This is a genomic window from Streptomyces sp. NPDC046876 (genome assembly GCF_040645035.1).
GTDB lineage: Bacteria > Actinomycetota > Actinomycetes > Streptomycetales > Streptomycetaceae > Streptomyces.
Genome location: NZ_JBEYXK010000016.1, coordinates 55,087 through 111,612 on the forward strand (window position 1 = coordinate 55,087; position 56,526 = coordinate 111,612).

Annotated in this window: 51 protein-coding genes, 4 tRNA genes, 1 pseudogene and 1 riboswitch (2 of these 57 cut by a window edge); of the genes and pseudogenes, 18 read left to right on the forward strand and 38 right to left on the reverse strand. The window is 73.5% G+C overall.

Annotated features, from left to right (window positions below; translation table 11 throughout):
* From ABZ924_RS12425 to ABZ924_RS12450, 6 genes and pseudogenes are all read left to right on the forward strand, one after another.
* A protein-coding gene (locus ABZ924_RS12425; RefSeq protein ID WP_361907384.1) for a hypothetical protein crosses the window boundary here: on the forward strand, positions 1-67 show its 3' end. The gene continues 1,067 nt to the left of window position 1, outside the view; 67 of the gene's 1,134 nt are visible here — the last part of the coding sequence; the start codon falls outside the window, past its left edge; the stop codon is at positions 65-67.
* Positions 55-1,623 (forward strand): hypothetical protein, encoded by a 1,569-nt coding sequence (locus tag ABZ924_RS12430; RefSeq protein ID WP_361907386.1) that lies wholly within the window; start codon positions 55-57, stop codon positions 1,621-1,623. Before ABZ924_RS12425 ends, ABZ924_RS12430 begins: the two co-directional genes overlap by 13 nt.
* A 116-nt stretch (positions 1,624-1,739) precedes the next feature.
* The gene (locus ABZ924_RS12435; RefSeq protein WP_361907494.1) at positions 1,740-3,023 is read left to right on the forward strand and encodes an AAA domain-containing protein; all 1,284 of its coding nucleotides are present in this window, start codon (positions 1,740-1,742) and stop codon (positions 3,021-3,023) included.
* A gap of 306 nt (positions 3,024-3,329) precedes the next feature.
* On the forward strand, positions 3,330-3,677 hold the full coding sequence (locus ABZ924_RS12440; RefSeq protein WP_361907388.1) for a hypothetical protein: 348 nt from the start codon (positions 3,330-3,332) through the stop codon (positions 3,675-3,677).
* A 112-nt stretch (positions 3,678-3,789) separates the two neighbouring features.
* A pseudogene (locus tag ABZ924_RS12445) lies at positions 3,790-4,468 on the forward strand (bifunctional DNA primase/polymerase).
* Positions 4,459-4,532: transfer RNA gene (locus tag ABZ924_RS12450), tRNA-Lys, on the forward strand. The pseudogene ABZ924_RS12445 and the gene ABZ924_RS12450 overlap by 10 nt, the downstream one beginning before the upstream one ends.
* 104 nt (positions 4,533-4,636) lie before the next feature.
* Here ABZ924_RS12450 and ABZ924_RS12455 read toward each other — a convergent pair.
* Complete coding sequence (locus ABZ924_RS12455) at positions 4,637-5,872, reverse strand: M6 family metalloprotease domain-containing protein (protein ID WP_361907390.1); 1,236 nt, start codon at positions 5,870-5,872, stop codon at positions 4,637-4,639.
* A gap of 422 nt (positions 5,873-6,294) precedes the next feature.
* On the opposite strand from ABZ924_RS12455, the gene ABZ924_RS12460 reads away from it, so the two are divergent.
* Positions 6,295-8,061 (forward strand): EAL domain-containing protein, encoded by a 1,767-nt coding sequence (locus tag ABZ924_RS12460; RefSeq protein ID WP_361907392.1) that lies wholly within the window; start codon positions 6,295-6,297, stop codon positions 8,059-8,061.
* Positions 8,062-8,149: 88 nt separating this feature from the next.
* On the opposite strand, the gene ABZ924_RS12465 is transcribed toward ABZ924_RS12460, so the two are convergent.
* The gene (locus tag ABZ924_RS12465) at positions 8,150-9,847 is read right to left on the reverse strand and encodes a glycosyl hydrolase family 18 protein (protein WP_361907394.1); all 1,698 of its coding nucleotides are present in this window, start codon (positions 9,845-9,847) and stop codon (positions 8,150-8,152) included.
* Between the two features lie 254 nt (positions 9,848-10,101).
* The gene (locus ABZ924_RS12470) at positions 10,102-11,295 is read right to left on the reverse strand and encodes an LLM class flavin-dependent oxidoreductase (protein WP_361907396.1); all 1,194 of its coding nucleotides are present in this window, start codon (positions 11,293-11,295) and stop codon (positions 10,102-10,104) included.
* 229 nt (positions 11,296-11,524) lie between these two features.
* Here ABZ924_RS12470 and ABZ924_RS12475 point away from each other — a divergent pair, with 229 nt between their 5' ends.
* The gene (locus tag ABZ924_RS12475) at positions 11,525-12,283 is read left to right on the forward strand and encodes an IclR family transcriptional regulator C-terminal domain-containing protein (RefSeq protein WP_361907398.1); all 759 of its coding nucleotides are present in this window, start codon (positions 11,525-11,527) and stop codon (positions 12,281-12,283) included.
* A 189-nt stretch (positions 12,284-12,472) separates the two neighbouring features.
* Here the strand turns inward: ABZ924_RS12475 and ABZ924_RS12480 are convergent.
* From ABZ924_RS12480 to ABZ924_RS12500, 5 genes are all read right to left on the reverse strand, one after another.
* Positions 12,473-12,546 (reverse strand) — tRNA-Lys (locus ABZ924_RS12480).
* Positions 12,547-12,604: 58 nt separating this feature from the next.
* Positions 12,605-14,383: an AMP-binding protein gene (locus ABZ924_RS12485; RefSeq protein ID WP_361907400.1), complete on the reverse strand. Its 1,779-nt coding sequence runs from the start codon at positions 14,381-14,383 to the stop codon at positions 12,605-12,607.
* Between the two features lie 70 nt (positions 14,384-14,453).
* Complete coding sequence (locus ABZ924_RS12490; RefSeq protein ID WP_361907496.1) at positions 14,454-15,047, reverse strand: lytic polysaccharide monooxygenase; 594 nt, start codon at positions 15,045-15,047, stop codon at positions 14,454-14,456.
* Between the two features lie 360 nt (positions 15,048-15,407).
* Entirely contained in the window at positions 15,408-16,721 is a 1,314-nt protein-coding gene (locus tag ABZ924_RS12495; RefSeq protein WP_361907402.1) for an SPFH domain-containing protein, read from the reverse strand.
* A 2,282-nt stretch (positions 16,722-19,003) separates the two neighbouring features.
* A complete protein-coding gene (locus ABZ924_RS12500; protein WP_361907404.1) occupies positions 19,004-21,016 on the reverse strand; it encodes a peptidoglycan-binding protein in 2,013 nt (670 codons plus the stop codon).
* Between the two features lie 195 nt (positions 21,017-21,211).
* On the opposite strand from ABZ924_RS12500, the gene ABZ924_RS12505 reads away from it, so the two are divergent.
* A tRNA-Lys gene (locus tag ABZ924_RS12505) sits at positions 21,212-21,285 on the forward strand.
* 103 nt (positions 21,286-21,388) lie between these two features.
* Here ABZ924_RS12505 and ABZ924_RS12510 read toward each other — a convergent pair.
* From ABZ924_RS12510 to ABZ924_RS12570, 13 genes are all read right to left on the reverse strand, one after another.
* Positions 21,389-22,090 (reverse strand): class F sortase, encoded by a 702-nt coding sequence (locus ABZ924_RS12510; protein WP_361907406.1) that lies wholly within the window; start codon positions 22,088-22,090, stop codon positions 21,389-21,391.
* Positions 22,091-22,100: 10 nt separating this feature from the next.
* Positions 22,101-22,928: a hypothetical protein gene (locus tag ABZ924_RS12515; protein ID WP_361907408.1), complete on the reverse strand. Its 828-nt coding sequence runs from the start codon at positions 22,926-22,928 to the stop codon at positions 22,101-22,103.
* Between the two features lie 79 nt (positions 22,929-23,007).
* The gene (locus tag ABZ924_RS12520) at positions 23,008-23,787 is read right to left on the reverse strand and encodes an HAD-IIA family hydrolase (RefSeq protein ID WP_361907410.1); all 780 of its coding nucleotides are present in this window, start codon (positions 23,785-23,787) and stop codon (positions 23,008-23,010) included.
* A gap of 159 nt (positions 23,788-23,946) precedes the next feature.
* On the reverse strand, positions 23,947-25,506 hold the full coding sequence (locus ABZ924_RS12525) for an alkaline phosphatase family protein (protein ID WP_361907412.1): 1,560 nt from the start codon (positions 25,504-25,506) through the stop codon (positions 23,947-23,949).
* A gap of 185 nt (positions 25,507-25,691) precedes the next feature.
* Positions 25,692-26,798 (reverse strand): 2-aminoethylphosphonate ABC transporter substrate-binding protein, encoded by a 1,107-nt coding sequence (locus ABZ924_RS12530; RefSeq protein WP_361907414.1) that lies wholly within the window; start codon positions 26,796-26,798, stop codon positions 25,692-25,694.
* A 98-nt stretch (positions 26,799-26,896) separates the two neighbouring features.
* On the reverse strand, positions 26,897-27,694 hold the full coding sequence (locus tag ABZ924_RS12535) for an ABC transporter permease subunit (protein ID WP_361907416.1): 798 nt from the start codon (positions 27,692-27,694) through the stop codon (positions 26,897-26,899).
* Positions 27,681-28,637, reverse strand: a complete 957-nt coding sequence (locus ABZ924_RS12540) for a 2-aminoethylphosphonate ABC transporter permease subunit (RefSeq protein WP_361907418.1) — start codon at positions 28,635-28,637, stop codon at positions 27,681-27,683. The genes ABZ924_RS12535 and ABZ924_RS12540 overlap by 14 nt, the downstream gene beginning before the upstream one ends.
* The gene (locus tag ABZ924_RS12545; protein WP_361907420.1) at positions 28,630-29,679 is read right to left on the reverse strand and encodes an ABC transporter ATP-binding protein; all 1,050 of its coding nucleotides are present in this window, start codon (positions 29,677-29,679) and stop codon (positions 28,630-28,632) included. Before ABZ924_RS12545 ends, ABZ924_RS12540 begins: the two co-directional genes overlap by 8 nt.
* A complete protein-coding gene (locus ABZ924_RS12550) occupies positions 29,676-30,413 on the reverse strand; it encodes a phosphonatase-like hydrolase (protein ID WP_361907422.1) in 738 nt (245 codons plus the stop codon). The genes ABZ924_RS12545 and ABZ924_RS12550 overlap by 4 nt, the downstream gene beginning before the upstream one ends.
* A 4-nt stretch (positions 30,414-30,417) precedes the next feature.
* Positions 30,418-31,545 carry a TIGR03364 family FAD-dependent oxidoreductase gene (locus tag ABZ924_RS12555; protein WP_361907424.1) on the reverse strand — a complete coding sequence of 376 codons (1,128 nt, stop codon included), beginning with the start codon at positions 31,543-31,545 and terminating at the stop codon, positions 30,418-30,420.
* A gap of 161 nt (positions 31,546-31,706) precedes the next feature.
* Positions 31,707-32,471 (reverse strand): GntR family transcriptional regulator, encoded by a 765-nt coding sequence (locus ABZ924_RS12560; protein ID WP_361907426.1) that lies wholly within the window; start codon positions 32,469-32,471, stop codon positions 31,707-31,709.
* Between the two features lie 149 nt (positions 32,472-32,620).
* A complete protein-coding gene (locus ABZ924_RS12565) occupies positions 32,621-33,388 on the reverse strand; it encodes a hypothetical protein (RefSeq protein WP_361907428.1) in 768 nt (255 codons plus the stop codon).
* A gap of 227 nt (positions 33,389-33,615) precedes the next feature.
* Entirely contained in the window at positions 33,616-34,710 is a 1,095-nt protein-coding gene (locus tag ABZ924_RS12570) for an ROK family transcriptional regulator (protein ID WP_361907430.1), read from the reverse strand.
* A gap of 56 nt (positions 34,711-34,766) precedes the next feature.
* On the opposite strand from ABZ924_RS12570, the gene ABZ924_RS12575 reads away from it, so the two are divergent.
* Positions 34,767-35,891 (forward strand): Gfo/Idh/MocA family oxidoreductase, encoded by a 1,125-nt coding sequence (locus ABZ924_RS12575; RefSeq protein WP_361907432.1) that lies wholly within the window; start codon positions 34,767-34,769, stop codon positions 35,889-35,891.
* Between the two features lie 112 nt (positions 35,892-36,003).
* On the forward strand, positions 36,004-37,191 hold the full coding sequence (locus ABZ924_RS12580) for an ALF repeat-containing protein (protein WP_361907434.1): 1,188 nt from the start codon (positions 36,004-36,006) through the stop codon (positions 37,189-37,191).
* 95 nt (positions 37,192-37,286) lie between these two features.
* Here the strand turns inward: ABZ924_RS12580 and ABZ924_RS12585 are convergent, their stop codons facing one another.
* The 4 genes from ABZ924_RS12585 to ABZ924_RS12600 all read right to left on the reverse strand — a co-directional run bounded on the left by ABZ924_RS12585 (position 37,287) and on the right by ABZ924_RS12600 (position 40,320).
* Positions 37,287-38,144, reverse strand: a complete 858-nt coding sequence (locus ABZ924_RS12585) for a fumarylacetoacetate hydrolase family protein (RefSeq protein WP_361907436.1) — start codon at positions 38,142-38,144, stop codon at positions 37,287-37,289.
* A 122-nt stretch (positions 38,145-38,266) separates the two neighbouring features.
* The gene (locus ABZ924_RS12590; RefSeq protein WP_361907438.1) at positions 38,267-38,983 is read right to left on the reverse strand and encodes a YidC/Oxa1 family membrane protein insertase; all 717 of its coding nucleotides are present in this window, start codon (positions 38,981-38,983) and stop codon (positions 38,267-38,269) included.
* Positions 38,984-39,097: 114 nt separating this feature from the next.
* Positions 39,098-39,418, reverse strand: a complete 321-nt coding sequence (locus ABZ924_RS12595) for a DUF6412 domain-containing protein (protein WP_361907440.1) — start codon at positions 39,416-39,418, stop codon at positions 39,098-39,100.
* Between the two features lie 47 nt (positions 39,419-39,465).
* On the reverse strand, positions 39,466-40,320 hold the full coding sequence (locus tag ABZ924_RS12600) for a class E sortase (RefSeq protein WP_361907442.1): 855 nt from the start codon (positions 40,318-40,320) through the stop codon (positions 39,466-39,468).
* 56 nt (positions 40,321-40,376) lie between these two features.
* Here ABZ924_RS12600 and ABZ924_RS12605 point away from each other — a divergent pair, with 56 nt between their 5' ends.
* On the forward strand, positions 40,377-41,384 hold the full coding sequence (locus ABZ924_RS12605) for an SEC-C domain-containing protein (protein ID WP_361907444.1): 1,008 nt from the start codon (positions 40,377-40,379) through the stop codon (positions 41,382-41,384).
* A gap of 22 nt (positions 41,385-41,406) precedes the next feature.
* Here ABZ924_RS12605 and ABZ924_RS12610 read toward each other — a convergent pair whose 3' ends face one another.
* From ABZ924_RS12610 to ABZ924_RS12620, 3 genes are all read right to left on the reverse strand, one after another.
* Complete coding sequence (locus tag ABZ924_RS12610) at positions 41,407-42,396, reverse strand: YDG/SRA domain-containing protein (RefSeq protein ID WP_361907446.1); 990 nt, start codon at positions 42,394-42,396, stop codon at positions 41,407-41,409.
* 57 nt (positions 42,397-42,453) lie between these two features.
* Positions 42,454-43,506, reverse strand: coding sequence for a hypothetical protein (locus tag ABZ924_RS12615; RefSeq protein ID WP_361907448.1), 1,053 nt, complete (start codon positions 43,504-43,506; stop codon positions 42,454-42,456).
* A gap of 64 nt (positions 43,507-43,570) precedes the next feature.
* A complete protein-coding gene (locus tag ABZ924_RS12620) occupies positions 43,571-44,110 on the reverse strand; it encodes a GNAT family N-acetyltransferase (protein WP_361907450.1) in 540 nt (179 codons plus the stop codon).
* A 156-nt stretch (positions 44,111-44,266) separates the two neighbouring features.
* On the opposite strand from ABZ924_RS12620, the gene ABZ924_RS12625 reads away from it, so the two are divergent.
* Both ABZ924_RS12625 and ABZ924_RS12630 read left to right on the forward strand, forming a co-directional pair.
* On the forward strand, positions 44,267-44,443 hold the full coding sequence (locus ABZ924_RS12625) for a hypothetical protein (protein WP_361907452.1): 177 nt from the start codon (positions 44,267-44,269) through the stop codon (positions 44,441-44,443).
* Positions 44,444-44,486: 43 nt separating this feature from the next.
* Positions 44,487-44,786: a hypothetical protein gene (locus tag ABZ924_RS12630; protein ID WP_361907454.1), complete on the forward strand. Its 300-nt coding sequence runs from the start codon at positions 44,487-44,489 to the stop codon at positions 44,784-44,786.
* Between the two features lie 126 nt (positions 44,787-44,912).
* Here the strand turns inward: ABZ924_RS12630 and ABZ924_RS12635 are convergent, their stop codons facing one another.
* The 5 genes from ABZ924_RS12635 to ABZ924_RS12655 all read right to left on the reverse strand — a co-directional run bounded on the left by ABZ924_RS12635 (position 44,913) and on the right by ABZ924_RS12655 (position 50,117).
* Entirely contained in the window at positions 44,913-46,262 is a 1,350-nt protein-coding gene (locus tag ABZ924_RS12635; RefSeq protein ID WP_361907456.1) for a DUF445 domain-containing protein, read from the reverse strand.
* Positions 46,263-46,371: 109 nt separating this feature from the next.
* Complete coding sequence (locus tag ABZ924_RS12640; protein ID WP_361907458.1) at positions 46,372-47,208, reverse strand: DUF1707 domain-containing protein; 837 nt, start codon at positions 47,206-47,208, stop codon at positions 46,372-46,374.
* Between the two features lie 151 nt (positions 47,209-47,359).
* On the reverse strand, positions 47,360-48,331 hold the full coding sequence (locus ABZ924_RS12645) for an ATP-binding cassette domain-containing protein (RefSeq protein WP_361907460.1): 972 nt from the start codon (positions 48,329-48,331) through the stop codon (positions 47,360-47,362).
* A 6-nt stretch (positions 48,332-48,337) separates the two neighbouring features.
* The gene (locus ABZ924_RS12650; RefSeq protein ID WP_361907498.1) at positions 48,338-49,186 is read right to left on the reverse strand and encodes an ABC transporter permease; all 849 of its coding nucleotides are present in this window, start codon (positions 49,184-49,186) and stop codon (positions 48,338-48,340) included.
* A 103-nt stretch (positions 49,187-49,289) separates the two neighbouring features.
* Positions 49,290-50,117: an ABC-2 family transporter protein gene (locus ABZ924_RS12655; protein WP_361907462.1), complete on the reverse strand. Its 828-nt coding sequence runs from the start codon at positions 50,115-50,117 to the stop codon at positions 49,290-49,292.
* Between the two features lie 335 nt (positions 50,118-50,452).
* Between ABZ924_RS12655 and ABZ924_RS12660 the strand changes: the two genes are divergently transcribed.
* The gene (locus ABZ924_RS12660; RefSeq protein WP_361907500.1) at positions 50,453-52,687 is read left to right on the forward strand and encodes a transglycosylase domain-containing protein; all 2,235 of its coding nucleotides are present in this window, start codon (positions 50,453-50,455) and stop codon (positions 52,685-52,687) included.
* Positions 52,688-52,698: 11 nt separating this feature from the next.
* Here ABZ924_RS12660 and ABZ924_RS12665 read toward each other — a convergent pair whose 3' ends face one another.
* From ABZ924_RS12665 to ABZ924_RS12675, 3 genes are all read right to left on the reverse strand, one after another.
* Positions 52,699-53,019, reverse strand: coding sequence for a multidrug efflux SMR transporter (locus ABZ924_RS12665; protein ID WP_361907464.1), 321 nt, complete (start codon positions 53,017-53,019; stop codon positions 52,699-52,701).
* A gap of 33 nt (positions 53,020-53,052) precedes the next feature.
* A riboswitch (guanidine-III (ykkC-III) riboswitch) is annotated at positions 53,053-53,121 on the reverse strand.
* 55 nt (positions 53,122-53,176) lie between these two features.
* Positions 53,177-53,479, reverse strand: coding sequence for a co-chaperone GroES (locus ABZ924_RS12670; protein WP_361907502.1), 303 nt, complete (start codon positions 53,477-53,479; stop codon positions 53,177-53,179).
* Between the two features lie 96 nt (positions 53,480-53,575).
* A complete protein-coding gene (locus tag ABZ924_RS12675; RefSeq protein WP_361907466.1) occupies positions 53,576-53,929 on the reverse strand; it encodes a DUF3618 domain-containing protein in 354 nt (117 codons plus the stop codon).
* A gap of 78 nt (positions 53,930-54,007) precedes the next feature.
* Here ABZ924_RS12675 and bcp point away from each other — a divergent pair, with 78 nt between their 5' ends.
* The 3 genes from bcp (at position 54,008) to ABZ924_RS12690 (ending at position 55,766) form a co-directional block, all read left to right on the forward strand.
* The gene (gene bcp / locus ABZ924_RS12680; protein ID WP_361907468.1) at positions 54,008-54,475 is read left to right on the forward strand and encodes a thioredoxin-dependent thiol peroxidase; all 468 of its coding nucleotides are present in this window, start codon (positions 54,008-54,010) and stop codon (positions 54,473-54,475) included.
* Between the two features lie 145 nt (positions 54,476-54,620).
* Positions 54,621-55,634 (forward strand): HNH endonuclease signature motif containing protein, encoded by a 1,014-nt coding sequence (locus ABZ924_RS12685; protein ID WP_361907470.1) that lies wholly within the window; start codon positions 54,621-54,623, stop codon positions 55,632-55,634.
* Positions 55,635-55,682: 48 nt separating this feature from the next.
* A tRNA-Leu gene (locus ABZ924_RS12690) sits at positions 55,683-55,766 on the forward strand.
* Between the two features lie 57 nt (positions 55,767-55,823).
* Here ABZ924_RS12690 and rdgB read toward each other — a convergent pair.
* On the reverse strand, positions 55,824-56,426 hold the full coding sequence (gene rdgB, locus ABZ924_RS12695; protein WP_361907472.1) for an RdgB/HAM1 family non-canonical purine NTP pyrophosphatase: 603 nt from the start codon (positions 56,424-56,426) through the stop codon (positions 55,824-55,826).
* Positions 56,427-56,474: 48 nt separating this feature from the next.
* Positions 56,475-56,526 carry the end of a hypothetical protein gene (locus tag ABZ924_RS12700; RefSeq protein WP_361907474.1) on the reverse strand. It continues 329 nt past the right edge of the window, so the window shows 52 of its 381 coding nt (coding positions 330-381); its start codon lies off the right edge, out of view; its stop codon occupies positions 56,475-56,477.

Genomic DNA, 56,526 nt, shown 5'->3' on the forward strand with positions numbered 1-56,526 from the left:
GGCCGCGCTGCACCGGGCGGCCCGGCTGCGCGCCGAGGCCCTCCAGGAGGCCGCATGCCGCTGCTGAACACCCTCGCCCGGCTGGAGGCCGTCCGCACCGGCCGGGCCCAGGCGCTGGCGACCGTACGCCACCGGCACCTGTCCGACCGCCCCCTGGTCCTCGTCCCACTGACCACCGCGGGCGAGGCGGGCGCCCCGCTCGGCGCGCTGATCGGCACCGACCCGGACGAGCCGCGGCTGCTGGTCGTGCCGCAGCCCCGCGACCGGGACCTGCGCTGGGCCTTCCTCGCCGAGCTCGCGGACGTCGTGCTGCCGTACGTGGAGGCGTACGCGGACGAGGTCGAACAGGTCGAGCGCACCGAGACCGACCCGGAGACGGGCGCCCGCAGCAAGGTCGCCGCCGAGCTGTGCCTGGACGCCCCGCAGCTCGTCGTGCCCAGCCGGGCCGGCATCGAGTACGTACGGCTCCTGGGCCGGTCGATGCGGTTCCGCCGCACGGCCGAGGAGGACCCCGACAACCCCTACCCGGCGCCCGCACGGGTGCCGCTGCTGGGCCGCTGGCTCACGCACCTCGGCGAGCGCGCCCGCGTCCCGGGCTCCTCGATGCTGCTCGCGGCGAGCGAGCTGCTGGCCCGGCACTGGGCGACCGGCCAGAGCAACCTGGAGGACCAGCACCTGGGCGCCCTGCTGGCCTGGCTGGCCCCGCCGCAGGGCATGACGGGCGCCGAGGCCGCCCTGCGGGCCGAGCTGGGCCGCGACGGCGCCGGGCAGCTGCTGGTCCCGCCCGCGGGCCCCGCCACCGACCCGGCCTTCGACAACAAGCTGCTGGCCCCCGCGATGGCCCGCTACGACGCGGCGCGCACCGCCGGCCGCCCCGGCGACCTGGAGCGCGCCGAGGAGGCCGTACGGGAGCTGGTCGCGCAGCAGATGCGCCCGACCTGGCGGGCGGTGTGGCAGTCCCTGGAGCTCCTGCGCGCCCTGCCCCCCGGCGAGCGGGCCGAGGAGCGCTGGACCCGCGACCGCTGGTCCTACACCGGCCACCGCGACCGGGTCCGGGCCGGCGAGCCGCCGCAGCCGCGCCGCGACGACGCGGTGACCGCGGCCCAGAAGCTGGCGACGCGGGAGACCGAGCAGGTCCGCCTCGACGCCCAGGAAGCCCTAGACGACCCGCTGGTGATGGCGGGCCGGCGGCTCGCGGGCGAGGCCTTCGCGGGCGAGGTCACCGCGGTGGTGATGGAGTGGACGGAGTCCAAGCGGCCCAGTCCGCGGCCTCTGGTGACCGTGGCCACCGAGGACCGGCCGCAGCTCGCCGAGGGCGGCGGCGGCAAGGTGTACCGCTCCCTGGAGGGGCGCCCGCAGAGCGCGCAGTTCGTGCGGTACGAGCCGGACGGGCAGATCGTGCTGCGGCTGCTGGACAAGATGGGCCGCGGCCGGGACCCGGAGCCGGGCTCGGTGCCGGAGAAGGGCGAGCGGGTGTGCTGGACGCTGTTCGAGCACGACGCCCGCGGCGGCCCGAAGCTGCCCGACCCCGAGCGGACGCCGTGGACGCACGGCGGCCCGCCCGGATCCACGACCGCCGCCGCCTGGCTGCCCGACGCCGTGACCGACGAGGACATCCTGTGACCCGGAGCGCCCCCGACGCCCCCCACTCCCCCGAGTCCCCCGGCTCCCCCGCCGTCCGCAACACCTCCGGCGAGCCCTTCGACCCGGGGGCGGCCGCAGCCGAGGCGACCGCCGCCATCCTGCGCGACACGCTGCACGGGCCCGAGCGGGGCGTGGTCGTCGACTCCCCGCCCGGGGCCGGCAAGTCCACCCTCGTGGTGCGCGCCGCCCGGGAGCTGGCCGCGGCCGGACGCCGGCTGATGGTGGTGGCGCAGACGAACGCGCAGGTCGACGACCTGGTGCTGCGGCTCGCCGACAAGGACCCGGAGCTGAAGGTCGGCCGGCTGCACAGCAGCGACGCCGACGCGTACGACCCGGCGCTGCGCGAGCTGCCGTCGGTGACCCTCTCGGCCAAGCCGAAGGACCTGGCCGAGCTGCCGATCACCATCTCCACCGCGGCGAAGTGGGCGTACGTGAAGGACGCCGAGCCGTGGGAGCACGCCATCGTCGACGAGGCGTACCAGATGCGCTCGGACGCGCTGCTGGCCGTGGCCGGGCTGTTCGAGCGGGCCCTGTTCGTCGGCGACCCCGGGCAGCTGGACCCCTTCAGCGTGGTCGGCGCCGAACAGTGGGCGGGGTTGTCGTACGACCCGTCGGCCTCGGCGGTCTCCACGCTGCTGGCGCACAACCCGCAGCTGCCGCAGCACCGGCTGCCGGTGTCCTGGCGGCTCCCGGCGACGGCAGCGCCGCTGGTCTCCCGCGCCTTCTACCCGTACAGCCAGTTCCGCAGCGGGACCGGCCCCGGCGAGCGCCGGCTCGCGTACGGGGTCCCCTCGGACGGGTCGGGCCCCGACCGGGTGCTGGACGAGGCCGCCGAGTCGGGCTGGGGCCTGCTGGAGCTGCCCGCCCGGCACACCCCGCGCACCGACCCGGAGGCGGTGCGGGCGGTGGCCCTGGTGGTCCGCCGGGCCCTGGACCGCGGGGCGGTGACCTCCGACGAGCAGGAGGCCGGCCCGGTGCCGCTGACCGCCGAGCGGATCGCGGTCGGCACCGCCCACCGCGACCAGGCGGCGGCGGTCCGCGCGGCGCTGGCTGACCTCGGGGTCACGGGTGTGACGGTGGACACTGCGAACCGGCTCCAGGGCCGGGAGTACGACCTGACGGTGGTGCTGCACCCGCTGTCGGGCCGGCCGGACGCGACGGCCTTCCACCTGGAGACGGGCCGGCTGTGCGTGCTGGCCTCCCGCCACCGGCACGCCTGCGTGGTCGTGGCCCGGGCGGGGATCGCGGAGCTCCTGGACGACCACCCGTCCACGGAGCCGGTCCAGTTGGGGGTAACGGTCAAATTCCCGGATGGTTGGGAGGCGAACCACTCCGTCCTGGCCCACCTCGCGGAACACCGGATCACCTGGCGGCCCTGAGCCGGGCCACGGGCGGCGGCCCGCCCGACCCCGGCCCCGGTGCGACACCCCCGACCGCCGGACGGAGTCCGGCACGCCGCCGGAGGCGGCCGATGGATGCAGCCCGGACGGCTGGGAGGCCAACCACTCCGTCCTGGCCCACCTCGCGGAACACCGGATCACCTGGCGGCCCTGAGCCGGGCCACGGGCGGCGGGCCCTCTTGCGCCCCGTTGGACAATGGAGGGTGGCCCGGTTGGCCCGGGAAGACCGGTACGCGCGCCGGGCGTCCGGTACGCGCGGCAGGAGCAGCAGAGGAGAGGACACGCATGGCAGAGCCCGAGCGGACCGAGCGGAAGCTGCGGCCGGCGCCGCTGCTCTTCGAGCCGTCGGAGGCCGTCGCGGACCCGGAGCACTTCTTCGACCTGGAGTCGATCGAGGATCCGCGCGAGCTGCTGGCCCGCGCCACCGAGCTGACGCTCGCCTTCCGGGCGGCCGCGGAGCGGGCCACGGAGTTCCAGGCGGTGGCGGCCGCGCAGCTGGCCGATCCGCGCCGGTTCGACCGCCTGGACCCAGCGGTGATCGCCGCCGAGGCGGAGTGGACCGAGGACTACGCCCTCAAGATGATCGAGTTCGGGGAGACCCTCCAGCGGGCCGGGGGTCCGGGTTCGGCGTAGCCGACAGCCGGCGCCCGCGCCCCGGCGCACGCCGGGGCGCACATCCACCCGCCGGCGCGCGCGCCAGGCGCACAACCCCGCGCACTGGCCGAAACCATCGCCCCCCTGGCATATGCGGGCGCAACATACCGCACGGGCCACCGCCACGTCCGAGTTTTCCGTAACTCCTGGAAACCGGACCACTACGCGGGGTAGACCGTTCCGCATGACGACGCTGACGGCTTCCTCCTACCCCGCCCCCGCCCAGGCCGCCGCCCGCACGGCCGGCCATGTCACCGCACAGGGCGCCGCCTGGCTCGCCTCCGCGTCCGCACAGCCGCAGCACACCCTCGAGGCCTGGGAGGCCCGCCCCGACGCCCCGGCGGTGCTGCCGTGCGGGACCGCGTTCGACGTCGTCAACGTCCCCGCCGTCCTCGGCCGCCGGATGCTGGACCTGCTCTGGGCCGAGGGGCCCGGCTGCGGGCCCGTCGCCGCGCACCGGGGCCGGATGCTGCTGTTCGCCACCACCGGCACCGCGCACCGGCTGCCCGCGCTGCTGGCCTGGGAGGAGTGGGGCAGTCCGGTGCCCGCGCCGATCTGCCACGGCCGCGGCGACGCCGTCACCGTGCCGCCGCTGGACGCGGTGCCCGGCCCGGCGCGCTGGCTGGTGGCGCCCGACACCCGCTCCCCGTGGCTGCCCGGACCCGAGGCGCTGCTGTGGGCGTACGTCCGCGCCGCCCGAGCTGCGGATATCGATTTTTCCTTCCGGGCCACCTCCTGCTAATGTCTTCCTCGTCAGCAAGCGCCGCTAGCTCAGTTGGTTAGAGCAGCTGACTCTTAATCAGCGGGTCCGGGGTTCGAGTCCCTGGCGGCGCACCGACGGAGGAAGGCCTCCCACGCGAGTGGGGGGCCTTCTTCGTTTCCCGAAACCAGTTCCCCGCCAGGCCCCGGAGCCCCGGAGCTCCCCGGAGCCGGCCCGCTCAGGTCGTGATCTTGACCGTGTACGCGCCCGACGGGGTCCGGTCCGCCACCTCGATCCTGATCCGCTCGCCCGGCACCGTGAACGACTCCCCCACCTCCAGCGGCGCGTCCGCCAGCGGCGGGTACACCGACCGGTCCCAGCAGGCCTCGGAGTCCGGGTGCCCGTCGAGCACCTCGATCGGCCCGCCGCCCGACGCCGGCTCGTTGCGCACCCGGTAGACCAGGACGCCCTCGGTGCAGGTGTCCCCGTCGTTGCCGGCGGAGCCGCGCGCCTCGACGGCGATGGCGCTGCCGGGTCCCGTGCGGATCACCGCGAGCCGGGTTCCGCCCGTGGCGCCCGGCTCCGGGGAGCGGCCGAGCGGCTGGAGGGTGTGGAGGGAGGAGCCGGACTGGACGCAGTCCACCTGGCTCGAGTCCAGCCAGCCCAGCTTCCACTTGTTCCAGCCGAACGGGTCCGGGGCCATCCCGAACTGGCTGCCCATGACGTCCCAGTCGCCGACGTACGTGTCCCAGTCGCCCTTGCCGTCCGTGGGCCGGTGGTAGAGGTCGGGCAGGTCGAAGACGTGGCCGGTCTCGTGCGCCAGGACGTTGCGGTCCGGAGGGTGGCGCTCGAAGACGGTGACGATCCGCCGCAGCTCCGCCCCGTCGGCCTGGATCGGCCGGTCGAAGTTGACGACCTTGGTGGCGTCCGAGTCCACCCCGGGCGCGTCGGGGTCGGCGACGAAGTACACGACGTCGTACTGCGCGAAGTCCACCTCCCGGTCGGCCGCGGTGACCGCGTCGCGCAGGTAGGCGGCCCGGTCCCCGGCGGGCCAGTCCCGCTGTATCCCGTACGCGGTGGACGGCTTGGGCATCGTGATCCAGTGCGGCTGCGGGTGCGGGGCCAGGTGGAACCTGCCGTAGGAGGCCCGCTCGAAGAAGTCGCTGGTGGCGGGGAAGTAGTCGCCCGCCAGCTCCCCGGTCGCGAGGCCCGGGCGGTGGTCGGGGAAGGAGAGGAAGACCATGACCGCGTTCAGGGTCCGGCGGGGTCTGGGGTAGGCGCGGTTCCAGGTGTCCAGGCCCAGGGAGTGGTGCGCCGAGGTGCGGGTCAGGGCGCAGGGCCCGGCCCCCGGATCGGCGGACGCGGGTCCCGCGACGAGCGACGTGGCGGCGAGCGCCGTCAGGGAGGTGAGCGCGGCCGCCGTGCTGCGCAGGTGGAAGCGGTCCACTCCCCCGGGTGTCTGCTGTCGCGGCACATCGACCTCCGGCGGTGGGTTAGTACCATCTCGTCCCACCCTGACCGGATTGTCGTACTGATGCCCTGTTCCGGTGCCCCACCCGAGTGAGGGGTACGGCAAGCCGGTGACCCCGGCGGTTCACCCCCTTGCCTACGGAACGTCACGACCGATCACGGGAGATCAGCAGGCGTGCACAGACGCTCACAGCCGTGCGGAATCGGTCGCCCGACCGGCCGCCGAGCAGCCGTCAGCACACCGAAGTGCCGCCCCCCACACGGCGACGCCGCTGGATAGGGCCGTCCGGCTGCCTCTATGATCGGCACACTTTCCTGCACGGACACACACGAGCACTGCGGGAGCCAACGGTGAGCGGAACCACGGACGAAACCGGTTCGGCGGCCGACAGCATCCGATCGGCCATTACGGAGCGTCACCAAGCAGTGCCTGTCATCCCGCCCTCACCCGCCCGCACCGAGTCCGAACTGCGCGACTACCGGGCCGCCTTCAACGCCGCCCACCTCGCCATGGCCGTCGTCGACCGCGGCGGCTACGTCGTCGCCGCCAACGCGGCCCTCGCCACCCTCCTCGGCACCGAGCCGCACACCCTCGTCGAGCAGAGCGCCGCCGACCTCGTCGACCTCGGCGCGGAGGCCCGTACCTGGCAGGCCTACCAGGAGGTGCTGCGCGGCCGGCAGGCCCGGCTGCGCTGCACCCGCCGCCTCAAACACCCCGACGGGCACTCGCTGTGGACCGAGGTCACCCTCGGGCCGGTGCCCGGGACCCGGGACGTGCTGCTGTCCGTCGCCGACATCAGCGACCGCCGCGACCTCCAGGCCCGGCTGCGGCACCTCCAGATGCACGACCCGGTCACCCGGCTGCCCAACCGCGCCCTGTTCTTCGAACGGCTCTCCGCCGCCCTGGAGGCCTCCTCGTACGAGCACGGCGGCACCGGCCGGATCGGCCTGTGCTACCTGGACCTGGACGGCTTCAAGGCCGTCAACGACACCCTCGGCCACCGCGTCGGCGACCGGCTGCTGACCGCGGTCGCGGCCCGGCTGACGCAGTGCGCCGACCAGTCCGGGTACGGGCGCACCGGCGGCCACTTGGTGGCGCGGCTCGGCGGCGACGAGTTCGCCCTCCTCGTGGAGGACTCCACCGGCACCGAGCAGCTCGCGGACCTCGCCCGCAGCGTCCTGGCCGCCGTACAGGAGCCGTTCGACCTGGCCGGGCAGCGGCTGTCGGTGTCCGCGTCGATCGGCGTGGTGGAGCGGGCCACGGACGGCACGTCGGCCACCGGGCTGATGCAGGCCGCCGACACGACGCTGTACTGGGCGAAGGCCGACGGAAAGGCCCGCTGGACCCTGTTCGACCCGGAGCGCAACGCCCACCGGATGACCCGGCAGGCCCTCAGCTCCACGCTCCGCCCGGCCGTGGAGCGCGGGGAGTTCGAGCTGGAGTACCAGCCGCTGGTGGACCTGGAGAGCGGGGCGGTGCGCGGGGTGGAGGCGCTGGTGCGCTGGAGCCACCCCCAGTTCGGCAGTCTGACGCCGAATCGGTTCATCGGGATCGCCGAAGAGGACGGCTCCATCGTCCAGTTGGGCCGCTGGGTGCTGCGGACGGCCTGCCGGCAGGCCCGGCGCTGGCAGATCGAGCACCCCAGCGACTCGCCGGTCTTCGTGTCGGTGAACGTCGCGGTCCGCCAGGTGTGGGACTCGGACCTGGTCGGCGACGTCGCGGAGATCCTCGCCGAGACCGGGCTGGCGCCGCAGCTGCTGCAACTGGAGCTCACCGAGTCCGCGGTGATGGGCTCCGCGGGGCGGCCGCTGCAGGCCCTGCAGGCTCTGAGCGACATGGGCGTGCGCATCGCCATCGACGACTTCGGCACCGGATACTCGAACCTGGCCTATCTGAGCCGGCTCCCGGTGAGCGTGCTGAAGCTGGACGGCTCCTTCGTCCGCGGCTTCCGCTACGACGAGGGCACCCACCCCAACCCGGCCGACGAGACCATCGTCGAGGCCCTCGTACAGCTCGCGCACCGGCTGGGCCTGACGGTCACCGCGGAGTGCGTGGAGACCGCCGGGCAGGCGGCCCGGCTGCGGCGCGTCGGCTGCGACACCGGGCAGGGCTGGCTGTACTCCCGGGCCGTCGCCCCGGACCGGATCGCCGAGATGATCGGCACCCGCCCCGGCGCCCGCGACTCCGGCTGACCCCCGCGCCCGCCCGGCGGCGCACCGCCGCCCCGCACCCGGGATGCGGGGTGCGGGGCGGGGTGCCGCTCGGCGCGGGGTGGGGGGATCAGCAGGCGCCGAGGTCCTTCCAGACGCCCCATTCGCCCGTGGTGCCCGGTTCCTCGTTCTGCGTCCACCACTGGGCCTTCCACTTGCGGCCCTTGTGGGAGACCTCGCTGCCGCCGGTGTAGACGGTTCCCGCGACGTAGGCCGGGGCCGTGCAGGCCGAGGGGGGCGGAGTGGTCGGCGGGGTCGTCGGCGGAGTGGTGGGCGGAGTGGTCGGCGGAGTGGTGGGCGGAGTGGTCGGGGGCTGCGTGGTGCCGCCGAGGGCGTCCGAGATCTGGTTCAGCAGTGTGGTGTGGTCGTCCAGGCCGAGCAGGGAGTACATCATCGCCCCCGCGAGGCCGCGGCTCTTGCCGTAGTCGACGCGGGCCTGGACGGACTTCTGGTTCAGGCCGGTGAAGAACTCGCCGTCCTTGTAGAAGTACGAGGCCTTGGCCTGGTCGTCCCAGAAGGTCGTCGCCGGGTTGTCGACGATCCCGCCGAGCTCCTTGTAGTTGGCGATGCCGGCCTGCTGGGAGGTCGGGCGGGCGCCGGAGGGGCCGGTCGCGCTCTGCGCGAGGCCGTGGGTCGTCCCGGCGGGGACGCCCTTCCAGCCGCGGTAGTAGAACTCGTAGCCCAGGGTCAGCTTGCCCGCGGGGAAGCCGCCGGCGATGCCGTAGGCCGGGTTGCCGTCGAGCCAGGAGTCGACGGCGTTCTTGATGCCGTACTTCTGGGTGCCCGGAGCGATCGGGTCCGTCGGGTCGGCGGGCGAGTCCAGCAGCGGCGACTGGTGGTAGGTCGGCCCGTCGCCGTCCCAGGCGCCGTGCATGTCGTACGTCATGATGTTCGCGTAGTCGAGGTACGCGCCGATCTTGTCCGTCTCAATGTACTTGATCTTGTCCTGGCCGGCCGGGAGGGCCGCGGTCAGCAGGTACTTCTTCCCGCCGTTGGCGGCGCCGTACGCGTCGAGCTGCTTGCGGAACTCGGCCAGCAGCAGGGTGAAGTTCTGCTTGTCCTCGGGGGCGTAGTGGTTGCCGAGGTGGCCGCCGGGCGAGCCCGGGTACTCCCAGTCGATGTCGATGCCGTCGAAGACGCCGGCCGCGCTGCCGGGGCCGCCGAAGCCGTCGGCCTTGGGCAGGTTGCCCTTGATGTACTGGTCGATGCAGGAGGAGACCAGCTTCTTGCGGCTCGCATCGGTCTTGGCCGCGTCGCTGAAGTACTTGGAGTACGTCCACCCGCCGATCGAGATGTTGATCTTCAGGTGGGGGTACTTGGCCTTGAGCTGCTTGAACTGGTTGAAGACGCCGACGATCGGCTGGTCCCACTTGTCGGCGACGCCGCTGACGCTGTCCGCAGCGCCGAAGGACTTCTGGTAGTCGGCGTAGGAATCGCCCGCGCCGTCACCGGCGTTGGGGTTGTTGTCGTCGCCCGCCGCCTTGTTCGCCTCGAAACAGGTCAGGTCGGTGGGGTGGATGTTGCCGAACGAGTAGTTGATGACGTCGAGCTTGCCCGCTATGCCGCGGGTGTCGAGGTGCTTGGGGTAGAAGGCGTTCCCGTACACGCTCCACTGGTCGTAGTACGCGATGCGGACGTTGCCGCTGCCGCCGGCCGCGGCATCGGCGCCGGCTGCCTGGGCGGTGCCGAGACCCGCGAAGCCGGCCAGCGCTCCGGCTGCCAGCGCGGCCGTGGCGGCGGCCGCGATGAGGGGGTTGCGGATGTGCATGAACTGCCTCCGGGAAGTGGGAGGGGAAGGCAAGAGGTTCGGGTGGGAGAAGTGATAGCGATCACCGACGGACCCCGTCAATGGTTTGGACCAAAGAAGGACTAGACCATTCGACCGCCAAATCCCCTCGTCAGAGGCGTGCGATGGCGCGAAAAACCGCCCGCCACCCCGGGTGACGAGCGGTTTAAGGGTGCCTTAGGACACGCTGCCGCAAGGTTTCGGCAACGAACCAGCCGTATCCCGTTCGTACGCCATCAGTCAGCTCGCGTCCCTTCGGCCACCATCCCGTACGCATCTGCGACGAGCTCGTACGAACGCAGCCGGGCCGCGCCGCTGTGCGCGCTGGAGGTCAGCATCAGCTCGTCGGCCCCCGTGCGCTTGGCGAGGGCGTCGAGCCCGGCGGTGACCTCGTCGGGCGTACCGTGCACGACGTTGGCGAGCCAGCTGTCGACGAACTCCCGCTCCAACGGCGAGTAGTCGTACGCGGCGGCCTCCTCGGGGCTCGGGATCAGCCCGGGCCGGCCGCTGCGCAGCCGCAGCATCGACAGCGCCCCCGTCAGCACCTGGGCGCGGGCGGCCCCGTCGGTGTCGGCGGCCAGCGTCGAGACCCCGATCAGGGTGTACGGGGCGTCCAGCACGGCCGAGGGGCGGAAGCTCTGGCGGTAGAGGTCGAGCGCGGGCAGGGTGCCGGCCGCCGAGAAGTGGTGGGCGTACGCGAAGGGCAGGCCGAGCTCGCCGGCGAGGCGGGCGCTGAACCCGGAGGAGCCGAGCAGCCACAGCGGCGGGCGCCCCGTCGGCCCCTGCACCGGGCCGGGCACGGCGTGCACGCGGGCGTAGGGGTGGGCGTCGGGGAAGTCGTCGTCGAGGAAGCGGATCAGCTCCGCGAGGCGGCGGGGGAATTCGTCGGCCGCCTCGTCGAGCCGGCCCGGCCCGCGCAGCGCGGCGGCGGTGCGGCCGTCGGTGCCCGGGGCGCGGCCGAGGCCGAGGTCGATGCGGCCCGGGGCGAGCGCCTCGAGGGTGCCGAACTGCTCGGCCACGGCGAGCGGTGCGTGGTTGGGCAGCATGACCCCGCCCGAGCCGAGCCGGATGCGGGAGGTGTGGGCGGCGAGGTGGGCGAGGATCACGGCCGGGGAGGAGCTGGCCACACCGGGCATGGAGTGGTGCTCGGCGGCCCAGTGGCGGTGGTAGCCGCGGGCCTCGGCGAGCCGCGAGATCGCCACGGAGGTGCGCAGGGCCTCGGTCGCGGTGCTGCCGGCTCCGACCGTGACGAGGTCCAGCACCGAGAGCGGCACCGGCGCCCGGCCGCGGGCGGCGCCCCGGATCGCGTCGGCGCTCCCGGCGGCCCGGTCGGGCGTTCCGGCCGCGCGGTCGGCGCCTCCGGCCGCCCGGTCCGCCGCCCCGGCCGCGCCTCCGACGCCGGCTCCGCCGACTGCTCCGGTGTCACTCATCGTCGCTCCCGTCTCGCATCCACATTCGTACGAAGAACTCGAACCATGGGCTTCCGGCGGGCATTCCCACCCATTCGAGAGCGCGCTCATGACCTTGGCATATGCCAATGGATTAGGCCCTGGCAGGGGGACATGATTGAGCCATCAATCTCATCAACAGGCGCTCCACGTGGGCCTCTTGATGGCTATCGTGGTAGGGCAAGCGGTAACAACCTGCTAGGGGGAAACCGTGGCGCTGAAGCCCGAGCCGACCGCGCCGTTCCACTCGGTGCAGTACGCCCTGCGCGTACTCGAAACGATCGCCCGCCACACCGGCGGTGTGACCGACGTACAGATCGCGCGTGAGACCGGCCTGCCCGCGGTCCACCTCGCCCCCATGCTGCTCATGCTGCGCCGCGAGGGGTACGTGCTCCAGGTCTCCGACGGCGCCTACGCCATAGGGGACTCACTCGTCCTGCTCGGCTCGGGCATAGACAAACAGCAGGCCCTGCAGCACAAGCTCCAGGACACCCTGGACAGGCTGCGGGACTCGGTGGGCGCGGCGGTCTACATCAGCCGGTACGTGGACGGCGAGGTGAAGATCACGCAGTTCGCGGACAGCCCGCGCACCCCGAAGGTGCACGAGTGGGTCGACTTCCGATCCGCCGCGCACGCCAGCGCCGTAGGCAAGTGCCTGCTCACCCAGCTCGACCAGAACGGGCGCCGGGACCACCTGTCCCGGCACAAGATCGCCCGGCTGACGTCGAAGACGATCGTGAACGAGCGGATCCTGTTCTCCAAGCTCGACAGCCAGCCGGCCACCGTCCCGGTCCTGGACCTCCAGGAGTACGCGGTCGGCACGGTCTGCGCCGCGGTGCCGATCACCGCCGGAGCCGCGGTGGGCTGCCTCGCGCTGTCGATGCCGGTCGAGCACGCGCACCGGCTGCGGGCCGCCGCGGACACCCTGAACCGGAAGGCGGCGCCACTGCTGCTCTCGCTCGCTCTGTGACGCGGCTCACGGGGGAAGCCGCGCCAAGGAGGATTCGGGCCGGAAGGCCTGGGCTCCGGCTCCGCAGACACTGCCCGGACCCGGGCGCGAGGAAACACCGGGGAGAAACGAAAAACGCGGGACGAAAAAAACGCGGGAGAAAACACTTCGGGCGGTTTCCGGTGAACCGGAAACCGCCCGAAGGACAGGTGCGCCGCCAGGGACTCGAACCCCGGACCCGCTGATTAAGAGTCAGCTGCTCTAACCAACTGAGCTAGCGGCGCCTGCTGACAGAGAAAATACTACCTGGTCCCGAGGGGTGCTCCAAACCAGATCCCCGGCTCAGCCCTCCAGCAGCCCCGCGCGCCCGTGCGCGGCGTACGAGGCGAGCAGTGCGGTCAGGGAATCCGGGTCCAGCAGGCGGTAGCCGCCGGTGGCCGGTGTGCCCCGGGCGTCGCCCGCCGCGCCCGGCCGGCCCGGGGCGCCCGGGGGCCGCCACCAGACGGGGTCCGGGCCGGGGGCGTCCGCCGACCGGGGCCGGGGCAGGAAGGCCGCGCGGCGCAGGGCGACGCGGTGGATCTTGTTCGTCGCCGTGGTCGGCATGGCCCGGACGATCCGGACGTAGCGGGGGGCCATCTTCGTCCCCAGGTCCGGCTGGGCCGCCAGGAACGCGGCGAACGCCTCCGGGCGGAACTCCTCCCCCTCGCGCAGGGCGATCGCCGCCATGACCTGGTCGCCGGCGGCCTCGTCCGGCACCGCGTACACGGCGACCGCGGCCGCCGGGGACCAGCGGGCCAGGATGTTCTCGATCACCGCTGCGGCCAGGTTCTCGCTGTCGACCCGCAGCCGGTCGTCCGTACGGCCCGCGAAGTACAAGAACCCCTCGGCATCGCGGTAGAAGAGGTCGCCGGTCCAGTACCAGCCGCCGCGGGTGCGGTCCGCCTCGGCCCCGGGGTTTCGCCAGTAGCCCTCGAACAGGCTGCGGCCGCGGTTGACGAGCTCGCCGATCGCGGCGGAGCCGTTGCACAGGCGGCCGCGGTCGTCGAACGCGGCGGGCGGGCATTCGGCGCCGGTCTCCGGGTCGACCACGGCCAGGTCGTCGCCGGGCGCCGCCCGGCCGAGGGCGCCGGGCGGGGTGTCCGGGCTCCTCTGGACGGAGGCGCCGCCCTCGGTGGCCCCGTACCCCTCCACCAGCCGGACCCCGAAGCGCTCGGCGAAGCGCGCCGCGTCCACCGCCCCGGCCTCGGTGCCGAAGCCGAGGCGCAGGGTGTGGTCGCGGTCGTCGGGGCGGGGGTCGGTGGCCAGCAGGTACTGCACGGCCCGGCCGACGTACGTGAAGTAGGTCGCCCCGTAGGCGCGGACGTCGCCCAGGAAGGCGGAGGCGGAGAAGCGGCGGCGCAGGGCCACCGGGGCGCCGCCGACGAGGGCGGGCAGCCAGTCGGCGATCACGGCGTTGCCGTGGAAGAGCGGCATGCAGACGTAGTGGACGTCGTCCGGGGTGACACCGAAGCCGCGGGCCAGCGAGGCGCCCGCGGCGGCCAGCCGGCCCTGCGTGCAGACGGCGGCCTTGGGGGCTCCGGTGGAGCCGGAGGTGAAGTAGAGGAGGAAGCGGGAGCCGGGGCCGGGGCCCGGGCGCGCGACCACGGCCTCCCCGGGCGCGGCGGCGGCGTACGGGGCGAGGAGGTCGGCGTACTCCTCGGTGCCGGTCACCAGGATCCGGACGCCGGGCAGGTCGAGGCCGCGCAGGAGCGGCAGGTGGGCGGGCTCCGTGACCAGGATCCGGCAGTCGGTGTGCAGGATGTCCCGGGCCAGCTCGGGGCCGCGGCGGGTGGGGTTGATCCCGGCGACGGCGGCCCCGGCGAGGGCCGCCGCGCCGAGCCAGAACGGGAACTCCGGGGTGTTGTCGAGCAGCACCCCGATGTGCGGTTCGGCCCCCGGCGGCAGGAGGTCCACGAGCAGCGCGGCGCGCGCGGCGCTCTCCTGGGCGGTGCGGTGACGGCTGAGGACTACGGCTCCGCCAGCGGAGCCGGCGCCGTATTTCAGTCCGGGACGGTGGTCGCCCCACTGGCGGGCGATGAGCTCCGCCACGGCCCCGGGTACGGGTGTCGTCGTCGTCCGCATGCCGCCGGAGGGTAACTGACGTACCGTCAGAACTGAATGGGCGGGAACCGGCGGGAACTGGCGGGAACCGTCAGAACTCCACGTCGGAGCAGGCGTAGAAGGCGTTCTGGGTGTCGTTGATCGTCCAGACGGCCAGGATCATGTGCCGGCCGGTCTTGCCGCTCGGCATCGTGCCCTGGTGGACGGTGGTCATGGCGGGCCGGGCGCCGTTGTAGGCGACCGTCAGGAAGGGCTGCGATTCGAGGGCGGCGCGGGTGAGGGGCTTGGTGGGGTCCCAGCCGTTCTTGGTGACGTAGTACTTGAAGTCGGTGGTGGAGTGGTTGGCGGTGAACTGCCAGCGGAAGCCGTAGCTCTGCCCGCTGGTCACCCTGGTCGCGGGCCAGGCCCCGCCGCGCGGGTCGTCGAGCTGGGCGAACTCGCTGTGGCCGCCGGCGCATATCCGGCCGTCGGCCGGGCCGGCGGCCGGGAAGCCCTTGAGGCCCTCGACGCTCTGCGGCTCCCACTGGATCGGGCCGCAGTCGGCGACCGTCCTGTTGGCGCAGAGCTTCTGGCGGCTGATGGGGGTGTCGGTGTAGCCGTGGCTGCTGGCGGTGGGGGCGGTGGCGAACGCGAGTCCGGCGAGACAGCCGAGCCCGACCAGGGCCGCACCGGCTCGTCCGGGCATGCGGCTGGGCATGCGGAAGGGCATGCAGAAGGGACGCATGATGCTGATGCTCCTTGGGCGTGGGGGGAGTACGGCGAGAGCGTGCGCACGCGTGGGGATGACCGCGGGCGATGGGGGCGCCCTGCAGTCGTATCGAGGCGACTTTCAGGTCTAGACCAAGTCCCAGACTATTGACGGGAGTTGGACATGTCCAGACCAATGCGGGAACGTTGGTCCGGTCCGCGTCGGCGCCCGCCCGTGCCCCTTGCATGCCGGGGCCCCGCCGCCGGGCCGCGGGAGCGCGGTCGCCGGTGCGGCGGGGCCTGGAGCCGGCTGCTGCTGTCTGCTGTCTGCTGTCTGCTGTCCCTCCCCGTCCGGGCCTTACTCCGGGCGGCCGGTGTAGAAGGCGACCGTGAGGTCCTTGACCAGAGCCTTGCGCTCGTAGTCGTCGAGCTCGACCAGGCCGCGCGAGGTCAGGCGGTGGACGGTGTCGTCGACGGCGTCCACGATCGAGGTCAGCACCGTGTCGCGGTGCTTGGCGTCGATCGCCGCGACGCGCCGGCGCCGCATGGCCTCGGCGACCTCGGGTGCGTACTCGATGCGGGTCGGCTGGGCGGAGTACACCTCGATGCCCACCGCCTCCGTCTCGCAGGCCAGCATCCGGGTCAGCGCGTCGCCCACCGCCTCGGCGTCGCGCAGCGTCGGGGCGTCCTCGTGGAAGGCGTCCGCGGGCAGCTGCGACAGCACCCGGGCCATCGCCGACTCGACCTGCTCGGCGAGGTACTCGGTGTGGTCCGCGACGGCCAGCGTGGCCCGGGCGGTGTCCTTGACCTGCCAGACGACCTGGACGACGACCTGGAGGGCGAGACCGCCGGCGTCCACGGCCGGCATGGGGTCGCTGCGCCAGTGCCGCAGGCGTACGTCGACACGGCGGCGCAGGAGGAGGGGGCTGACCCAGGTGAGGCCGGTACGGCGGACCGTGCCGCGGTAGCGGCCGAAGAGGGTGAGCACCCAGGCGTGGCCGGCCTTGCCGCGGCCCAGCCCGCCGAGGGCGAGGAGCGCCACGATCCCGAGGAAGGCGAGCGGGGGCCAGTGGGTGGCGCGCAGCCCGTGGTAGGCGCGGGGCGTCGCACCGAACGCGGCCACGAACGCGGCGGGGACGACCCCGGCCCGCCACAGCACGGCCAGGCAGCCGGCCAGGGCGAGCGCGCCGACCCCGACGCCGACCCAGCCGGGCAGGACCGGGCCGTGGTGCTCGTGCAGCCGGTCGTCCCCGCGCGGGACCCGGCGACCGGGCGCGGGGCGCGGCGTCGGGCGGGGGGCCGGGGCCGGCTCCGTGCGCCTCGGGCCCGCGGCCGGCCCGGTGGTGTCCGGGGCGGGGCGGGGCTCGCCGAGGAACGGCAGGTGCACCGGGACGTCGGTGACCGAGATCCCGCGGGCGGGTCCGGTGCGCGGCGGGTCCGGCGTGTCGTCCGCGGGGTCCTCGGGCATGCCGCGGGCCACGGCCTGGGCGACGATGCCGCGGCGGCGCGCGGCCTCGTCGTCCGCGGGGTGCGGGATGTCCAGGCCCGGGGACGCCGCGTCGGGATCCTGACCGGCCGCGCCGCGGAGCCGGGCCGGGGACAGGGGGGCGGTATCCCCGGCGGGGCGCCCGGGCGGCAGGGCGGCCCCGCCCGCCACCACGGCCACCCGCACGGGAACCCCGACCACCCAGCCGCGCGGCCCCCGCGAAGCCGAGCCGGGGGCGTCTCCCGCTGCCTCCGCGGCCTGGTCAGGGGTGTCCCCCGCCGACGCGTCGGCGCCGGAGGCAGAGCGGCAGGCATCGCCCGCGGCCGGGGCAACCGGGGCAGCAGGCGTACCCGACCCCTGCGGCGCGGCACCCGCCGGGAGAGCGGCGCCGGACGGAAGGCCGGGCTCGACCGCGGCTACCGGCACACTCGGAGCCGGAGCAACGGAACCCGAGCCCGGGGCACCGGCCGACGCAGCCTCCGAAGCCACAGCGGAACCCACCGCCGCACCGGACGCCGGGCCGGGCCCGACCGCGGAAACCGCGGCCCCCGGGACGACCCGAGCCGGAGCCGGAGCCGGAGCCGGAGCAATGGAACCGGAAGCCGGGCGACGACCGCCGGCCGGCGCGGCACTCGAAGCCCCGGCCGAACCCGCCGCGGGCTCGTCCGCGGAAGCCGCGGGGCCTGGGTCGGCGATCGGGCTCATGGCCTCCGACCGACCCTGGTCGGCGGAGCCCGAGGACTGCTGCTCCGCACCCGGGAACTGTCCGGCGCCCGGACAGCCTCCGGCCGCCGAAGCGAACACTGGGCCGTGGCGCTGCGGCCGGTCCAGGTCGGCAAGCGGCTCGGCCGCCGGCGGTGCCGGTGCGGCGCATCCGCCCGGATCCGCCACCCGCACCGGCGAGGGGCCCGCCGAGCCGTACGCCGGGGCCGCGGCCTGCGGCCGGACCGGCTCGGCCGACGTGGCAGGCCGGGCCGCGTCCCGTACGAGCCCCGGCTCGGCCACCGGCGTCGCCGGGGCGGCCGCATACCGCTCACCGGCTCCCGCGCCGGCGGCGTGCCCGGGGACGGGCTCTGCCGTCCGTGCCGCCGCCGGACCGTTGGCCTCCCGGCCGACCGGGCTCGCAGGCGCAACGCCCGTTCCGGCGGAGCCGTACGCCGGGGCCGCGGCCTGCGGCCGGACCGGCTCGGCCGCCGGCGTCGCCCGGGCGGCCGCATACCGCTCACCGGCTCCCGCGCCGGCGGCGTGCCGGGGGACGGGCTCTGCCGTCCGTGCCGCCGCCGGACCGTTGGCCTCGCGGCCGGCCGGGGCCGCAGGCGCCGCACCTGTTACGGCGGAGCCGTACCTCGGGGCCGCGGCCTGGGGCCGGACCGGCTCGGCCGGTCCGGCGGGAGCAGCCGCGGTGTCCCGGACGACACGCAGCCCCGCCATCTCTGCCGCTGGGGCTGCGACATGCCGCTCATCGGCGCCGGGCCCGGCGGCAACCGCTGCCGGCGGCGGGGTGCCGGCTTCCCAACCGGCCGGGCGTGCCCCCGTTCCGGCGGAGCCGGGGGCCGGGGCCACCGTTGTGCCGGCGGCCTGTGCTGCGTGCTCGTGTCCGGCCGTCCACGCCCTCGGGGCTGCCGCCGGGCTCGGGACCTCGCGCGGAGCCTGGGCGGTGTGCCCGTCCCTGTCGGCGGCGGCGACCGGGGCGACCGGGGCGGCCGCCTGCGCCGCCGAAGGCGTCGGCCGGGTCGGCTCGGCCGAAGCGGCAGGCCGCGCCGCGTCCCGTACGAGACCCGGCTCGGCCCCCGGCGTCGCCGGGGCGGCCACATGCCCCTCACCGGTTCCCGCACCAGGGGCGAACGTGAGCCCGGCGTTGTCGACCGCGGCGAGTCGGGCGGCCGGGGCGGCACCCCGCGCGGGCGACGGGGCCGCCTGCGGAGCACTCGTTCCCGCGGGGCCGTACGCCGGGGCCGCGGCCTGCGGCCGGACCGGCTCGGCCGTCGGCGCGGCAGCCGGTGCGGCGGAGCCGCAGGCCGGGGGCGCCGCCGCACGCCCGGCCTGCGGCCGACTCTGGGTGGCACCCGGCGCGGCCGTCCCGGCCGTCGGGGCCACCGATGTGTGCCCGGCGGCAGAAGCCGAAGCCGCGGTGGGCCGGCCGTCCGGCTCCCGCCCGGGCTGGGCCTGCCGGGCGACGGGCGCTTCGGCGGAGCCGGACGGTTCGGTCGTTCGCGCCGCCCAGGCTGCCGCCGGGACGGCGGGTTCCCGACCGGCTGCGGTGTGCCCGGCACCCGCGACGGGGGCGGAAGACGGGCAGGGCGTCGGGGGCTCCGGGCTGCGCCCGGCCGGGGCGGGTCGCTCCGGAGCCGGGTACAGGTGGCCCGTGGTCCGCGCCGTCGGAGGGGCCGGCGGCGTCGGCGGCGTCGGCGGGAAGTGCAGGGTGCCCGTCGTCGAGGTGGTGTGCGTGGGGTACATCGTTGCCTCCGTCATGCGAACAGCCGCCGCCAGGTCTCCGGGCCCGGGTAGCCGTTCGCCGCGGCACCGCGCCAGCCCTGGGCGCGCTGGAACGCCTCGACGTTGCGGCGGTCGGCCTCGCCCCAGCTGGGTCCCGGACCGGTGGTGTAGTGCTTGCCGAAGCCCTTCTCCACCAGGCGGCGGCCGAGGGCGGTGATGGACGGGTGGGTGGAGCCCGGGCGGAACGCCCACGCCCCCGGATAGGCCGGGGCTGCCACCGGTCGGCCCGCCTGGCCCATCGGGCCCAGGTGGGCGGGAGCTGCCGCCGGGTTGTCGGGTTGCCCCGCCGGGCCCGAGTGGGCCGGAGGTACCGCCGGTTGGGCCGGGTGCCCCGTCGCGGCGGGGTGGTCGGGAGGTGCCGCCGGGTGGCCCGGCTGCGCCGCCGCGCCCGAGGGAGCCGGGCCGGCCGAGTGGCCCGCCGGGCCCGCCTGGCCAGGGGTGCCGGACGGGCGCGGGTGGCCAGGGGCGCCGGATGGACGGGGGTGGGTCGGGGCGCCGGACGGGCGCGGGTGGCCAGGGCTACCGGAGGGGCGCGGGTGGGCCGGGGCTCCGGACGGGCGGGAGTGGGCCGCGTGGCTCGGGGTACTGGACGGGCCCGTGGGGCCTGGGGTGGTCTTCGGGCCCGGGGTGGTCTTCGGGCCCGGAGTGACCTTCGGGCCCGGGCGGTCCGGCTGCGCCGGGGTTCCCTTCGGGCCCGCGGCGGGGTCCACGGTCGGGCGGATGTCCTTGCCCGTGCGCTCGACCAGCAGCTGCCAGGTGTGCGGGCCGGGGATGCCGTCGGCGTCCGTGCCCGTCCAGCCCTGGGCGGTCTGGAAGGCCTGGGTCGCCAGCAGGTCGGCGTCGCTCCACTTGGTGCTCGCGCCGTTGGGGTAGAACCGCCGCCCGCCCCGGTCGATCAGCATCCTGCCGAGCTCGGCGACGTACGCGTTGTCCGCGCCCGGGCCGAACTTGTCGGCCCCGGGGTAGGCGGTGGTCGGGGGCACCACCGGCTTCGGGTCGGTCCCGGTGCCGGTGCCGGTCCCGGTTCCCGTGCCCGGGTCCGGGACGGTCAGCCCGCCCGTCACCCCGTTGAACCGGTACGGCACGTACTTCGTCGCGTTCGTCCAGTACCCGTACGGCGTCGTCGCCTTCCGCGTCCTCGGGCGGGTCTGCTCGTAGGCGGTGTAGTGCGTCTTGGTCTCGTCGACCCAGCCGCCGAAGATGACGACGTGCGAGCCGTTCGTCTCGTTCTCCGGATTGTGGAAGAGCAGCATGTCGCCCGGCAGCAGCTCATCCTTGGTGATCTTGGTGGCGAACTTGTCGAGGCTGCCGGTCCATTCGTTCGAACCGAGGTTCCAGGCCATCGAGACGTAGCCGGAGCAGTCCTGCCGGTAGCCGTCCGTCCAGTACGAGGACATGCTGTACGGGACCCCCGCGTCCAGCCACAGCTTCGCCCGGTTGATGATCGTCGTCCGGTCGAGCCGCCTCACCGTCGACGGCGAGCCCGGCGAGCCCGGCGGCTTCGCCGGGGCCGGGCGCCCGTGCAGCGGGGCCCGGGTGCCCTGCGGGGTGGGCGGCTCGTCCCCGACGTCCGCCCCGGGCCCGTCCGTCGACCCGCGCCCGGCCGCCGGACCGTGACCTGCCGCCGGACCGTGACCCGTCGCCGGGCCGGGGTCCACCGCCGGGCCGGGGTCCACCGCCGGGCCGGGGCCCTGGCCGTGCCCGTGACCGTGGCCCGCGCCCACGGGGGCGTGCGCCGCGAGGGCCGCCGAGCTGCCGCCCCCCAGGACCACACCGGCCGCGGTGGCCAGCACCAGCGCCCGTCGGGCACCGCGCGCGGCCGGGTGGCCGCCGTCCCGGAGCGGTATGGCCCGCGCACGGGCGAGGGACCGCCGCCGCTGTACGCAGCCCGGGCAGGCACAGTCGCCCGCGGGCTCGTACTCCTCGAAAAAGGGCGTCGGCATCGACTTCGGCGTCGGCACATGCACCGGGGGCTGCATCGTCATGCGGTTCCGTCCACTCCCCTGCTCGTCCACTTCGTCCACGGATCGGGCAGCCCGGAATCTGTCGGGGCATCAGATTCGGCTGAACCCAGACATATCGTGCACGATAAACCCCCCAAACATGGGTTAATCGGACAAGGTGGGCGCGGCTGGTCACGAGCACCTCCGGAAGTGGGGTAGAGTTTTCTCTGTCAGCAGGCGCCGCTAGCTCAGTTGGTTAGAGCAGCTGACTCTTAATCAGCGGGTCCGGGGTTCGAGTCCCTGGCGGCGCACCGACAAGAGGAAGCCCCTCGCAGTGAGAACTGCGAGGGGCTTCTTCGTTGTCCGACGTATCCGCCATCCGGTCCTGCCCCGGCGCGTCGCCCACCGCCCCCCTCACGCCGCTGACCCCACCCCCGCCACCGCAGCCGTGCCCGTGCCCGTACCCGTCAGGTACGCCGACACGACCACGTTCGCCGTGTACTGCCCGGCCGTCTTGTCGTACGTGCCCCCGCAGGTCACCAGCCGCAGCTCGGCCCGGCCCGGCACCCGGCTGCCGTACGCCTTTTCCGCGTCGAAGCCTGCGCGCTCGTGGACCCGTACGTCCTCGACCGTGAACTCGGCGACCCGCCCGTCCGCCCGGACCACCCGCACCTTGTCACCCGGCTTCGCAGTGCTCAGGCCGTAGAACACCGCCGGCTTGGACGCGGTGTCCACGTGCCCGACCAGCAGCGCGGCCCCCTCCTCGCCCGGCTTGGCGCCGCCGCTCCACCAGCCGACGGCGCCGGGCCGGTCGTACGGGGGCGGATCGAGCGCACCCTGCGCGTCCAGGCCGCGCGGCATCACCGGGGCCCGGATGCCCAGCGAGGGCACGTCGAGCCGTACCGGCTCGGACGGCTGCAGCGGGGCGTGCGCGGCCGGCAGGCCCGGGACCGGCACGGACAGCGCGGACCCGCCCGCCTGCCCGGCCGCATGCAGCTCCGGCACACCGGTGATCTCGCGGCCCCACAGCCACAACCCGAGGACCAGCACCGACCAGGCGGCGAAGGTCAGCAGCCGCCCGCCGCCCGAAGACCCCGGCTCCCCCGGGCCCGACACCGGCCGGGCCTCACTCGCCGCTGCGGCGCCGGCGCAGGGCGAGCGCCCGGCCGGCGACGGCCAGGGTGGCCGCGGCGGCGAGGACGGCGCCGATCACCGTGTGCGGCAGGCCGGGGCCGTCGCCGCCGTGGCTCTTCTTCGCCGCGGCGGCCTGGTCCTGCGCCGCAGCCCCGGCGCCCGTGCCCGCCTGCGCCCCGCTCTGCGTCCGGGCGAGCCGGTCCGCCTCGGCCAGCTTGGCGGCCATGCCTCCGCCGCCCGCGTGGGAGGGCTTGCTCGGCGTGCGGTGGGCGTCCGGGTGCTCGTCGCGGCCCTGGCCCTGGTCACGGCTCTCGTCACGACCCTGATCGCGGCTCTCGTCACGACCCTGATCGCGGCTCTCGTCACGGCCCTGATCGCGCTCCTTGTCGCGCTCCTTGTCGCGGCCCTTCTCCTGCTCCTTCTCGCGCTCCTTGTCCCGGTCGTCGCCCTCGCGGTGGCGGACCACCTCGACGGAGCCGCGCACCTCCTCGCCGTCGCACGACACCCGGATGTCGTGCCAACCGGGCTGGGCCCGCGAGCTGATCATCGCGTCGCCGCCCAGCGTCCGGTCGCCGTCGCGGCCGGAGGACAGGTTGGCGTCCGCGACGAAGACGGCGGACGTGGCGGCCGCCCAGCGGCCGTCGCAGCCGCGGACGCGCAGCTTGACCTGCGCCCCCGGCTCGCCCTGGTGCGGATCGACCGAGACGCTGCCGCGGACCTCCTCGGCCGCCAGGGCGGTGGGCGGTGCGGACACCGCGGCGAGCGCCGCCAGGGCGACGGCCACACCGCCGGTACGGACAGCGATCAGAGCACTGCGCATGGTGAACCTCCTCATCAAGGAGGTTCACGCGCGGCGTGCCGCTCCGCATCCGGAGCGGCGCGCGCTTGACCCGATCGGATCAGACGAGATCGACCAGGTCAGCGATGGAGTCCACTGTCCTGGTCGGGCGGTACGGGAACTTCTCGGTGTCCTCGACCGTCGTCAGGCCCGTCAGCACGAGGAAGGTCTGCATACCCGCCTCCAGACCGGCCAGGACGTCGGTGTCCATCCGGTCGCCGATCATGGCGCTGGTCTCGGAGTGGGCGCCGATGGCGTTCAGGCCGGTGCGCATCATCAGCGGGTTGGGCTTGCCGGCGAAGTACGGCTGCTTGCCGGTGGCCTTGGTGATCAGCGCGGCAACGGCGCCCGTGGCGGGCAGCGGGCCCTCGGTGGAGGGGCCGGTCTCGTCGGGGTTGGTGCAGATGAAGCGGGCGCCCGCGTTGATCAGGCGGACCGCCTTCGTCATCGCCTCGAAGCTGTACGTACGGGTCTCGCCCAGGACCACGTAGTCGGGGTCGTGGTCGGTCAGGATGTAGCCGATGTCGTGCAGCGCGGTGGTCAGCCCTGCCTCGCCGATGACGTACGCGGTGCCGCCCGGGCGCTGGTCGTCGAGGAACTTGGCGGTGGCCAGCGCCGAGGTCCAGATGTTCTCGACGGGCACGTCGAGGCCCATGCGGCTGAGGCGGGCTTGCAGATCGCGCGGCGTGTAGATGGAGTTGTTGGTCAGGACCAGGAAGGGCTTGCCGGACTCGCGCAGCCGCTTGATGAAGGCATCGGCGCCCGGGATCGGGGTGCCCTCGTGGATGAGGACCCCGTCCATGTCGGTGAGCCAGGATTCGATCGGCTTGCGCTCTCCCACGGGACTGTTCTCCGCTCTCGGTGGCAATGTCCTCTGACCTGTGAACTCTGGTCTGTACCACCCTATCGGGGCCGGGCCGTGGACGCTCCTGGCGTCCACGGCCCGGACGTTCGAACCGTGCGAGCAGGCCGATCGAGCTGCGCAGCCCGCTCAGGCCGCTCAGTTCAAGTGGACGTTGTCCAGCGTCCAGAACCAGTTGTTGCTGCCGGTGTACCGGAACCGGACCCGCACGTCGGTGGCGCCGGCCGGGACCTGGAGGGTCAGGGACTCGGCCTTGGCTACCGCGTCGGCGGTGTAGTCCTTGACGACAGTGGGCGTGCCCCCGTTGTAGGAGACCAGGACCTGGGCGGTCTGGCCGGCCTCGTGGCGGTAGTGCGTCCGGTAGGTGAGGGTGCGGGTGGTGCCGCCCGTCACCGGCCACGCCGGGGTGATCAGGGTGGAGTCGTAGCTGCCGGTGTGGGACTTGTCGTCCCACTCGTCGGAGTCGGCGACCGCGAAGACGTCGCGGGAGCGGACGTTCAGCTCGCGCCACTGGTCGCGCTGCGACTGGCTCCAGAACTCGTCGGTGGCGAAGGCCCACCCGGCCCACTCGGCGACACCGCCCGCGCCCATCCGGGAGTTGTCAACGGACCAGCCGGCCGGCGGCGTGTGGGTGAAGCCCTTCACCCCGGCGGGGATGCCGGTCTCGTCCACGCGGCCCTGCAGGGCGGGGCGCAGAGTGTCGAACGCGTCGTTGTCGTCCGGGGCGTCGAGCGCGATGCCGTCGATGGCGCTGCCGGCGGCGACGCCGACGTGGGAGAGGGCGGTGGCCGCGACGTCGACGAGCTTGACGTCGCTGCGCACCGAACCGGCCGGGATCCCTGCGCCCTTGGCGATGACGAAGGTGCCGCGCTCCTGGATGGTGGAGCCGCCGTGGCCGCCGGCGTCGGTGTGGCCGTGGTCGGTGGTGACGAGGATCTTCCAGTTCTCCTGGGCGTACGTCGGGCGCGCCGCGACCGCGGTCAGCAGCTGGCCGACCAGCGTGTCGACGCGGGAGATCGCGTCGAGGTACTGCTGGCTGGCGGCCCCGTAGGAGTGCCCGGCGGAGTCGATCTGGCCGAGGTAGACGAACGCGGCGTCCGGGTTCTGGTCGCGCAGTTCGGCGGCGGCCGCGGCGGCGGTCTTCGGGTCCTCACTGCCGTAGCCGTCGCGGTCGCCCTTGAGGCTGAGGCGCTTGTCGACCTTGGCGGAGAAGATCGGGCCGTTCTGGTCGGTGGAGGTGATGGGCTCCCAGTCGGCGGCCGCGTAGGTGTTGAGCGAGGGCTTGGCGTTCTCGATGCGGGTCAGGAAGTCGGGGTATGCCCCGTAGTTCTTGCCGGTGAAGGAGTTGTCCTTCACGCCGTGCTTGTCGGGCCAGACGCCGGTGGCGATGGTGGACCAGCCGGGACCCGAGGAGGTGGCGGCCATGGGGCTCGCGTACAGGGTGCTGCGGGCGGTGAGTCCCTGGGCCATCATGCCGTTCAGGTTCGGGGCGTGGGCGGCCTTGACGCGGTCGAGGACCACGCCGTCGAGGCCGATGACGAGGACCTTGTCGGTGGTGGCTGCGGTGCTTGCGGCGGTGGTGGCTGCGGCGGTGGCTGCGGCGGTCGCGGTGTGCACGCCGAGGGCGGTGGCGAGCAGGGCGGCGGCCGTGGCGGTGGCGGCTGCGGCGAGGGCCCGTCCGGGCAGGACAGTGGGCACGTACTCCTCCGGGAGCAGTCATTGGGAACGCGCGGGGAAGGCGGTGCGAGCAGTGCAAGAGGTGCGGGCGGTGCGGCAGGTGAAGGCCGTGCGCATGCGCCGGGCCCGGACCGAGAGGACGCTTCGGTCCAGACCCGTTATGTGAGCGTCATGTTCCCGGTCGTGGGTGACCGGGAGGCAACCGGTCAGCTTCCGGTTGCCGACTTCCACGCGTCCACGTAGGCCGCGAGGTTCTTCTCGATGTCGGCCCAGTCCGGCTCGAACACCTCGACGCCCGTCATCAGCTTGGTGAGTTCGACGGCGTTGGCGTCGGTCGGCTTGACGTCGGTGCGTGCCGGGAAGCCACCGCCGACCTCGCTGACCAGCTTCTGCGCGTCCTCGCTGAGGAGGTAGTCGAGGAGCTTCTTGCCGTTCTCGCCGTGCGGGGCCTTGGCCACCAGGCCGGCCGCGTACGGCAGGGCGAAGGTGGTCGGCTTCCCGCCGTCCTTGGCAGGGAACCAGATGCCCAGGTTCGGCATGGACTTGGACTGCGCGAAGTTCATCTGGACGTCGCCGTTGGCGACGAGCAGCTCGCCCTTGTCGGTCTTCGGGGCGAGCTTGCTGGTGGAGGAGGACGGGCCGACGTTGTTGGCCTGGAGCTTCTTCAGGTACTCCATCGCCGGCTCCTTGCCGCCGAAGTCGTGCATCGACTTGACGAGGACGGCCGTGCCGTCGCCCGCGACGCCCGGGGTGGAGTACTGGAGCTTGCCCTTGTACTTGGCGTCCAGCAGCTCTTCCCAGGTCCGCGGGGCGGGATCGAGCTCCTTCTTGTTGTAGACGAAGCCGAAGTAGTTGTTGACGACGGAGGTCCAGGTGCCGTCGGCGGCCTTGTTCGCGCCGTTGACCTGGTCGGAGCCCTGTGGACGGTAGGCCTGGAGCAGGCCCTTGCCGCCCGCCTGCTGGATGAAGGGCGGCAGGGTGACCAGTACGTCGGCCTGGGTGTTGGCCTTCTCGCGGACGGCGCGCTGCACCATCTCGCCGGAGCCGCCCTCGACGTACTTGACCTCGATGCCGGTCTTCTTCGTGAAGTCGGCGAAGACCTTGTCGTACCAGCCGTCGCCCTTGTCGCTCTTGAGGCCGTCGGCGCTGTAGACGGTGACGGTCTTGGCGCCGCCCTTGGCGTCGCCGGAGGCGGAGGACCCCGAGGAGTCGGAGGAGTCGGAGGAGCCGGAGCAGGCGCTGAGGCCGGCGGCGAGGACGAGGCTGCCGGCGAGGGCGGCGGCGGTGCGCAGGGGCGTGCGGGATCTGGGCATGGCAGGTCCTTCGGGGGAAGAGGAGGAGGGAGAGGTGGGGGAGGTACGGGGTGGAGAAGCCCGCCCGCGCCGGAGACGGGCGCCGGGAGCCGGGCAGGTCAGCGGTAGGCAGCCTTGGTGCGGATGCGGGAGACGGCCAGGAGGACCAGCAGGGTGGTGGTCATCAGGACCACGGCGACGGCGGATCCGCTGAAGAGCGAGCCGCGGTCGGTCGCCGCGAAGATCCGGACCGGCAGGGGTGTCCAGTCCGGCGGGTAGAGCATCACGGTGGCGCTCAACTCGCCCATGGAGAGGGCGAAGCAGAGTCCGGCGGCCGCCGTGAGGGACGGCAGCAGGAGCGGCAGCCTGACCTGGAACAGCACGTACGCGGGGCCGGCGCCCAGGGAGGCGGCCGCCTGCTCGTAGGCGGGGTCGAGACGCAGGATGGCAGCCGAAACCGACTGGTAGGCGAACGCCGTGACAAGAATCGTGTGCGCGAGGATCACGATCGAGCTCGTGCCGTTGAGCAGCAGCGGCGGCGTGCTGAAGGCGACCAGGACGGCGAGGCCCACGACCACGGACGGGACGGCGACGGGCAGCATGAACAGGGCGTCCAGGGACCGCTTCCCGCGCCGCCCCAGTCCGGCGGCGGCCAGGGCGGCCCAGGTCCCGACGGTCAGCGCGAGCAGGCTCGCGGCGAGGGCGGTGGCCAGCGAGGTGGTCAGCGCCTGGAGCGATTCGCCCCGTACGGCGGCGGCGTAGTGCCCGGTGGTCGGCCCGGAGGGGAAGGCACCGGACCAGTGGGTGGCGAAGGAGGCGGCCACCACGACGAGCAGCGGCAGCGCGAAGAGCGGCAGGAAGAGGACGGCGAAGACGGCCCAGGCGGCCCGGCGGCCGGCCCTGCTATGCACCAGCACGCTTGCTCACCACCCGGTAGAGGCCGAACAGGCCGACGGAGATTGCGATGTTGACGACGGCGACCACGCAGGCGGCCGGGTAGTCGGCCTCGAGGATCGCCTTGCCGTAGACGAGCATCGGGAGCGTGGTGACGTCCTTGGCTCCGGTGAACAGGACGATCCCGAACTCGTTCAGGCACATGACCAGCACGAGGCTGCCGCCGGCGGCGAGGGCCGGGAGGGCCTCGGGCAGGATCACCTGCCGGACGATCCGGGCGGGGCGCGCGCCGAGCGAGGAGGCGGCCTCGAGCTGGGCGGTGTCCAGCTGGGAGAAGGCGGCGAGCAGCGGGCGCATCACGAAGGGCGTGAAGTACGTGATCTCCGCGAGCAGGACGCCCCAAGGGGTGCTCAGGAAGCGGAAGGGTCCTTCGGCGGCGCCGGAGAGGTCAGTCCAGACACCGTTGGCCATGCCGACGGTGCCGTAGATGAAGAGGAGGGCGAGGGTGATGAGGAAGGAGGGGAAGGAGAGGAAGACATCGATGAACCGGGCGACGCCGCGGGCCCCGGGGAACGGCACGAAGGCGATGACCAGGGCCAGGACGAAGCCGAGGAGGAGGCAGCCGGCGGTGGCGCCGGCGGCCAGCCAGACGGTGGTCCCCAGCGCCTCGTGGAAGGCCCGGGAGGCGAAGACGGAGGCGTACGCGGCGAAGGCGCCACCGCCGCGCTCGGGGCTCAGTGACTGCCGGACGACGAGCACGAGCGGGTAGAGGAAGCCCAGCCCGAGCACGGCCACGGGGGGCAACGCCCACAGGCTGCGCGGCAGACGGGCGGCCCGGGGCGGGGCGGCGGCGGCAACCGCAGACGCAGCAGCGGCCGGAGCGGGGGCCTCGGCCGGAGCCTCCGCGGCCGGGACCCCGCCCGGAGCCGGTGCCGCGGTCGAGGCGGGGGCCGGGGCCTCAGCCATCGGACACCCCCGCCGACAGCAGCACCGCGTCGCGCGGCTCGAAGTGCAGGGTGACCTCGTCGCCGAGCGCCGGGGTTTCGCGCAGCTCGGGCAGGTCGGCCTTGACGCGGTGGCCGTCCACGTCGACGTACAGCCGGTGCGTCGAGCCGCGCCACTGGACCTCGGCGATGGTTCCGGTCAGGGCGTTGGGGCCGGCCCCGAGCCGGAGCCGGTGCGGCCGTACGCACAGGGTCGCCCGCGCACCCGGCGCGGCCGGCCCCCGGTCCACCTCCAGCGGCCGGCCCGCGAACACCGCGCCCGCGGCGGCCACCGTCACCGGCAGCAGGTTGGCGTTGCCGACGAAGGAGGCGGTGAACTCGGTGCGCGGCGAGCGGTACAGCTCCTGCGGGGTGCCGCAGTCCTGCAGCCGGGCCCGGTCCATGACGGCGATCCGGTCGGCGAGGGTGAGCGCCTCGACCTGGTCGTGGGTGACGTACAGCATCGACACGTCGGGCAGTTCGCGGTGCAGCCGGGCCAGTTCGGCGAGCATCCCGGAGCGCAGCTGGGCGTCCAGCGCGGACAGCGGCTCGTCCAGGAGGAGCACCCCGGGCCGGATGGCGAGGGCGCGGGCGATCGCCACGCGCTGCTGCTGCCCGCCGGACAGCTCGCGCGGATGCCGCTTGGTGTACGCGGCCATGCCGGTCATCTCCAGTGCCTCGGCGACGCGGCCGGGGATCTCGGCCCGCGGGGTCTTCTGCGCCCGCAGGCCGAAGGCCACGTTGTCCTCGACCCGCAGGTGCGGGAAGAGCGCGTAACTCTGGACGACCATGCCGATGCCGCGTTTGTGCGGCGGCAGGGCGGTGACGTCCCGGCCGCCGATCAGCACCCGGCCGGCGACGGGCCGGACGAAGCCGGCGACCGCCCGCAGCGCCGTCGTCTTGCCGGAGCCGGAGGGGCCGAGCAGGGCCATGACCTCGCCGGGCTCGACGGTCAGGTCGAGGGAGTCCAGGACGGTGGTGCCGCCGTAGGCGACGGACACCCCGTCGAAGCGGATGCCGCTCACGTGCCGGACTCCTCGGGCGCGGCGGTGCTTTCGAGGCGGGCCAGCAGCGCGGGCAGTTCGGCGACCGAGCCGAGGACGTGGGTGGCGCCGTGCCCGGTGAGCGCCTCGCGGCCGTGGGCGCCGGTCAGGACGCCGGCGACGGTCCCGGCGCCGGCCCGGCTGCCGCTGAGCATGTCGTACGCGGTGTCGCCGGCGACGGCCACGTCCCGTACGTCGGCCACGGCGCCGGTGCGCAGGAACGCGGCCAGCACCATGTCCGGGTACGGGCGGCCGCGCCCGCCCGCGTCGGCGGGGCACAGGGTGAGGTCGGCCAGGGACCGCCAGCCGAGGACGTCGAGGATGGCGTCCTGGGTGACGCGGGCGAAGCCCGTGGTCAGCACGACGGTGCGGCCGGCGGCGCGGAGCTCCTCGACGGCCTCGCGGGCGCCGGGCAGCGGGGTGACGAGCCCGTCGTCGAGGAGCTCGGCGTACGCCTCCTCGAAGGCGGTGTTGGCCTGCCGGGCGAGGTCCTCCGTACCGAAGAGGTGGCGGAAGACGGAGATCTTCGACTCGCCCATGGTGTCGCGGACGTACTGCAGTTTGGCGGCGTGGTCGGCGCTGCCAGGCTCGACGCCGAGGCGCTCGGCGGCACGCTCGAAGGCCCGCTCGACGAGTCCGCCGTCGGCGACGGTGGTACCGGCCATGTCGAGGACGACGAGGTTGACGGGATTGACGGGATTGACGGGATTGCTCATTTTCCTACCAGCCCAGTTCGGTCGCGGTGGTCTCGGCGATGGCGGGCGCGCAGGTCATGCCGCGGCCGCCCGGCCCGGTCACCAGCCAGACGCCGTCGGCGACCTGCTCGCGGTGGACGACGCGCGTGGTGTCCGTGCACTGGGCGTACACCCCGGCCCAGCGGCGCCGGACCTTCGGCAGCGGGCGGCCCAGGAAGGACTCGACGACCTCGACGAGGTGCTCGTACGGGTCCTCGACGGTGTCGAAGGCGAAGGGGTGCTCGTACTCGTGGGTGTCGCCGATGGTGAGCCCGCCGTCGAGGCGCTGGACCATCAGCAGCTGCATCCGGTGCGCGGCGGCGACCGGCCCCTGCGGCTGGCCGGAGTTGAGGGCGTCGAGGGCGGGGCCGCGGTAGGCGGGGTAGTAGCGGAAGCTGTCGGCGTCCGCGAGGGAGGTGGTCAGCGGCTCGCCGAGCGGGGCGGTCTGCATCATCTGCAGCCGTACCCGGCGCACGCTGCGGAGGATGTCCGGGGCCAGTTCGCGGACCAGGCCGGACAGCCAGGCGCCGGTGGCCAGGACGACGGCGTCACCGCGGTGGACGTCGCCGTGGTCGTCTCGGACGGCGGCGTTCCCGACGACCTCGCGGACCTCCCGGCCGGGCAGGAAGGTGTAGCGGCCGGTCGCGAGGAGGGCCTCGCGCAGGTGCGGCTGCGCCGTGCGCGGCTCGACGGCGGCGTCGCGCTCGCACCACAGGGCGGCCTCGAAGGCGCCCCGCAGGGCCGGGTTGAGGGCCCGCGCCTCGGCGGCGGTGACCAGCTTGTAGCCGCGGGCGGCGGCGTCGGGCCGGGCGGCCGCCGCCTCGGCGACGGCGTACTCGGCCGCGGTGCGGACGGGGGTCAGGGAGCCGATCGGGCGAAAGCCCAGCCCGGGCACCCGCGCCCCGATCGCCTCCCACAGCTCGCGGGCCCGCAGGGCGGTGTCGAGCTCCTCGCCCCCGGCCCGCCCGCTGACCCATATCTGGCCGAAATTGCGCAGCGATGCGCCGCGCGCCTCGGCCTCGCGCTCGATCTGGACGACCTCGTGGCCGCGTTCCACTGCTTGCCAGGCGTGCATGGTGCCGACCACGCCGCCTCCGACGACTATGACTCTCACGGCGACCACGGTGGGTGCGGCCCGTGGACCGCGGGGGTCCGAGCGGGAACGGGACGGTGAACAGCCCGACACGTTTGGACCAGACCCGTTATCGTTTCGTGATTTCAAGTCGAGGGCATACCGACCGATAAAGGGAGGTATCCGCGATTCCGGCGCGGGACCTACTCGGGCCGCAGATGGGTGGTGAAGCTGAACCGGTCGCCGCGGTAGAGCGAGCGCACCCGCTCCAGGGGCCGGCCGTCCTGGTCCCGCGAGAACCGGTGGATCAGCAGCATCGGCAGCGCCGGCGGGGTCCCGATCAGCAGGGCCTCGCGCGGCGTCGCGAGCACCGTCTCCAACTTCTCGTCGGCGTCGCCGAAGGAGATGCCGAGGCTGTCGCGGAGGTAGCCGTAAAAGGAGGAGTCCGGCTGGAAATCGACGTCCAGGCGGGGCGCCCGCGCCACCCGGACGTACGTGCTCTCCAACCCGACCCGCTCGTCGTCGGCGAGCAGGACCCGCTCCAGGTGCCAGACCGGCTCACCCTGCTCGGCACCGATGCCGCCCGCGAGCTCCGGCGGGCAGGGGAACCGCTCCAGCCCGATCAGATTGCGGCCCGGCCGGCGCCCCTGGCGGCGTACGCCCTCGGTGTAGCTCGCCAGCGACAGCGGCTGCTCCAGCTTCGGGCCCGCCACCACGGTGCCGCGGCCCGAGCGGCGGATCCGGCCCTCGAGCAGCAGCTCGCGCAGCGCCTGGCGCAGGGTCTCGCGGGAGACCTCGTACCGCTCGGCGAGATCACGCTCGGTGGGCAGCAGGCCGCCCTCGCCGAGGTCGTCGAGGAGCTCGGCGATGCGGGCCTTGACGGCGTAGTACTTGGGGATGCGGCCGTGCTCCGGGATGCCGGAGCGCACGGGGGCGCCGGGGCGGTGGTGCCGGGTCTGTTCTTCCACCCTCGGACTGTACGCGGACGGGGTGTACGGGACGGACGCGGCGTGGGGGGGGCGGGGCGTACGGGGCGCGGTGTACGGGCGCGGTGTACGGGCGCGGTGTACGGGCGCGGTGTACGGGCGCGGTGTACGGGCGCGGTGTACGGAGGGGGTCAGCGGGACGGGGTGCGCCGGCGCAGCCGGCGGCCGCCCAGCAGGAGCAGCCCGCCGAGGGCGACCGCGACGGCCGCGGCCGTCCCGGCCCCGAGCTCGCTGCCGTACGCCCGGCCGACCGGGCCGGTGTGCGCGAGGGAGCCCGCCTCGACCGGGTCCTCCTGAGGGCCGTCGACGGTGAACCGGTAGCCGCCGGACTCGCCGACCCAGTCGCCGTCGTCGGCGCGCCGCTGGACGAGGGCGGCGTCGGCGACGACCTCGCCGACGGGGGCGTCGGGGGTGAAGCCCAGGTGCACCCGGACGGTCACGGATCCGCCGGGCCGCACCGCGAACCCGGGAAAGGCCCCGCCGCCGTCGAAGACGGCGATGATCTCGTCGCGGTCGCTGTACTCCAGGCTGACGGGATGGCTGGTGCCGCCCGCAGCCGCCTCGAACTCCATGTGCAGGTGCTCGGGCCTCAGCGCGCGGGCCTTGTCGGTCAGGACCACGACGGGGTGGATGGCGGTGCACTCGCCGTCGGTGGTGTTCGTCAGGTCCAGGAACCAGCTCTGCGAACCACCGCCGGTGCGGTAGACGGCCGGGCCGCCGCGGATCCGCGCCCCGATGGGGAACTCGGTGCTCTTGCCGTCGCCGCAGACGGCCTGCGCACGTGACGGGAGGGCGGGAGCGGGCCGGGCACCACCGCCGGTACCGATGTCCGCACCGGCGGTCGGGGCGGCGAGGGCCACCAGGACGGCGGAAAGGGCAAGGGCTTTGCGCAGTCGCATGGCAGACCTTCGCTTCGCTGCTCGCCGGACGGGCTGACGGTGGAACGGGACGGGGAACCCCCACGCCCTCCCCGCACCCTGCCACGCGCGCGAGACCCCACCACCGACCCGGCCCCCGACACCCCGGGGGGTACGCCTGTTCGGCGGAGGCAGAGGCGGAGGCGGAGGCGGAGGCAGAGGCAGAGGCGGAGGCGGAGGCCGCGGGGACGATGTGGGACGGGCGCCCCTCACCCCCGCCCGAACACCCGACCCAAGGCCAGTTCCGCCGCGCCCTCCGCGACGCCCGCCCGGGCCGTCGCCACCTCCGGCGGTTGGCCGCCGAGGCTGCGGGTGTGCAGGACGTGTCGGACTCCCGTCGTGAAGACCTCCGGGGCGGCGTCCACCACGCGGCCGCCGAGCCACACCCGGTCCGCGTCCAGCAGGGCGACCACGTTCGCGGCGCCCTCGCCCAGGATCCGGGCCGCCTCGGCCAGGTCCCCGCGCGCCACCGCCCCCAGGCACAGCACCTCCGCGCAGCCCCGCCCCCCGCACCTGCAGGGCGGCCCGTCCAGGCTGAGCACCTGGTGTCCGAACTCCCCCGCCGCGGACCGCTCCCCGCGGTAGATCTCGCCGTCCAGCCGGAGCCCCGCGCCCAGGCCGGTGCCGAGGTGCAGGTACACCGAGGTGCCGGAGCCCGCCCACCCGGCCCCGGTCCCGCCCGCGGCTGCGGCGCCGGCGTTGGTGTCCTTGTCCAGCAGCACCGGCGGCGCCTGCGGTCCCAGCCGGTCCGCGACGGCCTGCCGCAGCGGGAACCCCTCCCACTGCGGATACCCGGTCACCCGGCCCAGGATCCCGGCGCGCCGGTCGAGCGGACCGGGCGCGGCGACCCCCACCCCGAGCAGCGCCTGCGCTCCGCCCGCGGCGCCGCTCAGCCGGCTCACCGCCCGTACGACCTCATCCGCCACGGCGTCCGGCCCCGCGCCGAAGTCCAGCGGGCCGCGGAGCCGGTCCACGACCGTGCCCGCGAGGTCGACCCGTACCGCCCTCAGCTCGTCGCGGTCGGCATGGACGCCGACCGCGTACCCGGCCTGCGCGGCCAGCCGGATCAGCGTGCGCGGCTTGCCGCCGGTGGACGCCCCGCGGCCGGCCTCCGCGACGAGCCCCTCGGCCCGCAGCCGCGCCGTGATCTTGCCGACGGCCTGCGGGGTGAGTCCCGTACGGCCCGCGAGGTCGGCGCGCCCGAGGCCGGCCGGCCCGGCTTCGCGCAGCAGGCCCAGCACGAGCGCGTCGTTGTGCCCGCGCAGTGCCGGCAGGTTCACGCCGCTTCCGTTGCTCCAGTCCACCGGCCCATTCTCCACCTTCCTTGCACTTAGGAAACGCTGTTGCCAAAGTGGAGGGCATGAACGCCGCCCCCATCTCCACCCCCGCCCCCGCCCGCGTCACCCCCTCCCGCCCCACCGGCCCCCTCCGCGTGGGCGTCGTCGGCTACGGCCTCGCCGGCTCCGTCTTCCACGCGCCCCTGGTCTCCGCCACCGACGGCCTGGTCCTCGACACCGTCGTCACCTCCGACCCCGGCCGCCAGGACCAGGTCCGCGAGGCCTACCCGGACGTGCGGATCGCCGCCTCCGCCCAGGAGCTGTGGGACCGCAGCCCGGCCCTCGACCTGATCGTCGTCGCCTCCCCCAACAGGACCCACGTGCCCCTCGCCACGGCCGCCCTGGAGGCCGGCATCCCGGTCGTCGTGGACAAGCCGCTCGCTGCGACCGCCGCCGAGGCCCGCGAACTCGCCGACCTCGCCGAGCGGACCGGCACCTTCCTGTCCGTGTTCCAGAACCGCCGCTGGGACAACGACTTCCTCACCCTGCGCCGCCTCCTCGCCGACGGCGAGCTCGGCGAGGTCCAGCGCTTCGAGTCCCGCTTCGAGCGCTGGCGCCCGCAGCTCAAGGGCGGCTGGCGCGAGTCCGGGGCGCCGGAGGAGATCGGCGGCCTGCTCTACGACCTCGGCAGCCACGTCGTGGACCAGGCTCTCGTGCTGTTCGGCCCGGCCGTACGGGTGTACGCGGAGACCGACGTACGCCGCCCGGGCGCCGAGGCCGACGACGACACCTTCATCGCCGTCACGCACGCGGGCGGCGTCCGCTCCCACCTCTACGTGAGCGCGACCACGGCGCAGCTCGGCCCCCGCTTCCGCGTGCTCGGCTCGCGGGCCGGCTGGGTGAAGTACGGGCTCGACCCGCAGGAGGCCGCCCTGCGCGAGGGCCACCGGCCGGGGGACGGCACGCCGTGGGGCGAGGAGCCCGAGCACATGTGGGGCCGGCTGGGCTCCGGCGAGTCCCCGCTGACCGGCGGCGGGACACCGGTGGCGACGGCGGCGGGCGACTACCCGGCGTACTACGCGGCGGTGGCGGCCGCGCTGCGCGAGGGCGGGCCCGCCCCGGTCACCGCGCGGGAGGCGGCGCAGTGCCTGGAGGTGCTGGAGGCCGCGCGGATCTCGTCCCGGGACGGGGTGACGGTGGAGCTGTGACCCGGAGCCACGACCCGGCTCCGCTCCGCCCGCTTTTCGTACAAGTCATAGCAATCAGCGCTTTGCCTCGCACGGACGATCTATCCTTCACAGACTGTTGATCATCAGACGCGTGAAGAATGGACCCGCCGTGAAGCTGCCCAGGATCGCATCGGCCGTCGCCGCGGCCGCGATGGCCCCGGCCGTCCTGCTCGCCTCGCCGGCGTTCGCCGCGCCGGCGGCCGTGGACCGGCCGGCCGCTCCGACCGTCCCCGACACGGACCCGACCGGGGGCGGGCAGACCGCGGACAAGCCGGACGAGGACCCGCAGGCCGCCAAGGACCGGACCGCCATCCAGGCCATCCTGGCGGACCCGGCGAGCGGGCCCGGCGTACGCGAGGCCGCGGAGAAGGCCCTGAAGGGAACGGCCGCGGACATGCGGACGTTCCTGGAGGTCGAGTGGGCGAAGCAGCAGTTCGAGGACGACCTGGTGCGGGTCGCGCAGATCGAGACGGCCGGCGGCCCGGCCGTGAAGAAGGCCGCCGCAGCCGCCCTCCACACGGGCACCCGCGAGGCGATCACCGCGTTCCTCAAGGAGGGGCAGCACGCGGCCCGCTTCGAGGACGACAAGGTCGAGCTGGCGCGCATGCTGCCCGGCGCCGGCAAGGGGATCACCGAGGCGGTCAACAAGCTGCTGAGCAGCGGGACGCGCGAGCAGGTGCGCGAGTTCGTCCAGACCGGACAGCACACGGTGCGCGCCGAGGACGACCGGGTCCTGCTGCTGGGCATGTTGAAGGACGCCGGGCCGGGCCTGAAGGACGGGATCGTCAAGCTCCTGGAGAAGAACCCGACCCCGGAGGAGCTGCGGACGTTCGTGACGAAGACGCAAGCCGAGCTGCGCGACGGCGACAACACCGCCGCGATCCGGGCGATGCTGGCGGGCGCGGGCCCGGAGCTGAAGAAGGCGGCGACCGCAGCGCTGGGCGGCACGGCCGCGGACCGGGCCGAGTTCCTGAAGACCGGGCAGCACACCGCCCGCGCCAAGGACAAGGAGGCGCAGGGCGGCAAGGACGGGTCCGCCGGCAAGGGCGGCGACACGAGCGGCTCGGCGAAGCCCTCCCCGGAGGCCGGATCCGGATCCGGTTCGGGCTCCGGCGGCGCAACCACGAAGGCGACCCCGGCGGGCGGGTCCGGCCCGCTCGCCAGCACCGGCGCCAACGCGGGGGTCGCGGTGACGGCGGGCGCGGGCGCGGCGGCGCTGGGCGCGGGGGCCGGGCTCCTCTACGCCGGCCGCCGTCGCCGCGCGGCGACGCGGGGCTGACGGGCTGGCTCACGGGCGGGGGCCGTACCGGACGCCGGCACGGCCCCTCCCCCCACCGCGTTACGCGTTACGCGTCACGCGTCACGCGTCACGCGTCACGCGTTCTTGAACTCCTGCCGCTGCCGTCCCAGCCGCTCGATCTCCAGCTCGACGACGTCCCCGGCCCGCAGGTACGGCTTCGGCTCCGGCTGGCCCATGGCCACGCCGGCCGGGGTGCCGGTGACGATGACGTCGCCCGGGTGGAGCGTCATGAACTGGCTCAGGTACCGCACGACCTCGCCGACCGGGAAGATCTGGTCGGAGGTGTTGCCGTCCTGCTTGAGCTCACCGTTGACCCACAGCTTCACGCCGAGGACCTGCGGGTCCTCGATCTCGTCGGCCGTCACGAGCCACGGGCCCAGCGGGGTGAACGTCTCGCAGTTCTTGCCCTTGTCCCAGGTGCCGCCGCGCTCGATCTGGAACTCGCGCTCCGAGACGTCGTTGACCAGCGCGTAGCCGCCGACGTGGGCGAGGCCCTCCTCGGCGGAGGACAGGTAGCGGGCCGTGCTGCCGATGACGACGCCGAGCTCGGCCTCCCAGTCGGTCTTGACGCTGCCGCGCGGGATCAGGACGGTGTCGTCCGGTCCGACCACGGTGTCGGCGGCCTTGAGGAACAGGATCGGCTCGGCCGGAGGCTCCGCGCCGATCTCGGCGGCGTGGCCGAAGTAGTTCAGGCCGATGCCCACGATCTTGCCGATGCGGCCGATCGGCGCGCCGATCCGCAGCCCCTCGGCGTCGAGCGCCGGGATCTCACCGGATACCGCCGCGTCCCGTACCCGGGACAGCACGGAGTCGTCGGCGAGCAGGGCGCCGTCCACATCCGTGATCAGGCCGGACAGGTCACGCAGGGTCCCGTCCTGGTCGAGCAGCGCGGGGCGCTCGGCGCCGGCCGGTCCGACACGCAGCAGTTTCATGGGCGTTCTCCCGTGGTCGAGGGTGGTCGGCCCATGGGCATGCCCCGGGCCGGACGATGGGTTGCGGCCATCGGAGGATTGGCCGATCCTCCAAGATGCCCACCCAATCCGCAAGACCCTGTTCACAGACTGGAACGCTCGAGTCCGCCGGCCGCCGCCTCGCGCCCCTCGGCCCGCTCCTTGCGGTACTGCAGCCAGGCCCGCTCGGCGACGGACCAGGCGGTGGTGGTCACCAGGTAGAGGCCTGCGGCGAGCGGCACCACGGCGGCCGTGATCAGCGTCCCGAACGACAGCAGGGGCAGTACGCCGCCCACCTTCCGCAGCACCTCCTGCTGCTCGGCACTCAGCGCGGCGGCGGCAGCGGAGCCGGAGGCCGCGGCGCCGACAGCAGCAGGGGCAGCGGCACGAGCAGGAGCGGCCGCTGCAGCCACCGCAGCCGCGGCGGCGGCCCGCCGCCCGCGCACCGCGCTCCAGGCGGCAACCACGGCTATGGCGGCGAACAGCCCGAGGAACACCAGCCCCTGTGCCCCGAAGACACCACCGGCCCCCAGGGCATCGGCCCACCGGGAGCCCAGCGGCGCCCCGAGCAGGCGGTGGTCCAGCAGCTCTGCGGACGAGGTGAAGGCCCGGTACATGAGGAAGAACACCGGCAGCTGGAGCAGCACCGGCAGGCAGCCGGCCACCGGGGTGGCCCCCTTGAAGGCCGCCCGGTTCAGCGGGTGCAGGGCGAGCCGTACGAGCACGGTGAACAGCACGATCGCGGCAGCGGTCGCGGATGAGGCCAGCACCGGCTCCAGGAACCGGCCCAGCTCAACAACAAGACGGGTGAAAACGGACACGCGGGCCCTCCGAGGGGTCTCGTCGAACGTCGAAAGAAATGCGTTTCGGCGGTGCGACGACCCGCGAGGGGCACGACAGCGAGAAGAGAGGAAGAGCTACAGAGCTACGCGCCCCTACGCGGCCGTCGGAACGAGACGGCCGGGCGCCCTCGGCCGCGACCGGCCCGAGGCATCGGGATCACGCTGCGGCAGGAACGCCGTGCGCTGCTCGCGGTCCCGGATCGCGGTGCGTATCCGGTGCGGCGGGACGGACCGTACGAGGCAGGCGGCCAGGGCGGCGGCACCCACGGCCACGGCAGCGGCGAGCACGGCAAGGGCCACCACGACGGCAGCCGGCCCGCCCTCCCCGAGGAACAGCCCGAGCAGGCCGCCCAGCAACAGCAGCGGGGCGAGCCGAGCAGCGACGGAGGACGCAAACGCAAACCGCCCGCGCATCCGGACTACCACCCCGCCTCCCCATGATCAACTGACTCGGGTCGATCCTAACCGACCGCACTGACAACGGAGTCGGGGCGGCGCAGGGTTCCCCAGACCACCAGCCGGTACTTCGAGGTGTACTCCGGAGTGCAGGTGGTGAGCGTGATGTACGCCCCCGGCTCGCTGTACCCGTACTCCGGCCGCACCGTGCTCCGCGGCACCGGCGCGAGCACCCCCGTGTCCCGCTCGCTCGTCTCGGCCAGCGTCCTGCCGACCACGTACGTGAACCGCCGCCCCCGGACGTCGACGATCAGCTCGTCCCCGGCCCGCAGCCGGTTGATGTACCGGAACGGCTCCCCGTGGGTGTTGCGGTGCCCGGCCAGCGCGAAGTTCCCCGCCGCCCCGGGCTGCGCGGTCCCGGGATAGTGCCCGGCGTACCCCTTGTCGAGCACGGCCCGCTTGTCGACCCCCTGCGCGATCGGCACGACGACCCCGAGCCGCGGAATCCGCAGCACCCCGTACGCCCCGGAACCACCGGGGGCAGAAGCAGCAGGAAGCGAACCAGAGGAAGAAGACCCCGCCCCCGGCACCGCAGCCGAACCAGAAGGACCAGGAGAGGCGGAAGGAGAAGGAGAAACCGACGAGCCGGAGGCGACAGGGGATTCCGCAGGCGACTCAGAGCGGGAGTCGGAACGGGAATGGGACCCGGCCTGCCACTCCTCCTCCAACGCGGCGACCTGCCGGTGGGCGGAGGCCAGCGCCTGCCGGTTGGTCCACCACACCTGGTGCACCACCAGCAGCAACACCACCACACCCACCGTGACGGCCAGTTCGGCCGCGGCCCACAGCAGGCCCGCGAGACCGGCGCGGTGCGCGCCCCGACCGCCGCCCTGCACCACCACACGCATGTGATCCCGCACGGGGCGCACCTTAAGACCTCCCCCGCCAACAGACCAGCAGCAGTACGGTGTGAACCATGCGCCCCGACACGCCTGCCGAGCACATCGCCGAAGCCGAGCGCCTGATCCGCACGGCGACCCGCTACCCCGAGGACCAGGAGCCCCTGCTGCTCCAGGCCGCGGCCCATCTCGAACTGGCCGACGCCCGGGAACGCGCCAGCGCCCTGTACGACCAGCTGCTGGCCGGCGAACCGGCCAACCCGCACCTGATCAAGGCGCTGCAGGCGGCGAACCTGTGGGAGTACGGCCACGAGCCGGAGGCGCGCGCCCTCATCCAGGGCATCCGCGCCGCGGCCCCGTCGGACCCGGCGCCGTGGGAGGTGATCGCGGAGGCCCTGGAGGCCCATGACGAGCTGACCGCGTCGGAGGAGTGCTTCACCCAGGCGGCGACCCTCCTGATCACGGAGCAGGACCCCCTCACCCCGGCCACGACCGCCCTCCTGACCGGCCGGCACCGGGTGCGCCGCCTCCTGGGCCTCGCGCACGACGACTGGGACATGGTGGCCGACACCCGCCACACCGGCCCGATCCCGCTGGACGAGCTGCACGACCCCAAGCGCATCTGGGCCCTCGGCTCCGACGACCCGGCCGAGCTCCGCGCGGAGATCGCCCGCCTGCGCGCGGAGCTGGGCGACCGCCGCGCGGCCCTGTCCCGCCCGTTCCCGGTGGCGCTCCTGCACTGGCCGCAGCGGGAGCTGGCGGAACTCCTCACGAGCTACCCCACCCTTTCGGCCGAGTACCCCTCCCACGAGGCGCACCTGACCCAGATCGAGGCGTCCCTGCGCGCCCTGGCCGCCTCGGGCACGACGAACCTGGGGATCGTCACGGCGAGCGTCCCGTCGTACGAGGCCTTCGCGGCATCGGAGAAGACCTCCCCGGCCTCCCCGTCCCTCCTCCCGGAGTACGCGACGACCCTGGCGGCCCGAGGCAAGGCCACCCCCTGGCCCCCGGCCCCCAACGCCCCCTGCTGGTGCACCTCAACCAAGCCCTACGCCGAATGCCACGGCCAGACCCGCACTGCTTGACGCAGGGGTCGGCAGCCCGGGGTTATGCGCCGCCGCGGGAGCGGTGGAAGTTGTTCCACCACTCGCGCTGGTACGCGGCGTAGGCCTGGTGCAGGCCGTGGTTCTTGTGCAGCGTGAGCCGGGGGAGCGTCGTACGCGATGCGCCGTCGGGTATGCGCTCAATCACGCTCCAGTCCTCGTCGAGTGAGATCGCCCCGATGTCCAAGCGGACGTGGCAGTTGGGGCACAGACACAGGATGTTGCGCTCGACGTCCGGCCCCTTGTGGGGTGCGGCCAAGGGCTTGAGGTGTGCCCCTTGGCTGTACGGCTTGGCGTTGGCGCCGACGAGCCGTATGCCGCAGGTCTGGCACTGCCCGTCGTACAGGTCCTTGATACGGCGGGCAGCGGCGGTGTCACGGACCATGCGCTGAATCTGAGCGGTGCGGGTCTGCGGGAACTTCTCCTCGTCGGTGAACGCCACGAGGTCGGCTACCGCCCGCTCCGCCGTGGTGAGTTCATGCTGCTCGTCCTGTTCCGGGCAGCGGACGAGGATGAACTGGCAGATCTCGATCGGCTCGCCGCCCGGGCCCGGCGTCACGGAGATCGCCGTGCGGGCCTCGGTGATGCGATACAGGCCGTCGTACCGGTAGCCGTCGTTCGGCGAGTACCGTTCGTCCCCTTTGGCGCCGCGGAGGATCCGGACCGGATAACCGCGCTCGAAGCTGCGCTTCAGGGCAGCGTTGTCCGCGTAGTCCCAGCTCTGGCTCGCCAGGAGGTCCTTCGTGACGGGATGCTTCTGCGAGCCGGGAGATGCGCCTGTGTACCGGATCTCATGCCAGTTGTCGTCATCGTCGTGGTACCCGCCGTTGAGGACGATCGCGTCGGACACGTACTCTCCGTCGGCGTCCTTGAGCTTCGAAATTCCCCGCTGCGTGTCGCCGTGGAGCCGCGCATCGAAGACGTTTTGGCGCCGTCGGTGCACAGAACCGAGCTCAATTCCCTCAACATGGCCAACAACTCGCTCAGCTGTCATCACAGCAGCATAGTCAGCCCCTTTCATCTTCGATCACCCCTTTGTCACCAGCGCCAACTACAGTGGTAACTCAAGCTGTTGGTGGCCGCGGGCTGTGGCTGTGGGTGGGGTGGGGCGGGTGGTGGTCAGGGTGAGGAGGGTGCGCAGGGCCGTCAGGACTTCCGCGGGGGTGTCGCGGATCATGGACGGGGTGGCGCTGACCACCAGGATGCCGTGGGACTCCAGGCGCAGGCGGCGGCGGAGGGTGGCCTGCCAGGCGTCGCGGGTGTAGTGGTACTCCGCCGAGTCGATCTCCAGGGCCACGCCCTCGTCGGGCCAGTACGCGTCCGGGCTGGCCAGGAAGGTGCCGTCCGGGGTGTAGAGGCGGGCGTTCCACAGCGGGGTCGGCAGGTCGCCGGCCGCGGTGAGGGCGTCGCGGGCCCGGCCCTCCGCCGGGGAGCGGACGCCGGCCAGGAGTTCCGCCGCCGCGGTGCGGATCGCCGGGCGGCGCAGGAGGCGGGCGGCGCGGAGCTCGGCGTACAGGTCCTGCGGGTGGCACCAGCCGGACTGCACGACCTGGGCCAGCATCGCCCGGACCCGCTGCGGGTCCTCGGCCCGGGACGCGAAGTCGGCGGCCGCCCGGACCGGGCGGGTGCTCGGGATCCCGGCGACCGTGATGGTCTGCGGCCAGCGGGCGGTGGCCAGCGGCCGGACCTCCGGGGTGGCGGACAGCCGTCGGGGGGACCGGATCAGGACGTCGGCCGGGGTGCGCGGGGCATCGCGGATGCCGAGCAGGGCCAGGGCGGCGGCCCCGGTGAGGGCCGCGCTCTCGCCCGAGAGCGGGTCGGAGGCAGGCTCGGCGGCGTACAGGACGGCGGCCAGGGCGCGTTGGCGGTGGTCCGGGGGTCCCGTCTGGAGGAGGTAGACCCGGGGCAGGAGCCGCTGCCAGGGGCCTTCGGGCCGGGTCCGGGAGCTGATGGTGGCGTCGGGGATGCCGGCCGCGGTGAGCTGCCGCCGGGTGGCCAGGTTCAGCTGCCTGCGGGTGGCAGGGTGGAGCTGCCGCCTGGTGGCCGGCGTCTTGGCCGGGGGCGTCGTCGTCGCCGTCGGCGCGTTCGGTGTCGTTGCGATCATGCCGCCGGTATGCCCGTACGCGGCCCCTCGGATGCCGGACCCGGGGCACCCGGTGTGCGTCCCGTCAGGGCCGGGACGGGTGGGTCGGGGACAGGAAGACCACCACCGCCGTGCGGGTGCCCGGCAGGGGGGTCACCTCGCGCCAGCCCAGGCGGCGGTACGTGGCCACCGTGGCCGTCGCCAGGCGGGAGGTCAGCAGCCAGGCGCGGCCGTCCGGGGCGTCGGCCGCGATCTCCGTCAGCAGGGCCCGGCCGGTGCCGCGGCCGCGCGCGTGCGGGCGTACGGCGAGCTCGTCCACCTCCAGCGCGCCCGTCAGCAGCTCCCGTACCCGCTGCGGGCCGAGCTGTGCGGCGACCTGGGCGTAGCCGCGGTCCGCGGGGAAGGCGGCGGGGGTGAGCCAGCCCGTGGCGAAGCCGTCGATGCCGGCCGCGGACTGGACGAGGGCCGTACGGAAGCCGCGGCGCCGGGTGTCGGCCTGCAGCCGGACCCCGAAGCGGCGAATGGTTTCTTCGTCCTCGTTCCACGGCGGGGCCGAGAACACCTCGGCGTAGGTGTCGAGCAGTTCGTCCGCGAGGTCGAGGACGGTGTCTCCGTAGCAGATCATGTGTCCGGCCCCCTGCTCGCCTGCTCTCTGGTTCCGTGCCGCGAATGTATGCCCCGACCACCCCCTTCGGCGCGTATCGCACGGATCCGGCGAGTGTGCGACAAATCCCCCCACCCCGCTCCGTGTCGAGAGCCCCTCCGCCGCGTTGAGCAGCCCGTGGACAGACTGCTTCGGATGGCCGGCTGCTGCGCCCTCGCCTTCCTGCTCGTCCTGGGCGTGGTGGCACTGCTGCCGCGCGCCGTGCAGGACGCCGTACCGGATTCCGTCATCGGCGGAGCCGTGCTCGTGCTCGCGGCGGTGGGCGCCCGCCGGGTGGCCAAGCCACCCCGTTAGGGTGCATGTGGGTCCGTACATACGACGACATCAGGGAGTTGGCATGGTGCGAGTACCGAGTTCCGCAGTGGCGGCCGCCGGGCTGGTCGGCGGGTACGCCGTCGCCCGCTGGACCAAGAAGCGCCCCCTGGGCGGTGTCGTGCTCGGCGCCGCCGGGCTCGCGGCCGGACGCGAGTGGCACCGCAGCGGCGGCACCCCGGCAGCCGCAGGGCTCGGCGCGCTCTACCTGGCCGGCTTCGCGGGCGCCCACCCGCTGGCCAAGAAGGTCGGGGCGTGGCCGGCCGTCCTCGGAGCCGCGGCCGTCGTGGCCGCAGCCTCCTGGGCCGTCTCCGACCGCCATTGATCCCCCCTGCCCCCCTGTCCCCTGCCCTCCTCCTTCCCCCTTCTCCTGCGCGTCCTCGCGTCCTCGCGTCCTCGCGTCCTCGCGTCCTCGCGTCCTCGCGTCCTCGCGTCCTCGCGTCCTCGCGTCCTACGCGCCGAACGCCCGTGACACCGCGTAGATCAGCAAGCCCGCCAGGGCGCCGACCACCGTGCCGTTGATCCGGATGAACTGAAGGTCCCGCCCGATGTGGGCCTCGATCTTCCGGGACGTGTGCTCGGCGTCCCACCCGGCCACCGTCTCGGTGATCAGCGAGGTGATCTCGGCCCGGTACGTGGTCACCACGTACACCACCGCACCCTCCAGCCAGCCCTCCACCTTGGCCTGGAGCCGGCCGTCCGTGGCCAGCCGCGCCCCCAGCGACAGCAGCGAGGAGCGGGCCCGCAGGCGCAGCTCGCTGTGCTCGTCCTCCGCCGCCGCAATGATCATCGACCGGATCGCGGTCCAGGCGGAGGCGATCACGTCCTGGATCTCCTCGCGCTCCAGTATCTCGGCCTTCAGCCGCTCCACCCGGCCCCGCGTGTCGCTGTCCGACTGCAGATCGGCCGCGAAGTCCCGCAGGAACCGGTCCACCGCCCCGCGCGCCGGGTGCTCGGGCATGTCCCGCATCTCGGTCAGGAAGCGGAGCAGCTCCTTGTACACGCGCTCCCCCACCTTGCGGTCCACGAAGCGCGGGGTCCAGCCGGGCGCCCCGCCCTGCACCGCGTCCATCACCGAGTCCCCGTGCGTCACCAGCCAGTCGCGGGCCTTGGCGCACACGAGGTCGACGACCCTGCGGTGCCCGCCGTCCGCGACGACCCGCTCCAGCGTCTTGCCGATGCCCGGCGCGATCTCGGCCGTCTCGGCCCGCCGGGTGATGGCCTCCCCCACGACCGCCTGCACGTCGGAGTCCCGCAGCACGGCCAGCGCCCCGCGCAGTGCGGTGGCGACCTCGGCCGTGACCCGGTCGGCATGGGCGGGTTCGGCCAGCCAGGCGCCGAGCCGGCCGCCGATGCCGAGGGCGTGCAGCCGGGCCCGGACCACGTCCGCCGAGAGGAAGTTCTCCCCGACGAACTCCCCCAGCGAGATACCGAGCTGGTCCTTCTTGGTCGGGATGATCGCGGTGTGCGGGATGGGCAGGCCCAGCGGCCGCCGGAACAGCGCGGTGACCGCGAACCAGTCCGCGAGCGCACCGACCATGCCGGCCTCGGCGGCGGCCCGCACGTACCCGGCCCAGCTGCCGGCCCCGGCACTCTGCGCCCAGGTGGCCAGGACGTACACCACCGCGACCAGGAGCAGCAGGCCGGTGGCGGTGGTCTTCATCCGGCGCACGCCGCGCCGGCGCTCCTCGTCCGCCGCGCTGAACACGAAGCCGCCGCGGCCGGGCGGGGGCGCGGCGCCCCGGGCGGTACGGGGGCCTGCGGCCGCGCCGGGGCCTCCGGCGGTGGTGCGGTCGTCCACGTGCTCCTGCCTTCCCCCGGGCGCCGGTTTTGTCTGCATAGCATCCGACTACCCGCGGCCCCGAAGAGTTCCCGGCGCGCCGTCCCGGCCTTGCAGCCCGATACCTGCCTTACAGCTCCTTGCGCAGGTCCGGGCCCCGGTCCAGGCCCCGGTCGCGCCCGTCGCGCCTCTCTCGCCTGTCTCGCCTGTCTCGCCTCTCGTCCCGCTCGCGCCTGTCGTCCCGGTCGTCCCGGTCGTCCCGGTCGTCCCGGTCGTACTTGGAGATCTTGCGGACCTTCGAGCCCTTGGAGCCCCGGGGCTCCTTCACCACCACGCCCACCCCGCCCCAGAAGGCGAATCCCGTCACCACCACGCGCGGCGCACCCGGCGCGACCGGCGCGGCGCGGCGGTGGTCCTGGTCGAAGGCGCCCATGACGCCGATGCCCCGTACGTCGACCTCCACGCCCGGCGGCACGGTGATCTGGATGCCGCCCATGATCGCGAAGCAGTTGATCACCACCTCGCGCTCCGCGAAGTTCGCCTCGCGCAGGTCGAGCTCCCCGCCGCCCCAGAACGCCACCGCGTTGAACCGCGCCGGCACCGTCCAGATCCCCTTGCGCTGGAAGCCCGACATCACCGCCACCGCCGTGGCCGAGGACGGCGGGTACGCCCCGTTGCCGATCCGGGACGCCCAGGACCCGTCCTGCGGCGCCGCGGCCGGCACCCCGCCCGCCGCCGCACCGACGCCGACCCCGCCGCCGGCCGCCGACGCCGGCAGGTCCCGGGTCAGCGGCTCCAGCTCCGCGTACGTCCGCGACTTGTACGCCGCGTCCAGCCGCTCCTCGAATTCCTCCATGTCGAGCCGACCCTCGGCGACGGCGTCCCGCAGACGCTCCACCACCCGCTCCCGGTCGGCATCCGACGCCCTCAGTTCCGGCAACGGCTTCTGCGGCCCCTCGTCAGTCATGCGCCAAGACTATGCAGCCGGAACCCCTACGTGTACGGTCCCGGCCCCGGCAACTCCCCCGGGGCCGCCCCTGATTCATCCCTGACTCCGACCGGTCCCACAGCCCCGCCCCACAGCCCCGTCCGGCAGCCCCGGTCCCGCACCCCGCCCCTCAGCCCCGCCCCGCGTACATCCGCGCGATCACGTCCTCGATGTCCGGCTCCCGCACCGACAGGTCCAGCAGCGGATACCGCGCCGCCACCTCCGCCACCAGCGGCGCCGCCGAGGACCCGGCCGGGAACGCCAGCCACTGCCGCGCCCCCTCCACCTTCACCACCCGCGCCCCCGCCACACTGATCGCCGGAAGCTCCCGTTCCAGGTCCAGTACGAGCATCCGCTCGCTCTCCCCCACCGACCCCGCCGCATGCAGCCCGGCCAGCGCCCCGTCGTACATCAGCCGCCCGTGGTCGATCACCATCACCCGCTCGCACAGCTGCTCGATGTCCTGCAGGTCGTGCGTGGTCAGCAGCACCGTCGTGCCCAGCTCCGCGTTCAGCTGCCGCAGGAAGCCCCGCACCTTCGCCTTGCTCACCACGTCCAGCCCGATCGTCGGCTCGTCCAGGTACAGCACGTCCGGATCGTGCAGCAGCGCCGCCGCGATGTCCCCCCGCATCCGCTGCCCCAGCGACAGCTGCCGCACCGGCACGTCCAGCAGCGCCCCCAGGTCCAGCCGCTCCACGCACCGCTGCAGGTTCTCCTCGAACCGCGCCCGCGGGATCCGGTACAGCCGCCGCATCAGCCCGTAGCTGTCCTTCAGCGGAAGGTCCCACCACAACGTGGTGCGCTGCCCGAACACCACCCCGATCCGGTGCGCGAGCCGCATCCGCTCCCGCGCAGGGTCGACCCCGGCCACCCGCAGCCGGCCCCCGCTCGGCGTCAGGATCCCGGTCAGCATCTTGATCGTGGTCGACTTCCCCGCCCCGTTGGGCCCGATGTAGCCGACCACCTCGCCCCGCGCCACCTCGAAGCTGATCCCGTCCACCGCCCTGACCTGCCGCTTCTCCCGCCGCACCAGGCCCGTACGGCGCCGGACGTCGAAGACCTTCTCGACCCCGTCCACCTCGATCAACACATCCCTGCCCACCGCGGATCAGCTCCCCGTACTCCGATACGAACGAAGACCCGCGCGCCAGGCCAGCGCCGCGGGCCCGTACACCACAAGCGCCACCAGCGGGCTCAGGAACGCCACCCACCCCGGAAGCCCCAGCGGATCCTGCCGCCCCAGCACGTACAGGGCGGGCAGCCAGTTGACGAAGGACAGCGGCACGATGAACGTCACCCCGCGCAGCAGCTCCTTCGCGAAGATCGTCGGCGGGTACTGCAGCATCGTGTTGCCGCCGTACGTGAAGGAGTTCTGCACCTCCGCCGCATCCCCCGCCACGAACTGGAACGCCGCCCCCGCCAGCATCACCGCCCCGTAGATCGCCGCCCCGCCCACCACCATCACCGGCACCAGCAACACCTTCGCCGGCGTCCATGCCACGTCCAGCGCCGCCACCGCCCAGCCCAGCACGCCCAGGCCCTGCGCGACCCGGCCCAGCCGGCGCAGCGCGAACCGGTCCGCCGCGACCTGCGCGAGCACCGGCACCGGCCGCACCAGCATCGTGTCGAGCGACCCGTCGCGCACGCGGGCACCGATCCGGTCGGTATTGCCCAGCAGCAGGTCCGCGAGCCCGAGCGAGGCCGAGGAGGCCCCGTACAGCAGCGCCACCTCGGGCAGCGTGAAACCGCCCAGCACGTCCACGTGCGAGAACATCACCACGATCGCCACGAAGTCGAGGAAGGTGATCGCCGCGTTCCCCACCGCCGTCAGCACGAAGGACGTCCGGTACGCCATCGTCGACCGGATCCACATCGCCACGATCAACCCGTAGCCACGCAACCCCTCCACGGCCCGACCACCGCGCCGCACCGCCCCGGCCCCGGCGCCCGCCCCCACACCGGAGCCGGCCCCCGCCCCGGCCCCCGCCCCCACACCGGACCCCGAACGCACACCGATCCCGATCCCGATCCCGCCCCGCGCCAGGACCTCCTCCACCTCCTCAGCCACCCTGGACCACCACCTTCCGCGTAGCCGCCGCCTGCACCAACCGACCCGCCAGCAACAGCACCAGCGCCCACCCCGCCTGGAACCCCAACGCCACCGACACCCCGCCCGCCCCCGCATGCCGCCCCATCAGCACGTCCATCGGCACCTGCAGCATCGCCGCCCACGGCAGCACCCGCACCACCTCACCGAAACCACCCGGGAACACCGTCAGCGGCAGCAGCATCCCCGAGAAGAAGATCGAGGCCACGGTCGCCATCAGATTGACCCCCGCCCCGTCCATCAGCCAGAACGCCGTCAGCGCCACCAGGTAGCGCAGCGCGAAACCCACCACCAGCCCCAGCAACACCGACCCCAGGAACAGCAGCCACCGCAACGGATCCACCGGCAGCGCCAGCCGGAACACCAGCGCCCCCGCCACCAGCGGCGCCACCCCCCGCCCCACCAACTGGAACGCCGCCCGCCCCAGATCCGCAGCCAGCCACCACAACTGCAGGTCCGCAGGCCGGTACAGGTCGACCGCGATGTCACCCGTACGAATGCGCTCCTGCACCTCCTCCTGGAAGCCGCCCCCGATCAGCGCCCCCGCCGCCAGCAGCGATTGGCTCACCCACACGAACGTCAGCGCCTGCGCCTGGTCATAGCCGCCCAACCCCGGCCGCTCGTCCCACAACGCGATGTACGTGTACGCCAGGATGAAACCGAACACGGTATTGGTGAACACCCCGGCCGCGGTCGCCGTCCCGTAGGTCGCATAACGCCGGAACCCCCCTGCCGCGACCGCCGAATAGAGCCCCGCTCTTCGAGCCGTTGACCGGCGCACCGTATCCCTCCGTTTTCCCACGTCGTTCCCACGTCGGCCGAAGCCGCGTGAGCTTAGTGCGGAGGGGCGATCCACGCGACCGATTTACGCCCGTCCGACGCGGAATGAGCAGCCATCGGGTAGACAGCATGGGGTACAGATGTGGATATTTCGTACGGCCTGGAGGAGTCCCGTCGATGAGCGACCAGTCACCACCACCGGGCTGGACCCCTCGCGACCCGGACACCCCCGCCCCACCCCCGCACCCCGGCGACGAACAGGCACGCCAGGCCGCCGAAAAGACCCAACGCCGACGCAACCGCACCGGATGGCGCCGCCTCGTCCCCACCTGGCGCATGACCCTCGGCGGCATCCTCCTGCTCGCCCTGCTCATCGGCGGCGCCCTCATCGCCGGCTACCTGCTCGTCGACATCCCGCCCGCCAACTCCGCAGCCACCGCCCAGTCCAACGTCTACCTCTACTCCGACGGCTCCCAACTCGCCCGCGACGGCGAGGTCAACCGCGTCAACGTACCGCTCTCCCAGATCCCCCGAACGGTCCAGGAAGCCGTACTCGCCGCCGAAGACCGCGACTTCCACTCCGAACGCGCCGTCGACCCCAAAGCCATGCTCCGCGCCGCCTGGAACACCCTCACCGGCAAGGGCAAGCAATCCGGCTCCACCATCACCCAGCAGTACGTCAAGAACTACTACCTCGGCCAGGAACAGACCATCAAACGCAAGGTCAAGGAATTCTTCATCTCCCTCAAACTCGGACGCGAGAAATCCAAGGCCTACATCCTCGAGGGCTACCTCAACACCAGCTACTTCGGCCGCAACGCCTACGGCATCCAAGCCGCCGCCCAGGCCTACTACGGCAAGGACGTCAGCGCGCTCACCACCGCCGAAGGCGCCTACCTCGCCACCCTCCTCAACTCCCCCAGCACCTTCGACGTCGTCACCCACCCCCAAAGCCGCGACCGCGCCCTCGCCCGCTGGAACTACGTCCTCGACGGCATGGTCAAGAAGCAGTGGCTCACCCCCGCCGAACGCACCGCCACCCGCTTCCCCGAACCCGGCAAGGTCCGCGCCGCCGCCGGCCTCTCCGGCCAGCGCGGCTACCTCGTCGAAGCCGTCAAGGACTACATCACCGAACACGGCATCCTCGACGAGAAGACCCTCGCCGAAGGCGGCTACCGCATCACCACCACCATCGACCGCCGCCGCCAGGGCGCCCTCGTCGACGCAGTCAACGAAAAGATGGTCAGCAAACTCGACCCCGAAGAACGCCCGGTGGACCGCTTCGTACGGGCCGGCGGCGCCTCCATCGACCCCGGCACCGGCAAGGTCGTCGCCCTGTACGGCGGCATCGACTACACCAAGCAGTACGTCAACAACGCGACCCGGCACGACTACCAGGTGGCCTCCACCTTCAAGCCGTTCGTCTTCGCCTCCGCCGTCGAGAACGACTCCCGCACCCAGGACGGCCGCCCGATCACCCCCAACACCCTCTACAACGGCGACAACAAACGCCGCGTCACCGGCACCCGGGTCCCCTACGCCCCCGAGAACGAGGGCCAGCTCTCCTACGGCAACATCACCGTCAGCACCGCCACCGACCTCTCCGTCAACACCGTCTTCGCCCAGATGGTCGTCGACGTCGGCGTCCTCAAGGTCAAGCAGACCGCGATCGACCTCGGCATCCCGAAGGACACCCCGAACTTCGTCGCGAGCCCCGCCATGGCCCTCGGCACCATGCAGGCCAGCGTCCTCGACATGACCCAGGCCTACGCCACCCTCGCCGAGCACGGCCGCCGCACCCCGTACACCTTCCTGGAGAAGATCACCAAGGGCGGCGACACCGTCGAACTCCCCGACCGCACCCCCGAGCAGGCCGTCAGCCGCGAAGCCGCCGACACCACCACCTCCATGCTCGTCAGCGTCGTCGACAATGGCACCGGCAGCGCCGCCCTCGCCGCCGGCCGCCCCGCCGCCGGCAAGACCGGCACCGCAGAACTCGACCGCGCCGCCTGGTTCGCCGCCTACACCCCCGACCTCGTCACCGTCGTCGCGATGATGGGCCAGGACCCCGACACCGGCACCCTGGAATCCCTCTACGGAGCCCTCGGCGAAGCCCGCATCTCAGGCGGCGGCTACCCCGCCCGCATCTGGGCCACGTACACCAAGACCGCCCTCCAAGGCAGCGACCCCGTCGACTTCGACCTCGAACTCCAACCCGGCGCCGCCCCCTCACCGCCGCCCGTCGTGATCCCACCCCAGGAACCCGGCGAACCCACCGCCGAAACCACCGAAACCCCCGAAACCCCAGAGCGCCCCCACCGCCCCAACCGCCCCGGCCGCCCCAACGGCGGGCAGGACGAGGGCCAGAACCAGGGCCGACAGAACGAAGGCCAGACCGACGGCCAGACGACCGAAGGCCAGACCCCCGGCGAGACCGGGGACCAGGACGCCACCCCCGGCACCACCACGGGCGGCACCATCGCCGGCACCACCGGCGGAATCCTCGGCGGCACGACAGCGGGAACGGGCATGATCCCCCGCCCGAGCCCACCGTCCGAATACCTCGAGTAGGCCGCTGCCGGTCAATGCCCGGACGTAGCCTTCAGCCCCACCACGGCCACCAGCAGCAACACGATGAAGAAGATCCGGGAAGCGGTCACCGGCTCACCCAGCACCACCATCCCCAGCACCGCGGCCCCCGCCGCACCGATGCCCACCCACACCCCGTACGCCGTCCCGATCGGCAGCGACTTCGCCGCGTACGACAGCAGCACCATGCTCGCCACGATCCCCGCACCGGTGAACACGCTCGGCCACAGCCGCGTGAACCCCTCCGTGAACTTCATGCCGACCGACCAGCCGACCTCGAGCAGGCCGGCAACCAGAAGAAGAACCCACGCCATGACAGGCACCTCCGGACGAGAACGGAAAAACGGGGTGCGTCGTCTTGTCGTCAACCCGGTACGGCGCGTCTCGTCGGGGATCGCACCACCGTAGCAAAACCCACACAAAAGGGCCGGTGACCAAGGTCACCGGCCCTCAACAGGTCAGAATCGAAGATCAGAGATACAGCCCGGTGGAGTCCTTCGACCCCTCCAGCCGCTCCGCAGCCACCGCATGCAGGTCCCGCTCGCGCATCAGCACGTACGTCATCCCCCGCACCTCGACCTCGCCCCGGTCCTCCGGGTCGTACAGCACCCGGTCCCCCGGCTCCACACTCCGCACGTTCTGCCCGACCGCGACCACCTCGGCCCAGGCCAGCCGCTTGCCGACCGCAGCCGTCGCCGGAATCAGGATCCCGCCGCCCGAGCGCCGCTCGCCCTCCGGCGTGTCGGACTTCACGAGCACGCGGTCGTGCAGCATGCGGATCGGCAGCTTGTCGTGGGTGGTGGTGTTGGTGTTGTCGCTCACGCCAACGAACCTACCCGCCCGCGCCCGGCCTGTCCGCCGCAGGGGTCATCAGCGCTTGCGACGCGTCGACACCACCAGCAGCCCGACCACACCCACGGCAAGCAGCGCCACCGGCACGATCCGCGCCGGACGCGGCGTCCCGTCGTCGTGCCGCAGACCGTCCCGGATGTCCGTCACGACCCGGTTCACCGCAACGACGGCCCGACCCAGCGTGTGGTCGACCGTCGACGCGACCTTGGCCTTCGCGTCCCCGACGATCGTCTTCGGGTGCAGGCGCACACCGATCTCGTCGAGCGTCTCGGCGAGCTGCTCGCGGCGGCGGACAATGTCCGCCTCGATCTGTGCGGGGGTCCTGGCTTCCGGCACCGCGCTGCCTCCGTCGTCGTGGTCGTGGTCCTGCATGGGGCGTAGTCCGCCGGGGACAGTCTGTCAGCTTAGTCTCGTGCCGTAGCGATCCACCTCCCCGAGGAGACTGTCGAGATGAGCGAGCGACTGCAGCCGGGCGACACCGCCCCCGCCTTCACCCTGCCCGACGCGGACGGCAACGAGGTCTCGCTCGCCGACCACAAGGGCCGCAAGGTGATCGTGTACTTCTACCCCGCCGCGCTGACGCCGGGCTGCACCAAGCAGGCCTGCGACTTCACGGACAACCTGGCGGTCCTGGCCGGGGCCGGCTACGACGTGATCGGCGTGTCCCCGGACAAGCCGGAGAAGCTGGCGAAGTTCCGGGAGAAGGAGAGCCTGAAGGTCACCCTGGTCGGCGACCCGGACAAGCAGGTCCTGGAGGCGTACGGGGCGTACGGCGAGAAGAAGCTGTACGGCAAGACGGTGACCGGGGTCATCCGGTCCACGGTGATCGTGGACGAGGAGGGCAAGGTCGAGCGGGCCCTGTACAACGTCAAGGCCACGGGCCACGTAGCCAAGATCATCAAGGACCTGGGCATCTGACCCGGACCCGCCCCACCCCGAAACGGCCCGCACCAACCGGTGCGGGCCGTTCCGCTTATCGGACGGAATCCCCCGTAACCGTCCGACTATCGACCCGTTACTCCATGCGAGGACCGCACGCGTGGTCGCAGAACGGAGGGGCGCCATGAGTGACCCGTACGAGCCGCTGGCACTGGCAGCAGCCGTCGCCGAAGCGCGAGGCTGGGCCGATCTGATGCGGCGACTCGGCCTGCGACAGAGCGGCGGACAGCGGCGAGTGCTCCAGGAGAAGGTCGCCGGCCTCGGACTGGACACGACGCACTTCAAGCAGCGCAGCCCATGGCGCAAGTACTCCGACGAGGCCATCGCGTCGGCGGTTGCCGCCTCCACGACCTTCCGCGAAGTGGCCAGGACCCTCGGAGCGCCGCCGGCCACGGGGACGCTGTCACACATAGCCCGCCGCATCGAGGCACTGGGTATCGACGTCAGCCACTTCCCGGGCATGAACCGTGCCGGGGTCGACCTGCCGTTCACCACCGCCGAGCTTTGCGAGGCGGCCGTATCCGCCGACAGCGTGCGCGGCGTCGCCCGGTCACTCGGGGTGCCCGACGACAGCCGCTCCCGAGCCGCGCTGAGCCGAATGCTGCGCGAGCGCGGCGTCGAGACCTCACACTTCCGCAACGCACGGCTGACGATCTCCGAGGAGGATCTACGCGCGGTCCTGCCGGAAGCAGCCAGTTACGCCGATGCCATGCGAGCCCTGGGCCTCGAAGTCAACACCTCGAACCACCGGCGCGTACGACGCAGGGTGGCACAACTCGGACTCGACGCCGGTCACTTCACGCGACGCGCCTGGGGCAGGACACCCGCTCGCGAGCCGAGGCCCGCCGCGCCTGGCACGCTCACGCTGCTCCCCGACGGGTCGCCCCGTACGAACCGCACGCGGCTGCACCGGGCACTCCAGGAGATCGGCGTCCCGTACAACTGCGCCATGTGCGGCAACCCCGGCGAGTGGCTCGGCGAAACCATCACACTCCAGATCGACCACGTCAGCGGGGACTGGCTGGACAACCGCCCCGGCAACCTCCGCTACCTGTGCCCCAACTGCCACAGCCTGACAGAGACGTGGTGCCGCAGGCGCCGCCCCAAGTCCTTCGCCTCTCCGACCTCCGCCCCGTAGACTGAGCGAAGCCCAGCCTGACTCAATGTCCGAATTGGGCACAATGTCGCGGTTGTGGTGGAATTGGCAGTCACGCTGGGTTTAGGTCCCAGTGGGGTAAAACCCGTGGGGGTTCGAGTCCCCCCAACCGCACACGTGCCGAAGGCCCCGTACGCAGCCGCATACGGGGCCTTCGGTGCATCGCCGGGCTCAGCCCAGGAGCTCCTTGATCACCGGGACCAAGGCGCGGAAGGCCTGGCCGCGGTGGGAGATGGCGTTCTTTTCCGCCGGGGTGAGTTCGGCGCAGGTGCGGGTCTCGCCCAGCGGCTGGAGGATCGGGTCGTAGCCGAAGCCGCCCGTGCCGGCCGGGGTGTGGCGGAGGGTGCCCAGGAGGCGGCCCTCGACGACGCGTTCGGTGCCGTCGGGCAGGGCGAGGGCGGCGGCGCAGGAGAAGTGGGCGCCGCGGTGGGCGTCGTCGATGTCGGAGAGCTGGGCCAGGAGCAGGTCGAGATTGGCCTTGTCGTCGCCGTGGGTGCCGGCCCAGCGGGCGGAGAAGATGCCGGGGGCGCCGTTCAGGACGTCGACGCAGAGGCCGGAGTCGTCGGCGATGGCGGGGAGGCCGGTGGCGCGGGCGAGGGCGTGGGCCTTGAGGAGGGCGTTCTCGGCGAAGGTGACGCCGGTTTCCTTGACGTCCGGGATCTCGGGGTACGCGTCCGCGCCGACCAGCTCGTGGGGCAGGCCGGCGTCGGACAGGATGGCGCGGAGCTCGGTGACTTTGCCCGCGTTGCGGGTCGCGAGGATCAGGCGGGTCATGCCCGTCATTATCCGGGCGGGTCCGCCCGCTCCGGGCCGGGCCCGGTCTCAGCCCGGGGTGCAGACCTTGGAGATCTCCTTGGCGGCGTCCGCGACGGGG

Coding starts and splice junctions, on each gene's coding strand:
- ABZ924_RS12640 (WP_361907458.1), bottom strand. CDS start 47,208: ATGACTGACGAGGGGCCGCAGAAGCCGTTGCCGGAACTGAGGGCGTCG.
- ABZ924_RS12430 (WP_361907386.1), top strand. CDS start 55: ATGCCGCTGCTGAACACCCTCGCCCGGCTGGAGGCCGTCCGCACCGGC.
- ABZ924_RS12500 (WP_361907404.1), bottom strand. CDS start 21,016: ATGACGATGCAGCCCCCGGTGCATGTGCCGACGCCGAAGTCGATGCCG.
- ABZ924_RS12530 (WP_361907414.1), bottom strand. CDS start 26,798: ATGCCCAGATCCCGCACGCCCCTGCGCACCGCCGCCGCCCTCGCCGGC.
- ABZ924_RS12540 (WP_361907418.1), bottom strand. CDS start 28,637: ATGGCTGAGGCCCCGGCCCCCGCCTCGACCGCGGCACCGGCTCCGGGC.
- ABZ924_RS12595 (WP_361907440.1), bottom strand. CDS start 39,418: ATGCGCGGGCGGTTTGCGTTTGCGTCCTCCGTCGCTGCTCGGCTCGCC.
- ABZ924_RS12670 (WP_361907502.1), bottom strand. CDS start 53,479: ATGCTGCACGACCGCGTGCTCGTGAAGTCCGACACGCCGGAGGGCGAG.
- ABZ924_RS12490 (WP_361907496.1), bottom strand. CDS start 15,047: ATGCCCGGACGAGCCGGTGCGGCCCTGGTCGGGCTCGGCTGTCTCGCC.
- ABZ924_RS12550 (WP_361907422.1), bottom strand. CDS start 30,413: ATGAGCAATCCCGTCAATCCCGTCAATCCCGTCAACCTCGTCGTCCTC.
- ABZ924_RS12585 (WP_361907436.1), bottom strand. CDS start 38,144: ATGAAACTGCTGCGTGTCGGACCGGCCGGCGCCGAGCGCCCCGCGCTG.
- ABZ924_RS12615 (WP_361907448.1), bottom strand. CDS start 43,506: ATGATCGCAACGACACCGAACGCGCCGACGGCGACGACGACGCCCCCG.
- ABZ924_RS12685 (WP_361907470.1), top strand. CDS start 54,621: ATGAGTGACCCGTACGAGCCGCTGGCACTGGCAGCAGCCGTCGCCGAA.
- ABZ924_RS12440 (WP_361907388.1), top strand. CDS start 3,330: ATGGCAGAGCCCGAGCGGACCGAGCGGAAGCTGCGGCCGGCGCCGCTG.
- ABZ924_RS12515 (WP_361907408.1), bottom strand. CDS start 22,928: ATGCGCAGTGCTCTGATCGCTGTCCGTACCGGCGGTGTGGCCGTCGCC.
- ABZ924_RS12485 (WP_361907400.1), bottom strand. CDS start 14,383: ATGCGGACGACGACGACACCCGTACCCGGGGCCGTGGCGGAGCTCATC.
- ABZ924_RS12630 (WP_361907454.1), top strand. CDS start 44,487: ATGGTGCGAGTACCGAGTTCCGCAGTGGCGGCCGCCGGGCTGGTCGGC.
- ABZ924_RS12675 (WP_361907466.1), bottom strand. CDS start 53,929: ATGCAGGACCACGACCACGACGACGGAGGCAGCGCGGTGCCGGAAGCC.
- ABZ924_RS12465 (WP_361907394.1), bottom strand. CDS start 9,847: ATGCACATCCGCAACCCCCTCATCGCGGCCGCCGCCACGGCCGCGCTG.
- ABZ924_RS12620 (WP_361907450.1), bottom strand. CDS start 44,110: ATGATCTGCTACGGAGACACCGTCCTCGACCTCGCGGACGAACTGCTC.
- bcp (WP_361907468.1), top strand. CDS start 54,008: ATGAGCGAGCGACTGCAGCCGGGCGACACCGCCCCCGCCTTCACCCTG.
- rdgB (WP_361907472.1), bottom strand. CDS start 56,426: ATGACCCGCCTGATCCTCGCGACCCGCAACGCGGGCAAAGTCACCGAG.
- ABZ924_RS12665 (WP_361907464.1), bottom strand. CDS start 53,019: ATGGCGTGGGTTCTTCTTCTGGTTGCCGGCCTGCTCGAGGTCGGCTGG.
- ABZ924_RS12470 (WP_361907396.1), bottom strand. CDS start 11,295: ATGAGTGACACCGGAGCAGTCGGCGGAGCCGGCGTCGGAGGCGCGGCC.
- ABZ924_RS12660 (WP_361907500.1), top strand. CDS start 50,453: ATGACCCTCGGCGGCATCCTCCTGCTCGCCCTGCTCATCGGCGGCGCC.
- ABZ924_RS12605 (WP_361907444.1), top strand. CDS start 40,377: ATGCGCCCCGACACGCCTGCCGAGCACATCGCCGAAGCCGAGCGCCTG.
- ABZ924_RS12610 (WP_361907446.1), bottom strand. CDS start 42,396: ATGACAGCTGAGCGAGTTGTTGGCCATGTTGAGGGAATTGAGCTCGGT.
- ABZ924_RS12565 (WP_361907428.1), bottom strand. CDS start 33,388: ATGCGACTGCGCAAAGCCCTTGCCCTTTCCGCCGTCCTGGTGGCCCTC.
- ABZ924_RS12575 (WP_361907432.1), top strand. CDS start 34,767: ATGAACGCCGCCCCCATCTCCACCCCCGCCCCCGCCCGCGTCACCCCC.